A 47,720-nucleotide genomic window follows, 5' to 3' on the forward strand; every position below is an offset into this window, starting at 1 on the left:
ATAGTCAAAAACCAATTGCTTTAGTCAATAAAAAAAAGCAGCCTCTGAAAGGCCGCTAAGAAATTTAATCGTAATAGTATTATAACACAAAAATCGGATATGTGTATGTTTGTTTAACGTTTTTGTAGGTGATTATTATCGCTCCAGTAAAAAATAAGCACCTGATAAATAGGAAGAGGGGTGTAATAAATGAACAGTAACAGTGTAAAAAGAATTTTCTTTATTGGATTAGGAATATGTTTGTTTTTAATATTTTTTTATGCTCCACAATTTGGACCTGCGGTGGATCCAACAGGCAAGTCATTTGAATTGAGTCAACAAGGGAAAGCAGCAATAGGTTTGTTCTTCTTAGCAAGTATATGGTGGGTTTTTGAAGTAACCCCTATTGGTGTTACAAGTTTAATGATTGGCGTGGTGCAAGCCTTATTTCTAATCCGTCCAGCTAAAGAAGCGTTTAGAGATTTCATGGATCCTACAGTAATGTTTATTTTAGGATCTTTACTCATTGGATTGGCATTTACAAAGTCAGGAATCACCAAACGGATTGCCTACAAAATGCTGGTTGTTGTGGGCGAGGATACTAGAAAGATTCTATTAGGTGTATTTATTGTCACTGCTCTATTAACTCACATCATGGCTCATACGGCGGTAGCAGCTACTATGTTCCCAATATTAGTTACAATTTTGGCCTTATATAATGGTGATAACTCCGAAGGAAAACCTACAAAGTTTGGCAAGGCTTTGTTCATAGGTATGGCTTACACCGCTGGTGCAGGAAGTATCTGTACTCTCCTGGGTGGTGCTCGTAACCCCGCAGCTGTAGGTTTCTTCACAGAGTTTACCGGTAAACAAGTATCATTTGTTGACTTCTCTATCCATTTAGCACCCTTTGGTTGGGCAAGTGTTTTCTTAATTTGGGCATTATTAATGGTCATTTATAAACCTGAAAAATCAAAGATTCCTGGTTTGAGAGCTAGAGCTAAATCAGAATATGAAAAACTCGGTCCTGTTAACAGCAAAGAGATATTTGTTAGTGTTGTTGTAGCGTTTGCCCTCGCTATGCTTGTATTACAGGCTATTATTCCAGCCTTGAAAACGATGGATCGTTCAGTGCCTCTCTTACTGGCAGGAGTATTATTCTTCCTATCCAAAATACTGACTGTAGAAGATTTAGAAAAGAAAATCCCTTGGAATATCGTTCTACTCTTTTCCGGAGCTATGAGTATTGGTTTCTGTTTATGGCAAACAGGTGCGGCCCAGTGGATTGCAATTAAGTGGTTGTCAATGATAGCAGGAGCACATTGGTTAGTTTTCTTACTGGCAGTATGTTTCCTTGTGCTAATTATGACAAACTTCATTATGAACGTAGCAGCCATTGCCATCACCCTGCCTGTAGCACTTGTTATGGCTCAGTATTTAGGTGTTAACCCTGAGCTGGTTATGTATGGTGCTGTTGCAATGGCCGGTATGCCATTCTTACTGTTAATTGGTGCGGCTCCTAATGCAATGGCTTATGAATCGAAGCAGTTTACGACGGGTGAGTTCTTTGTCAGTGGTATCCCTGCAAGTGCTGTTATTATGGGCCTTCTGGTAATCATGACCTTTACCTATTGGCCTATAGTCGGAATGCCGGCACTAGTAAGATAACCTTCAGAAGGCTGTGATTTAAACTAATACGCTTGGATAAACAATCCAAGCGTATTAGTGGCACAAACACTTGTTTAGAATTGGGGAGATGCTTTATGGAAGGTAACAGTCAAGTATTATTTGCTTCAGCTGTATTCCTGATTTCATATGCAATTATTATTTCGGAAAAAATTCATCGTACAGCAGTAGCGTTAGCGGGTGGAATGCTCGTCATTATCGGTGGTGTAATTAGTCAAGAACAAGCAATTGAGGCTATTGATTTTAATACCATAGGATTGCTAGTTGGAATGATGGTAATCGTGGGTATTGCAAGAAACTCGGGGCTTTTTGAATATCTTGCGGTCTGGGCAGCTAAGAAAAGCAAAGGAGATCCAATGAAAATTATGATCTCTCTTACCGTAATTACCGCTTTGCTTTCTGCACTTTTAGACAATGTTACCACAGTATTATTGATAGTCCCCATTACCTTTTCAATTGCCAAAGCTCTAGAAATTAATCCTATGCCAATACTTTTCTCTGAAATCCTGGCCTCTAATATTGGGGGAACTGCTACCTTAATCGGAGATCCTCCCAATATCATGATTGGTTCTGCGACAGGGTTAGGTTTTATGGACTTTGTAATCAATGTTGGTCCCGTTATCCTTGTTATTTTGCCGGTAACAATATTGATACTAAAATTAATTTATCGTAAAGAACTAATCACTCGTGAGGAATTAAAGGAAAATATCATGAGAATGGATCCCAGCAGTGAGATTAAAAACGTAGGGTTATTAAAAAAATCTCTTATAGTAATTGCCCTCACAATTCTTGGATTTTTCTTGCATCAATATCTCCACCTAGAATCGGCTACCGTTGCCTTATCAGGTGCGGCGTTGCTCTTATTAATTACAAATGAAGACCCTGAACACGCTCTGATAGCTGTGGAATGGCCGGTTATCTTCTTCTTTGCAGGATTATTCATTTTAGTAGGGGCTTTGGAACACGTTGGAGTAATCGAGTGGATAGCAATGGAGTCATTAAAGCTAACCGGTGGAGAAATGCTCCCTACCGGAATGTTGATACTGTGGCTTTCAGCTATTGCTTCTTCCTTTGTAGATAATATCCCGTTCGTGGCAACCATGATTCCTTTAATTGAAGATATGGGAAGATTGGGAGGCATGACAGACCTAAATCCACTATGGTGGGCATTATCTCTTGGTGCTTGCTTAGGTGGTAATGGCACAATTATTGGAGCCTCTGCTAATGTTGTAGTAGTAGGAATGGCCGAGAAACAAGGGTATAAATGGACCTTTGTAGGGTTTATGAAGGTTGCCTTCCCGCTAATGCTTGTTTCGATTCTTATTTCAAGTGTCTACTTATATTTCTTCTATTTAACTTAGTCCAAGAACGAGGAAGTTTAGAATTAAATTGGACATCCGGTTGAACATGTCTGACGATTAAAAAATTGTTAGAAAGGACGGGATTCGTTGTCTGGCTTAGCAAGAGATAAATATATGCCTTTGGTTGACAGGGATTCCGGAGATCGAACGTATCCAATTTGGCTGTTAATTAATCCAAAATACCCTGCTGTTATCAATGGCATTTGGAGACATGTTTTAGATGAGATGCAAGATAAGGTCTATCGTGAGTTACAATCTAGAATTGATACGAAAAACATCTACATTAGGAGTGTTGTAGGAGATTGTGGGATTGTTCCCAACACATTAAATTGGTGGGGAAAAGAAGTAGCATCAGAAATAAAGCTTTTAAGGGAGATTATTGAAGAATATGAACCCAAAATTTTAATTACTTTTGGTGGATTTCCTTATGAATTTATTAGAAGAGTCTTTAGTGCAAAACCTGAAAAAGGCCCAAAGTACTGGAGTGCTTTAAACTTAAAGAATGAATTTGAAAAAGCCATTGCTAATTTTGACTTAAGTGAAACTAACGTGGTTCCTTTGCTTCGACGTGTCAATACAAGTGATCAGGATCTAGAAGCCGAAAAGTATTTAGACAGTACTATCAAGGAACAATATTTCAGTCATGTTGGAAGAAAGCTATCTGAAACAATTATCCAAAACAAGGATAGTCTTAAAATATGGATTAGGTAGGATTCTGTTATTTAAAGTTATGATTTAAAAGTACTGCCCCAAGAATGTACCTGCTTGTTTTAACTGGTAGGGGTCGCCGCCACTCTCAAGAAACTTCTCATAATGATGTACCCAATCATCAATATCTGGGATTGATTTTTTCCAAGAACGATTACCCAAGACTTTATAGTACCAATACATCATTTGAGAATTAGCGAGCTTCGGTGAGTTGCAGTACTTTTTTTCATAATCAATCAGCATTTCCAAGGACTCAATAGCAGGGTTCATCGTTAAATAATCTCCTTTCTTAAGAAGAGCTATAGATATATTGTGACCATATTTTAGTACTATTTGTCATCGCCACTATCGAATAAAATGATTATGAGCATTTTAGTTTGCTATATACTTGATTTTTATTCAGTGTTAATCTAAAAATGTAGGAGTTTACTGTTAAGCCTTAACGAAACAAAAGCAAGAACCCAATAGAGAAAAAGCTGCCAGAAAAGGTCGCTAAGAATTTTAATCGTAAATTATATGCAAAAGTATCATCATGAGATTACTCCACTTCGAAGGAGGGTTTAAGAATGAGAAAGGAATCCCTTGATTATGGGGTCAGGTACACTCGGGGAAAGTTTTTAAATGTTGTACCGGTGTATCCCTCTGGTAATGAACCTAATTATAAATTTGAACTCTATAATAATCGAGTAAGAGCCAAACTTCCGGTGGCTACCCTTACAACAAGTGTTAGTACGGTTATTCGGGAAGGTATGATTAGACGTTCGTTTAACGCTGATTTAGAAATCAGGCCTGACGTACCATTTAGCCAAGAGGAATTGAACGATTTACCAACTGATATTGCCACATTTATGGTTCGGGAGTTAGGGGGCAACCCTTTAGAGGAAGAGTTTATTATTAAAGTAACTTGTCAAGTCAGCGATTCTTCAAATGTCAAGAGAACTAATATTATTTCAGAATCGTGGATAAGTGGAGGAATAGATTTTAACACTTATAATATTTTTTCTAACAATGCTCTAGTAATGTCATCAGGGTATTAGAATGAGTCGAAGAAGGTTTAAAGTGCTTCTTTATTTAGATGATACAGAATTCTCTCGTGCTGCCGCAATATATTCAGCAATCTTAATGACGAATATGCCTAACATGCAACTGACCATTGTAAGGCTAAAAGAAAGTACCCAAAGTTCGTCGGAAATTCTGGAAAGTTGCCAAAACATCTGGACGACAACCTCAGATGTGCCGCAGAATGCCCTAGATGTATTTTTAGCAAGATCAAAGGATGTTCATCAACAAGTGATATATTCCAATCCCAATATTCCAGATGCAGTGACCGCGCTCCTCGCGTATGTAAATAAGTGGTCAATTGACTTGATAGTAATGGGTGCAGGGGAGATCAGCAAAATAAAAGAGGTTATATTTGGTAGTTTAGCGTATTCCCTACAAAATAGATCCCCTATACCTGTGTTGTTAGTAAAAGAATTATCTCTAGATTTACAAGAGGTATACAGTTACCAAATCTGACGATTATTTAAAAAATTAGCATGAAAAATAAGCTTTGTGAAGTGAAGTGTGGCAAATACACTTCTTTTTTTTGTCTAAAAAAGAATGTTAATTTAAATCGTTTCTTAATCAATCAGAATTATATCACATAGTTTTCCCCTAAAGGAACATCTAGAGGAGGGGATCATTAATCATGAGGACACAATTCGGTAAACTAATTAAGATTTTATGAAATTATTTGGTTTTTTATATTGTTAAATTCAATTACTGTGGATTATCCTCATCATTTAAAAAACGGAGGTATAAAAAAACTGCCTAGCAAACAATATGTGTATAGATTAGCCGAAAAACTATTGCTGAAAGTGCAGCAAATAGCTGATATCAGCGGTTTCAAGCAGAATAGGATGAAAATTTTGAATTTAAAGCCGTTGGATCGATATAGAAATCCTTAAATCTGAAGTATTAAGATTATGGCTTTCGTTACTCCAAATTAGTGCTAAAGTAGTAACCAAGCTCGTCTGTTTTTGGTAAATAACTCTTATCAGAACCTTTAACTAATCTAAAATCGAGTCAAATATAGATATAACTGATTATAGGGATATGGATACACTATAGACACATTTCTCAAGCAATGCTACTCTTTACTTGTGAAACAAAATTCAAAGGAAAGGAGTGTAAGAAATCAAACTATAGTTTTAAAGGTCAAATAATTGAAGAAGATCCGAAACTCTAGGTTAATAAAAAATGTAAGATTATTGATATCATTAAAAATAACGAATCGATCAGTAGATTACTTGGGAGATTGGAAATGCGGGTACTTCTTCAAGAAAAAAAGCAGCCTACAAAAGGCCGCAAAAGGAAATTTCTTATTGTTATTATAACACAAATTTTTCTAATAATGTGACGGGCAATAACTAAAAATTCTTACTTCAATGGATAGTGAAGAACACTGAAGGAGGGAACTTAATGAAAACTATGTATAACTCGTTTATGTATGCAGCTAGGGCTCATGCCCAATGGGAGATTGAAACATCTAATAATATTATAAAAAACAGAAAGAAGTTGCTCATCTTATTCGTAATGGCTCTACCCCTACTCATTCCCGCAATGGCTCATGCAGCATCTGCCCTACCAGCCTTTATTGGCGGGAAAACAGCCTTCGGACCATCCTTTTTTTCACCCACAACCTTTTACGGCTCCATAGCCGTTGGAGTTATCGCTGGTCTTATAACCGGTTGTATTGGGGCAGGCGGAGGATTTGTTATCACCCCTGCGTTGATGAGCCTAGGCGTAAAGGGAATATTGGCAGTAGGTACTGATATGTTTCATATCTTTGCTAAGGCCATCATGGGAACGACCCTGCATAAGAAGATGGGCAACGTTCACGTCGGTCTCGCAATTGCCTTTCTAATTGGTTCCGGTTTGGGAGTTACCGGGGGCGGGGCGATCAATCGTGCATTGTTTAATTACAACCCAATAATGAGTGATTTTGTTATCAGCTCAATATACGTTGTTCTGCTTGGATTCTTAGGTATCTTTGCCATGAGTGAGTATCTTGCTATGAGAAAAAACGCACCGAAAAATGGTGGAGATGCCCATGGCGGGCCAGATAAAATGACAGCTTTTGGAGCAAAGGTACAATCCATTAATATAGCGCCTATGATCAAATTTGATGAGCATGTAGTCCCCGGGGGGAGAAGGATTTCTGGTATATTTGTTGCAATATGCGGAGCAGTAACTGGTTTTTTAGCATCGATCCTAGGTGTTGGCGGTGGTTTTGTTACCTTCCCAATGTTTGTATACGGATTAGGAATTTCAACTGGGACCACTGTGGGTACAGATATACTTCAAATTATCTTTACAGCGGGTTACGGTTCTATAGCACAGTATGCCATCTATGGTTATGTATTCTATACCTTAGCAATGGGTATGCTGCTCGGTTCCTTATTTGGCATCCAAATAGGTGCTATTACTACTAAAGTCGTTCCGGGAACACAGATCAAGGCTTTCTATGCTTTGGCAATCTTAGCTGGCTTTGTTAACAGACTCTTTGCACTTCCGGAGAAGCTAACTCAGATGGGTTATATCACCTTATCCTCTTCCTCTGGTGCTATAATTACTAAGGTAGGAGTATGGTTATTCTTTGGTTTAGTCTCTATCTTTGCATTCTGGATTATTAGCACATTCATTAGAAATATACCGAAGCTTCGAGCTGAAGCGGCAGAGGATTATGCTGCAAGTGTCAAAGGAGGTGTTTCCCAATGAGTGTAGTACGAAATAAAAAGACCTTCATGATCGGTGTTATAATGCTTGTTAGCTTCGCACTATGCTATGTGGGAATGATGTCCCCAAACTTCGGAAACGGAAGAAATGGCTTAGAATTCGCAGATGATCTGTTTAACTCATTGTCTAAGGGTTCGGCTTATTTTATTAAGGATGCACAAAAGGTAGCTGATGGTCAATTGGGTAAAAATGTAAGCTTAGCAATCAAAGCTTCATCTCCAGAGGAAGCAGAAAAATGGAGTAAACTATACACTATGGCTGGAGCCTCTGTAACTGTAAAAGATACTTCGGTTAGTATTAATGGAGATTATGGAAAAATTCTAGGAGCGGTGGTCGCTGACAGCGATTTCATGTATCACAATGACGGTAAATCTTTAGAGAAAAAATATGGGTATGATGCTCGCGAAGCAACTTACAACTGGTACAGTTCTTTGAAAAAAATTGATGCAAATTTGAAATCTAAATCTCAATTCCAAGAAGGATTTGATTTAGTCAAAGTACAGCAAAAAGCTCTTGAACCTGCCTATAATTATTATGGTGTAGAAATAAAGCAAGTAAGTGAAAATAAATTTAGTGTAATCTTTTTGCTTACCTTTTACCTGATATACACCATGTGGTATGGCTTCGGACTCTACTACCTCTTCGATGGTCTTGGTATAGTCGTGGCCAAATCTAAGAAGACAGCTTAAGATATCGATTACTAGTATAGAAATTGTTCTTAACCTTTTGCTACAACTAGTGGCACAGTCTTGAGTTTATTAGTTGCAGCAAAAGGTTTCATATTCCTTAATAAGTTCACGAGATTTCCGCAGAATGTTTAAATATACTCTTTGATGAGGGGATTGAGAGATGATGAAGAGAGAGTCTGGAATAAAGAGTTATCCAATCTGGGTAGTTATTAATCCAAAACACCCTATCAGCCATGACAACTGGACACCGGTCTTAGACGAGATTCAAGATCGAGTTTATAGAACAATGAATACTCGAATTGAAACTTCCAATATTTATTTTAGAAATGCTGTTAGTGAAAGTAGATTAGTTCCTAATACTCTTAATTGGTGGGGGCCGGAAGTAGCTAAAGAAATTGAACAGTTTAGAGAAATTTCTTATGAGTATAAACCGAGAATGATTTTTTCTTTAGGTGCATTTGCTTTCGAATTTTTAAGACGAGTATATGAGATTAAGCCAGAAAAAGGGCCGAAGGCATGGAGTAATGCTAATTTAGGCGATGAATTTGAAAGATCCATCGATAACTTTGATATAAACAAAACCAATATAATCCCCTTACTCCACAGAGTGGGAGCTAGTGGTAATTTTATTGATACAAACAATTACTTTTCCAGGAAAGACGGAGAGAATTATTATCGGTATGTAGGCGCGAAATTAGCTGAGAAAATTATTGAGAACAAAGACCGACTTGATATTTGGATCAATAAATCGTCAGTTCAACTTAGCTCTACCTGCATTGCGCCATAATTCATCATCTTTTTGGAAGGGGTATTAAATATGAAGGATTCTAAATTTAACGTGCTCCTGTACTTTGATGATTCTCAGCAAGCTTTTTATGCAGCGGTTCATACTGCAAAATTATTAAAAAATATGCCCAATATGCATTTAACAGTTGTGCAGGCCCGAGAAACCTGTGAAGATTCAAAGGTCACAGAATACTGTTGGCTTGATACAAAGGACCTAGTTAATTGGGCCATAGCGAAGGGTAATGAAAAAGGATCTGAATATCGATGGCCAATAAAAGTATCTTCAGATTGGTTGAAGAGAGTTTTTGCTGGGTCTAACTCTTCTGATCGCGACAAATATAATGATATGCTTTCGGAAGCCAATCAAGTTTTTTCTGAAAGAGCAGAAGATGTAAGTAATGTTATCATTTATTGTAATCCCGGAATTTCAGACACTCTAGATGCACTATATGATTATGCAGCCAAGAATTCATATAATTTGATTATTATGGGGACACGAGGACTAACAACCATAAAAATCTTACTTTTCGGGTGTTTAATTAACAATTCGCCTATACCAATGATGTTAGTGAAAAAGCTTCCCAGAGAAATTTTAAAACATTAATAAATAACTCATTTATAAATAATTATTTCATCACATGTCCTTAATTCTTAAGGGCATGTGATTTTTTTCTTTTAATTAAAAGATAACCCCTAAATTTGATGAAACTTAAAGATTAAAATTAAATACATAGAATGTCCAATTGAATCTGTTTATAATCACTAAGGTAAATTTTTATGACAATATAGGCGATTAAAGATCATTAATCATTAATTATTGATTATCCCATATACTAGACTATGATATAATAGGCGTCAAATCGTTTTTAAAGGTGGAATTTTCATGACTGACTCAAAATCACTTAAAGTACTCTTATATGCTGATGGCACACCGCATTCCTTTTCTGCGACTGTATATGCGGCGAGTTTATTCGCAAGTCTTGATAATATGCAATTAACGATCTTGCATATCAACGAAAGTGTTCAAGGTTCCATTGAAGGAGACTATAATTTGTTGGAAACCTGGTCCACGAACCCACATACAGACTGGGTAGAGCACTTAATAAACGATCAAGATTCCGAAAAAGAAAGGGAATACTCCGAAATCCTCGCCACAACGAATAAAATCTTTGCACGAAAAGGACACAATGTAAGTCGCCAGACAATTTACTCAAACTCTAATATCCCGGATATTACAGAGGCTATTATTGACTACGCAACCAAAAAGAACTTTGAGCTAATAATTATGGGGACTAGAGGGCTTAACAGTTTTAAAGGTTTAATTTATGGTAGTTTAGCTCATAGTGTACTTAATAAATCGGATATTCCTGTTTTGTTAATCAAAAAGCTTCCGCAAGATTTTATAGATAGTTATCGTTCTGCAGAGTAGGCGTTAGCTAAAATGAGCCCGGAAAAGTTCTTTTCCGGGCTTAAGTATGTTAATTTGCTTGTGCTTGGCTTAATATGGTAAAATGCACTTAAAAGAGAACTCTATGGATTCGCTGCATGTCGAGTTTTTTCTTGAATTTTCAAGCTATTTCCTTCTTTAATTCTGTTGAAGTATGAATGTATATGAAAGGCAGGTAGAGATATGGCAGTAAGACTTAGCAAAGGACAAAAAGTCGATCTTACAAAAAGCAATCCTAACCTTAAGGAAATAATTGTAGGATTAGGTTGGGCGTCAAACCCTGCAGCAAGCAACTATTCTTTTGACTTAGATGCTTCAGCCTTTTTGATAGGATCTAACGGTAAAGTTAAGGACGAAAATGACTTTGTTTTCTACAATAATCCTTCCGGTGGCCAAGGGTCAGTGAAGCACAGTGGGGATCACAAAAAAGGCTCCGGAGAGGGGGACGACGAGCAAATTCGTATTAATTTGTCAGCCGTACCTCCTCATATCGAGAGAATATCCTTTAGCATTACTATCAATGACGCTCAAATGAAACGACAAAGCTTTGGAGATATTAAGAACTCTTATGTAAGGATTCTCAATGCAGGTACAAATGAGCTGCTTCTCAAATATGAACTAGGTGAGGAATTCTCTGTAGAAACAGCTATTGTTGCCGCAGAAATTTATCGTCATGCCGGCGAATGGAAATTCAATGCAATAGGCAGTGGGTTTCAAGGTGGTTTGGCAGCCCTTTGTCGTAATTTTGGTTTGGAAGTTGAGGAAGAACAGGGAAAAAACAATTCCGGAAGCTCTGGAGGAAGTCCCGGCATCCCTTCCTACAGTAGTCAGCCCAACCCCCAATCCCTGTATGGTCAAAATAGTCCTCAATCCTCCTATAGCCAGAACGCTCAATCCTTAGGGCAGAGTACTCAAGCCATGGGGCAGAGTCTTCAGACATACGGGCAACAGGCTCAAAGTAGTGGTCATCAAAGTGGGATGACCTGTCCCCGTTGCCATTCTTCACAGGTTACGGCAGGGAAGAAAGGTTTTGGACTCGGAAAGGCTGCTATCGGCGGTGTTTTGTTAGGCCCAGTTGGTTTACTGGCAGGGTTTATAGGAAGCAAAAACATGGAGTTTGTCTGTTTAAGCTGCAAAGAACGATGGAACTCCGGGAGTAATACTAATACGGCTGAGTGGCTGCAAAAGCAAACCGAAAATGCCCGAAATATTGTTAACAAATATATGGGAAAAGATCTGACGGAAGCTTTAGTAGCAGGTAGTGCTTTGGTTGCAACAGCTGACGGTGTTCTGGAAGCTGCTGAAAGGGAGAAGCTTATTGATTACTTCCGTACGAGTCAAGAAATGCGCGGAATTAATATTAATGAAGTCGATTCTCGTTTTAATTACTTTGTACAGCGGATACAGAGTGATCTTATCTTAGGCAAAGCTGAAGCTTTAAGGGCGGTAGGAAAATTAGCGAGCAAACCGGAAGCTGCTCGCTTGGTTGTTCGTCTCTGTTGTGCAATCGGTTTCGCAGACGGAGAATTTGCGCCTGTTGAAAAAAGAGTGGTAGAAGAGATTTGCCGAGAAGTCCATTTAGACCCCAGAGAGTTTATTTTTTAGTGACAAGTTGTGGGCCGGAATGTTAAATCCGGCCCAATTGACTTCGAGAAGGGTTGCAAAAATGCACCATTGTTGAATTCATGCAACCAATTTGTAGTGAATTTGAAATTTTTAGCTGATTTAACATATTTGATTAAAAAAACAAGTGAAAAAAGATAGCCCCAATTTACAGAATATTAAGTAAATTGGGGCTATCTTTTTATTTCATAATCTTTTGTGCTTAGGAGTTAAGTTGGTATGTATTTTGCTATCTATAATAAATAGTCTGTAGTTTTGAAAAGGAAATGAGAGGGGGAGTACTTATGCTTGCCGAGATTGTTCTTACTTCGCCAAATAAAGAGGTGACTCAAATGGTTGAAAAAGTTCGAACTGACTTTAATATACAGATCACAATTATTGAAACTTCCTTTGAGTCAGCAGTCGGCCTGGTAAAGGGCATTTTGTCACAAGAACCTGACAAAATAAGAGTTATAGCCAGTGGAGGTGCTACCCTGGAGCTTTTACGGAAGGAATTACCTCAAGAGCAATTGGTTAGTATTCATCCCCGAGAATATGATATTGTCTTAGCCTTTGACAAAGCAAAAAGATATGGCGATGAAATTGCTTTGTTTTTAGCCGGGTCCAAAGATTTGCCTGTGATTGAAAAGATTAGTAACGTACTCGGTCTTAAGGTAGATGTCTACGTTTATAATAATTGGCAGGAACTTGAGGTTCAGGTTGAAAATGCACTTCGGAATGGCTGTAAAGTGGTGTTAGGTGTTGGTGAAAAAATATCTGCATTAGTTAGTAAGCGTGGATTACGGTACATTTCAGTATCAGCCGGTGAAAATACAATCCGTAATGCAATTCAGCTTGCCAAAGATATGATAAAATCTAGGCTGCGTGAAAATGTGATTGCAAAACACATAAACGCCATTTCTGCTTACGCTCACGAGGGAATTATCATGGTTAACGAGGAGAAAATTGTAACAGTTTTTAATCCCGTAGCCTCAAAACTCTTTGGCTTGCATGAAACCGATGTCGTCGGGAAATCCTTGTATGAATTAAGCTACTGTCAATGTATGTTTGAAATATTTGAAGGATTTGAGAAAAGGTTAGGATTTGTTCACCAAGTACTAAATGGGACAGTGTTAGTCAATAAAATCCCCATAATTGACCATCATATCCCCAAAGGTGTCTTGGTTACGGTAAGAGAAATCAAAAATCAGGAAGAAATTCGGAGCAAGAGAGAAATCACAACCAAAGGGCTTGTTGCTAAGTATAGTTTTAAAGATATTATCCATATTAATCCTAAAATGTCTTCAGTTATTGCTAAAGCAAAGAAATACGCAACGACTGATTGTACCGTGCTTATTCGAGGCGAGAGTGGAACCGGGAAAGAATTGCTTGCCCAGAGTATTCACAATGAAAATTGTATAAGGCGTAAAGGTCCTTTTGTTGCTGTAAACTGTGCTTCTATGGATGATAATCTCTATAAAAGTGAACTTTTTGGTTACACGGAAGGTTCCTTTACCGGTGCGAGTAAAGGCGGGAAACCTGGTTTGTTTGAGCTGGCTAATGGAGGAACACTATTTTTAGATGAAATCGGAAAAATGAAAATGGAACAGCAGGGCAATTTATTAAGGGTGCTCCAGGAGAAAGAAGTACGAAGAATTGGAAGTGACCGAGTAATCCCAGTGGATGTTCGTGTAATTACGGCTTCTAATGAAGATTTAGAAAGCTTAATCAGACGAAGGTTATTCAGAGAAGACCTGTATTTTCGTTTGAATGTATTGAAATTAATCTTGCCTCCCTTAAGAGAAAGAAGAGAGGACATCCCCAGTCAAGTAGCTTTCTTTGTAAGGAAGTTTGCTGAAAAGTATAGTAAGCCCATTGCTAATTTACCTGCATATGTTCTTAAAAAGATATCAAGTATGGATTGGCCGGGAAATAGTCGCCAATTAGAACATTTCCTAGAGAGATGTGTTGTATTGTCCGATAATGAGAAAGATGCCGCGAATATTGTGTTTGAGCTTTTAGAAGAAGAATTTCTGGACGCCGGATTTTCTGATAATAATAACAAAACTCCTGATGGTCAAATAAGTGTGTGTATAAGTACTTTAGCAGAAATGAATAGTGAGATTGTTCGCAGAATGAGAGCTAAAGCGAAGCTGAGCAATAGTGAACTTGCTTTAAAGCTTGGAATAAGTAGACCAACCTTATCAAAAATGTTGAACTATAAGTAAATATGAACCTCAATTCAAAGTTAGTTAAAAAGGGTTGCATAGTTGCTGCCCTTTTATTGTTGGTGCCTATGGCAAAATACTTTACACATGAAGAAAACAATTTTGACAGTCCGAAGAAACAGCGAGGTGAGATAATGTCTTGAAATCGCGGTATCAGCTGAATTTCAAGGGTGAAATAGTTAGGCATAGAAATTGCATACAAATAATTAACTGAATAATTTAAATATTTAAATAAATAAGAAAGGAGGAAAGTAATTTCTGTTCTGATATTTTTCTAAGGAGGCAAGAAAATGGACAATTCAGCAACAGTGAGTCATCGCATCCAGGTGTCCTATCGTTTAGAGAGACTTCCAAGTTCAAAATACCATGTTTTTTTAACCTTTTTATTGATTGTAGCTTGGTTTATAGAATCTATTGATTTAGGTGGAATGGGGTATTTGCTTCCGGTATTAGGAAAACACTTTAACCTTTCACCAAGCATGATGGGATTAGTTGCGTCGATTAGTTTTGCGGGAATGTTTATTGGCTCAATTTTTTCAGGAGGTTTATCCGATAGATTTGGAAGAAAAACAATGTTAATTGCGGCAATGGCTTTTTGGGGAACAGCGGGAGCCTTGTTAAGTTTAGCTTGGTCTGTAGAAAGTCTTTTAGCGTTTAGGTTTTTGCTCGGGGTAGGTTTAGGGGCCCAGGTACCTATAGGGATTACAATGCTAAGTGAATTAGTTCCCTCACAGTCTCGAGGTAAGTACCTGTCTCTATATCAGGCCTTTCTACCCTTGGGAATTGCCACAGCCGGTCTCACTACCTATCTCTTGCTTCCGAGCTTTGGTTGGCGAGGTGTCTTCATTGTTGAAGCTTTACCAGCTTTGTGGTTCCTGGTTATTTGGAAGTACTTGCCAGAGTCAGCGCGATGGTTAGAGTCCAAGGAAAGATATGCTGAAGCTGATCAAGTTGTTTCTAATATGGAAGAAAAAGTTCAAAAGAGTATCGGTAGAACCATTCCTCCTATAGACGGTGTGGCTTTATCACTCAGTCTGGCTGAAAAAGAAAGTGCTATTGCCAGGGAACCGATAAAAGGCCTGAGCCAATTAATGACTAAGCATTACATGTCCCGGTTAATAATGAGTGGCGTTTTGATGTTTACTACCATGGCCGCCTATTATGGATTGAGTATGTGGTTAAGTGCTTTACTGGTTGCAAAGGGCTTTTCGGTTACTAAGTCCATAGGTTTCGTTTCGTTAATTGCGTTAGGAGGGATTCCAGCTTTTTTACTGGTAACCGATCTTGTGGAAAGAGTTGGCAGAAAATGGGCTTCTATTATAACAATTGTAGCCATGGCTTTCAGTGCATATGCCTACGGATCGGCGTCTACAGTTGCTTATGTCATTATATTAGGTTTAATATATCAGTTTTTTCAGTTTGGCATGACAATGGTTAATAACGTCTATATTCCCGAGTTGTGGCCTACACTCGCACGAGGTACCGGAACAGGTTTTGCGTTTGGGATTGGGCGTGTAGGAGCCTTCTTAGGCCCTATGGTACTAGGATTGATCATGGGGATTTATGGGCCCCAAGCGGTTTTTGTTTGCAGTTCAGGGCTGTTGTTGTTTGGAGCCTTGGTTGTTCTGATATTAGGCCCTGAAACAAAGGGTAAGATATTTTGAGTAGTTGGAGACTGGTTAAGAATTTTTACAGGAAAGGCAAAGAACATTTACAAAGAAAGAGTTGTCAGAAAGGTGAAGTGGATGAGAATCCTTGAAATAGGTAGGTTTGGAGGAGCAAAGTTTGATGGCATGGCAATTGCAATAAGGTTAAATTAACTGAATAATCCGAAAAGTAATCTCGTCTACGAAGGAGGATATATCACTTATTAATTTAGAGAAGCCTTTGTGTGCGGGGCAAACAGTCTTCAGACCTAATCTTTAAGGCGAGATTTCTTTCAAGTAGCAATGTGTTGGGATTATTCAGTGAACCGCACGGAATAGCTTTTTAAGTCTCACCTAGAAACGGAAAGGGGATAAGAATTCGATGAGTAGATGGATGAAAATTGAGCGTGTTCCGGCACCTGCTTTGATGCCCAAATACGGACCATTGACAGGTATGAGAGTGTTAATGACCGGTAGTATTGTTGCAGCACCTTTTGCCGCATCATTACTTGCTGAATATGGGGCCGAAGTTATTCACGTTGAGCGGCCAAATGTCGGCGATCCCTATCGTGATCAGGCTCCGGTTATAAGACGCGGTGACAGGAAGGTAAGTGCCGGATGGATTCAGGAAGCAAGAAATAAGCTCAGTCTAACCCTAGAAATAAACCTCAAGATACCGGAGTCAAAGGAAATTTTTCTCTCTCTGATTAAGAACTGTGATGTATGGGTGGAAAATATGGTTTGGACTGAAAAGTTAGGAATTACCGAACAGATGTTGTTGGAAGTCAATCCGAAGTTGATTATTGCCCATATAAGCGGTTTTGGAAGACCTCAGTTTGGTGGTGTGCCAACGGAGTGCGACCGGCCTTCCTATGATCCGATTGGTCAAGCTGAAGGCGGTTATATGTTTGTTAATGGTTTTCCTGAGCCTTCCCCACCTTCCCATGCAGCAACATTTATCAATGATTATATGACGGCAATGTTTGCAGTTAACGGTATTTTAATGGCTTATATTCACTCTCAAAAAACCGGGAAGGGGCAAGCAGTTGACATTGCTCAAATTGAGGCGATGAGTAAGGTTCTTAATGACACCTTTGTACAATACTTTATGCTTGGCAAAATCAGAGAACGGAAAGGGAATAAGGTGGCAATCTTCCAACCCGGTAATCTATTCAAAACCAAGGATGAGAAGTATCTGTACATTGGAGCTTATGGCCCGGCAGTTTACGGACGCTTTGTTAAAGCCTTAGAACTTGACCTCAATAAGTATAGTCATGAAGCGGCAGGGGGGTCAATAGAAGCCATAAACTCTGAACTCGGTCTTGAACTAAATGAGATCGCCACTAAATGGGTTGCAGCTCGTGATGCTGAAGCTGCCAAACAATACTTGTTAAGCTTAAAGGTTCCCTGTGGTATTGTCAGGACGTCTGCTGAATTGGCTGCCAGTGAGCACTATCAAAAAAGAGGAAATTTCATCGAGTATGAAGATGAGACATTAGGTGAAACCGTGAAAGGGTTTGGATTCTGTCCAAAGATGAGCGAGACGCCAGCCCAGGTATGGCGTGGTGCCCCGGCCATAGGTCAAGATACAGAAGCCATACTTAATACTCTTTTGGGCTACAGTTATAATGAAATTGAAGCTTTTAGAGAGAAGGGAGTTATTTAATAAGTAGAGCTTCCGAATTAAATTGTCATTTGCCTTGAGTTGTAAATAATAAATTAATTTTTTAAAAAATACACAAAGGAGGCGAAAAAGATGAATAAAGTTTCAATTTCAGAAGTTGTCGATAAATTAGGAGTGTCTAAATATACCTTTAAGATCTATTTCTTAATTGGGCTGGCTCTGATTTTTGCTGGGTATAACTATATGATTGTAGCCTATACAATGCCTCAGATGTCTCAAGAATGGGCCTTAACGAAGATTCAAACCGGGAGTCTTTCTTCGTGGAGTATATTAGGTCTCTTAATTGGTGGACTCAGTGCAGGGGTCATATCCGATAAAATTGGCCGAAAAAAAGCGTTTGCGATCTTTGTCCTTGTTTATTCCGTGTTAACATTTCCGGTTTATTATGTACAAAGTTTTGAAGCCTTTGCTATTCTGAGGGTTTTAGGGGGGATTGGCTTTGGTGGTTGCATTCCGATAGCTGTCACAATGATGTCAGAAAGTGTACCTACCAAAAATAGAGGATATTTTTCTGCATCGATTATGGCCTTCTATGTCTTAGGTTGGGTGGTGGCTGGTGTTGTAGCAATTTATATAGTGCCTTTGCTTGGATGGCGTGTTTGCTACCTGGTGGGTGGTATTCCAGCTTTATATGCCTTCGTTTTGATGTCCGCTCTTCCTGAATCAACCCATTGGCTCTTAGGAAAAGGGCGGGAAAAAGAAGCTATTGAAATAATCAAACGTATGGAAATTTCGTCTAAGGGTCAAGCAAGTGATTGGACATCCGAGACACTGGTTGCTCCGCCGCCCCCCAATAAAGTTGGTGTTAGTGCTCTGTTTTCTAAAGAATTTCGAAAGGCATCTATCGCACTTTGGGTTATCTATTTTATGGGTTCAGTAGTTATCTATGGAATCAATGGTTGGTTACCAACATTGTTAGTAGGTAAAGGATATGGCTTAGTAAAAGGCTACTCTTTTGCCGTTCTTCAAAATGTGTTCGGAATGATTGGCAGCTTTGTTACAGGTTATGTTGCAGATATCATTGGAAGGCGTACCAATGTAATTTTTGGTTGGATTTTTACAGCTGTAGCTATTCTTCTTTTGGGATATGCAACCAACCAATGGCAAGTGGTTATTTGCGGTATGTTGGTAGGAATGGCCATGAACTGGGGGTTAAGTGGAACACAGCCCCTTCTCGCAGAAGGTTACCCAACTGAATTCAGAAATACGGGTGTTTCTTCAGCCCAAGCATTTGGGCGCGTCGGCGGATTTATTGGCCCCATCGCCGCTGGTTTTGTCCAGCAGATAGGAGTTGGGTTTACAGGAATCTTTATTTTCTTTGCTATCCCGGCAGTAATAGCTTCCTTTGTCGCCTTTTATATGATCGATGAGACTAAAGGGAGAAGTATTGAAAGTATTGGCAGAGCTAAAGCCTAATTATTTAGCCTCTGATGGTGCTGCTTTGGTGGCGGCATGAAATAAAGAAGGGAGAGAGCGAATAAAATGAACAATTTACCTAAGGGAGGCAGTTTCCTTTTTAGTCAAACAAACCCCAAGGATATTTTCACCCCAGAGGATTTTTCCTTAGAGCACAAAATGATTTACCGAACGGCTGCTGGCTTTGTTACGGATAAAGTTCTAACTCAGATGGATGAATTGGAAGCCAAAAAAGAGGGCTTAATTAGAGAATTGTTAGAGGCTGCCGGTGAGTTAGGTCTTAATGGAGCGGATATTTCAGACGAGTACGGCGGCATGGAAATGGATAAAATCAGCACTACAATAATTGCCGAGTGTATGGGACGATCCGGTTCCTTCGCTATGACTCAAGGTGGTCAAACCGGTATCGGCAGTATGCCAATAGTTATGTTTGGTACTCATGAGCAAAAGAAGAAGTATCTGCCTGGAATTGCATCGGGGAAAAAAGTTGGTGCCTATGCCTTAACTGAACCCGGAGCAGGATCAGATGCTTTGTCAGCTAAGACGAGAGCTGAGTTGAGTTCTGATGGGAAATATTATGTTCTAAATGGGACTAAACAGTTTATTACTAATTCGGCGATGGGGGATATATTCATCGTTTATGCGAAAATCGATGGTGACAAATTTACAGCTTTTATTGTGGATGGAAATTCGGAGGGTCTAACCACTGGAGCAGAAGAAAAAAAGATGGGAATTAAAGGATCATCGACTCGTTCCGTAATTCTAGAAGATGTAAAAGTGCCAGTGGAAAACTTGCTGTTTGAAATTGGCAAAGGACACGTTGTTGCTTTTAATATTCTTAACTTAGGTCGCTATAAACTTGCTGCAAATTCCGTCGGTAATGCTAAATACGCCCTAGAATTGGCAGCAACCTATGCTAACGAGCGGAAGCAATTCGGAACTCCTATCGCAGAATTTGGTCTGATTAAGGAGAAGCTGGCCACAATGGCTGTCAAAATCTACGTTACAGAAAGCATGGTCTACCGTACTGGCGGACTTTTAGAAAACATGATGAATAGTCTGGATACTTCAGGAGAGGATGGAGGTCAGGTAGCTGCCAAAGGTATCGAAGAATATGCCCTAGAGTGTTCAATGAACAAGGTCTTTGCCACTGAGGCACTGGCTTATGCCGTTGATGAAGGGGTACAAATTCATGGTGGGTACGGCTTTAGTGCGGAATACACTATCGAAAGGCTTTATCGGGACGCAAGAATTTACCGGATCTTTGAAGGTACAAATGAAATTAATCGAACTATAATCCCGGTAACCTTAATGCGCAGAGAAGCCAAAGGGGAGTTGCCTCTTATCGAACAAATAACTAAACTTCACGAAGAAATTGCTGGGGGCAATATTCTCAGAGAGGGAGAGGAAGGGTTAGTTCAGGCTGCCAAGGATATTTTCTTGTTGACCATGGGAGCAGGTATCCAGAAGTATGGAAAGAATTTGCCAAAGCATCAAGAAATAATTGGAAGATTAGCGGATCTGGCTATGCAAGCATTTGCCATGGAGAGTGCATGGCTTAGAGCGCAAAAGGCAGTTGTTAACCAAGGTGAGGCTAATGCCAGACTTAAGATGAATATGGCTATGGCGTATATTAATTCAACTATAGGAATATTAGAATACACCGCAAGAGAAACCTTAACGGCTCTTGCTGAAGGTGAAGAATTAACGCATTTGCTGGAAAACCTGAAGAAAATAACGCATTATTCAATTCGAAACACGGTAGCTCTAAGACAAGAGATTGCCTTTGCTATTTCTAAAGAAGGAAAATATATTGTCTAAATTATTAAGGGGCTGCAAGTTTTGCAGCCTTAAATAATTTGAGACTCCCTGACTTTAAAAATTTTTTACATAATCGTAAAAGATTTTTACACTTTTAGCGATGTTACAAGTCCTTCATTCTGGAATGGAGTTTACAAGGGGGTTGACGTACTAAGCAAGGTTGGCATGCAAGTTGCATTATTAATTTTACAGAATAATTAAAATATATAATCAAATTGGAGGAAAGCGTCATGATTAAAAAGATTGGGGTATTAGGAGCAGGTTCTATGGGTGGTGGGATAGCGCATTTGGCAGCTGCGAGAGGTTTCGAGGTTGTACTATGTGATGTTGAACAAAAATTCGTCGAAGGTGCAGTTAAACGAATAGCTGGTTTCATGGACAAAAGCATACAAAAACAAAAAATGACCGTCGATGAAAAGGAAGAGGCCTTGAAGAGGATTACCATTACAACTAATATGGAGGATCTATCCTCAGTAGACCTGGTGATTGAGGCAATCTTCGAGGATATGGAGGTCAAAAAGAAGGCTTTTGAAAAACTTGATACTATCTGTGGCCCTGATACAATTTTTGGCTCAAATACTTCATCAATGTCTATTACTACCCTAGCTTCTGCCACCAAACGCCCGGATAAGGTGGTCGGTTTACACTTCTTTAATCCACCCTTGATCATGAGATTGGTAGAAGTGATTAGAGGATATTACACCAGTGATGAAACCGTCAGATTAGCATCAGAGGTTTCTCAGGGAATGGGCAAGACTCCGGTGGTCGTTCAGAAGGATACTCCCGGTTTTATTGTAAATCGAATAATGATGCCTCAATTTCTTGAAGCAATTCGTATTGTGGAAGAAGGAATAGCAACTCCAGCCGATATTGATACGGCAGTTAAGTTGGGTTTGAATTATCCCATGGGTCCCTTCGAGCTGATGGACTTTACTGGTGTAGAAATCTCTGTTCATGTTGCTGATTATTTATTTAATGAATCGAAAGACATGAAATGGAATCCTCCCCAGGCGATTAAGGCTATCGTCCGGGCTGGACGCCTTGGGAAGAAGACGGGGGCTGGCTGGTACGACTACAATAATTAAATTTAAACTCGTCTAGCTAAATTGAAAATGTTTAAGAGACATATTCCCTTATAGAGGTTGGATACACCGTTAATTAATGGCTATTTTAGGGAGGTATTATAAAAATGTATACTAAAGCGTTTATTCCTTATGGTGGTTACTACAGCACTCCTTTTGTTCGTTGGCAGGGCAGCTTGCAGAATGAACATGCTGTTGAACTGGCAGCTGCTACAACTAAAAAGTGGCTTGCATCACGAGAAATAGATCCCAAGATCTTTGAATACCTAGTTTTTGGCAAAACTATCGGCCAACTCTATACCTTTTATGATGCTCCTTGGGCTGCCTATCTGATGGGAAATCCTGATATACCTGGAATGCACATTACCCAGGCCTGCTCTACTTCTACGACTGTTCTAAATCAAGCGTCTGCAGCTATCGAAACTGGGCTATACGAAACCTCATTTTGTATGCTCACTGATCGGTGTTCTAACGGACCCTTCACAGTTTGGCCCAATCCAAAGGGGCCTGGCGGTGAAGTGATTACAGAAAGTTGGATGATGGATAACTTTGATGGTGGCCCTTGGAGAGGGGTTCCCATGATACAGACTGCTGAAAACGTTGTTAACAAAGCGGGAGGGATTACTAAGGAAGACGTAGATAAGGTTACGGCTAGACGATATGAGCAATATCAAGATGCCTTAGCCAACGATCGTGCATTTCAAAAACGTTATATAATCCCTGTTGAGTTTAAAATTAGTAAAAAGAAAATCGGAATTGTTGAAGCCGATGAAGGGGTAACTCCTACAACCTTGGAAAGTTTAACAGCTTTAAAACCCGTGATACCTGGTGGTGTGCACTCATTTGGAGCTCAAACTCACCCGGCAGATGGCAACTGCGGACTTATTGTTACCACAAGGGAAAAAGCCCGGGCCCTAAGCACGGATAAAAATATAGAAGTGCAGATTTTAGCTTATGGTTTTGCTCGTGCAGAAAAAGCCCACATGGCAATGGCAGTTGTGCCGGCAGCTAGAATGGCGTTAGAGAAAGCGGGAGTTAGTATTGGGGACGTGAAAGCTATTAAAACACATAATCCCTTCACAGCTAATGATTTATACATGGCCAATGAGATGGGTATCGACGTAATGACAATGAATAATTACGGTTGCTCCCTGGTATATGGGCATCCTCAAGGGCCTACAGCCGGTCGAGCTATTATAGAGATGATCGAGGAGTTGGCAATTTTAGGTGGAGGTTATGGCCTGTTCACTGGGTGTGCAGCAGGAGATACGGGGGCAGCTTTAGTCATTAAGGTATCTTGATTTAATAATCTTAAACTGGCTATCAAGGCTGCAAAGATTTTGCAGCCTTGAATCTAAAGCTATTACCTAGGGAGGGGAGTCTGATAAGTTTGAAACGCACCGAAATCTTACTTCTTCAGCGAGAAAAAGTTTTGATGAATTTAAGCGAGAACAAAGATAACCGTGCAAAGTGGTTAGCGGCATTAATTGAGATTGATGATGAAATGGAAGAAATGGAAGTAACGAAAATTGCTAGATTGAAAACTAATTAACCTGTAATATTCGGGTTGAGTTGACAAGGGTGAGGTGTGAAGAATGGAGATCCAAAAAGTAGCTGTACTGGGTGGAGCCGGAACCATGGGATCAGGTATTGTCCAAACAATTGCTCAAGCTGGAATCGAGGTTTTATTATTTGAGACCAACCTGGAGATGGCTCAAATGGGTAAGGCCAAGCTCGAGAAAGTTATTCAGAAACTCGTTGACAAAAGGAAAATTACTGAACTTGATAAGCGGAATATCCTCGATAAAATTGTACTATGTGATAACTATCAGGCAATGATTGATGTCGATCTTGTGATTGAAGCTGTGTTTGAGAATATTCACCTAAAAAAGCAGATTTTTAAAGAATTAGATGGGATTCTTAAGCCTGAAGCACTTCTTTGCACCAATACCTCAGCTTTGTCAGTGACGGAAATTGCCAGCTCGACAAAAAGATTGGATAAGGTTATTGGGTTGCATTTCTTTAACCCGGTGCCAGTTATGAAGTTAGTAGAATTAGTAATGGGTTTGACAACTAGTGAACAGACCTATAACGATTGTGTAGTATTCTGTGAAAAAATTGGCAAACAGACGATTAGAGCAAAAGACACTCCAGGTTTTTTAGTAAATTATCTTCAGATTCCCTTATTAAATGGAGCAGTGGCAGCGTACGAAGCAGGCTTAGCCTCTGCTGAAGATATCGATAGAGCGTGTGTATTAGGAATGAATCATCCAATTGGACCACTGGCCTTGTTAGACTTGATCGGGCTCGACAATGCTCTTGACGTGTTCAACGTTATGTATGAAGGAACAGGAGATATAAGATTTTGGCCGCGAACCATTCATAAGCGTTTAGTCCAAGCCGGACATTTTGGTCGCAAAACAGGAAAGGGTTTTTACACGTACATTTAATAATAAGGAGGAACTTGGATGTCAGAAAGCAAAGTCGTTGAACTTCAAATAATTGAAAGTGTGGGAGTTATTACAATCAATAACCCTCCGGTGAACGCACTTACCCTAGAGGTCAGAGAACAATTGAAACAAATTCTGATGGAAGTTAGGCAAGCAAAGGATCTTCGAGTATTAGTCATTACAGGGGCAGGATCAAAATGTTTTGTCGCAGGTGCGGATATCAAAGATTTTCCTAAGCAGATGGAATCTGGACCAAGAGAAAATGCCACAATTTATAAGGAAATGTTTGCTTACCTGGAGGAAGCACCCATACCAGTTATCGCTGCTCTAAATGGGTTAGCTCTTGGTGGGGGATGTGAGTTGGCATTAGCCTGTGATCTTAGAATCGCTGATGAAAAGGTGAAACTTGGTTTGCCGGAAGTGACTTTAGGTCTAATTCCTGGACTAGGAGGGACACAAAGACTGGCCAGGTTAATCGGTCAATCTAAAGCCAAAGAGCTATTATTTACAGGTACTGTCATTACAGCAGAAGAAGCCTTGAAGATTGGACTAGTTAACCAGGTAGTACCTTTGGGGAATGCTTTAGAAGAAGCCCTTAAACTGGCTGAAAAATTGGCTAAGGGTGCAGGTGTTGCTATGGCTTATGCTAAACAGCTTGTAAACAAGGGAACGGAGCTTCCTTTACAGGAAGCCTTAGAAATGGAAATGCAGCATGTTGAAAAGATTTTTAGGACAGAAGATTTACAGGAAGGGCTTGACGCGTTCATCAATAAACGCCCACCGGTATTTAAGAACCGATGAAATAGTTAATAATCCGAAAATAATCTCGTAGCCTTTTAGGGAAATAAGTTATTGACCTAGAAGGCTATTTTAATCTCACTTTAGTGATGATTTAGTCGAAGAATGTATTTAAGGAGATAGAAGGAGTTTGCCCTAAAATACAGAATATTCAATAATATACTAAATGATATAGAGAGGTGGGGATAACAAGTGACTGTTGGTTCTGAACAAGAAAAGCCTCAGGCCACGCAACAAGAATTTCTTCTAGGAAAACTAGAACCAACTCCAGGACAACAGTTTTTACAACAGATCATTGATAATTCATATGACTCAATCTTTGTTACAGATAAATACGGTAACGTTCTCTTAGCGAATTCAGGTACGGGAGTATTTATGGGCTATACGACAAAAGAATTAATCGGCAAAAATGTGGAGAGTCTTGTCAAAAAGGGCACCTATGATTGGTCACCAACTATGAAGGCCATTAAAACTCGCACCGTAGTTTCAGGGATCGTAAGAAACAAACATGGTGTTCAGGAAATGGCAACTAGCAAACCTCTTCTGGATGAAAACGGAGAAATTGTCATGGTTATCACCAATGCCCGAGACAAAGATTTAGTCGATGAATATATAGCAGCTCTTGAAAAAGAACGATCAACTGTTCACAGATATAAGACTGCAGTAGAATACTTGAGTGAAGTGGATTCCGGAAACAAGGAAATAGTGGCTGAGAGCCCCCAGATGAAACAAATTATTAAAATAAGCAATGTTATTGCCAAAACTGACAGTACAGTCATGCTAATTGGAGAAACTGGGACTGGTAAGGAAGTTATGGCAAGACATATCCATAGAAATAGTTATCGATCTAAGGAACCGTTTATTCCGGTTAACTGTGCTGCTATTCCTCATGAGTTGCTGGAGTCTGAATTCTTTGGCTATGTAAGAGGTGCCTTCTCAGGAGCAAACCCCCAGGGGAAACCGGGATTGTTTGAGATAGCCGATAAAGGGACTTTGTTTTTGGACGAACTTGCTGAATTGCCTTTATCCATGCAGTCGAAACTCTTGCGTGTCTTAGAATCCAGCGAGATTAAAAGGCTGGGAGATACAAACATTCATCATATTAATGTTCGATTCATTGCAGCAACCAATAGAGATTTGAAAACAATGATTAATCAGAAGCAGTTTAGAAGCGATTTATACTACAGACTTAATGTTATACCGATTAATTTACCCGCTCTTAAAGATCGACCGGAAGATATTCTGGCCTTTGCTCATAAATTTCTTGAAGAATTAAACAGAAAGTACTCTTTAAAGAAACAATTCTCTACCCAAGCAACTCAGCTATTGTTTAATTATAATTGGCCAGGTAATGTGCGTGAGTTACGAAATGTTATTGAGAGACTGGTTATTACTTCTTCCAATGACATCCTAAATTTTGATGAGGATTCTCTCGTAAATAGAAAGCCTAGTTTAAAAAACGAGCAAAGGTGTCAGCAAGCCAGTAGGGATTATCAAGGTACTCTAAAAAATGTCATAAAGTCGGTTGAAGAAGAGTATATCAATCAAGTGCTCGCTCAATGCGGAGGTCGGATAGGGGAAGCAGCTCAAAGGTTAGGAATCCACCGGACAATGTTATATCGAAAGCTAAAAGATAGTAAATAACTTAAGAATATTTGCAGCAAAATTAGTTGTTTATATAAAAAGCGGTCTTTTCTCACTGCCGAAAGTGGAAGAGACCGCTTTGTTTTGTTGTTCATAGAAGTAAAAGGGGGGATCTACTTGAGTGAATACATTCATACTCTTGAAGGGAGATCTCTTATCGCATATAATAGAATAGTCGATCTAGTTAGAATTATATAGACAACATAAGTTAATGATAGGTATTTACTTGTCTAAAAGGGAGGATTTATGCAAAAATCTGCAAAGAGACCGATTCCAAAAGATACACTTATGGAGGTTCTAGGAATCCAAATTGTAGAATTAAATGAACAACGAGTTGTTGCGGAAATGCCAATCTCCAGAGCAAATCGGCAGCCTTTCGGAATGCTGCACGGAGGAGCGTCAGTAGCCTTAGCTGAAACAGTGGCTAGCGTGGGAACCTATAACCTCATAAACCAAGATACTCAGCAGGCAGTTGGCTTAGAGATCAATGCTAATCATATTCGTGCTAAGCGGGATGGAACTGTTAAAGCAATTGCAATTCCTTTGCACAAAGGAAGGACAACTATGGTCTGGGATATTAAAATCACGGATGAGGATGACCAATTAATCTGTGTTTCAAGGTGTACAATGGCTGTAATTAATATAAAATAGGGGATGCAATTTCTGATCTCTAACTGTAACGCTTCTAGCCACTTAAAGGGCCGGAGGCGTTATTAATTTGGGATTTCCATTTTTTCGCTTATTTTTGAAGGGATTCGATATATTGCGTAGAATTATTTAAAGACTAAGTATCACTTAGATTGAATATTGCCATAATCATATTAGATGTTTGATGAGGAGACGACAATAGGAAATGAATATACAAATATTCGGAGTCAAAAAATGCTTTGATACGAAAAAAGCAGAACGGTATTTTAAAGAACGAAAAATAAACTATCAATTCATTGACTTGGGGATAAAGGGCTTAAGTAAAGGTGAACTCCAAAGTGTAAAAACGGCAGTAGGCTTGAATAAATTGATCAACGCAAATTCTAAAGATTATAAAAGATTAAATATGAATATGATTATTTCTCCAAGTGGGAAAGAAGAGATACTGCTAAATAATCCCAGCCTATATAATACCCCTATTGTAAGAAATGGCAAACAGGCTACCGTTGGTTATGAACCAACTATTTGGGAGTCCTGGCAAGAATAAAGGAGGGAGAAAATACGGAGAGCAGTAATGGAAATAGGACTGTTTTAAAACAATCCAATAATATTTTTAAAGATATACTGTCTCCTTTGCAGGAAAGGGGTACTAAGTACGATGTATATTTCTATAGAATTATTGGATGTGATGACGAAACAGAGTATCTGACTCGAATCACAAGTCTAAACGAACATCTAAAACTTACAGATAACTATATTCTATTTGACAATTCCATTCCGGTAAGTACTGATTTGAGCGTTATTGAACGATTAAGGCAGTTATTTAAGCCTGTTCCCCTTAAAGACTTTAGTAATGGAGCCTTAGCAAATCTATTGGATTCCCAAGGTTATTTTTCTTTAAGTTCAAACAGCGAGTTGAATAGATGGATAAGAAATGCCTTTGATACAATTTTTAATCTCTATATAGCCAATGAATATGAGATTAATTTAAGTATGGCTGTAAACTTCGGAACCAAAATATTACTCTGGTTTGGAGATTACGGCAAACAAATTCTTAAGAAGTCTCCCTATAATCCTAAGGTGATTTACTGGGGTAGTCCTAAAAAACATGAAGTATATTACCTCATACTAATGTCCCTTATCGGCTGTGATGTACTCGTACTCAATACCTCGTTCAGAGATGAGTTTGAATATGTAGACAAGAACAATGAATACTCGATGCTTGTAAAATATTCCAAGGATTCATCAATCCATTCATTTCCTGATCAGATAGTTAAAAAAGAAGTAAAAGAAAAAGAATTAACAGATTCTATAAAGAAGGACCCAGAGTTGCCGGTAGACCAGCTAAAGGAACGTGAAATAGTTAAAGTAAATGATCCAATAGTTGTCGTCAAATTAAAAAGAACTGAGATTATACTCCAAGAAATGCTTGTTCCATTAAAAATGCGAAGTGGTTACATTGGGCATCCTTATCCCATACAACCAACATATTTTGTTCGTTACATTGGCGTACCTGTCTCTTCCGATGATTGGGAGGCAGAGTATTACAATAGTCTTTATGACTTAGATCGATCATTACAGTCACTGGGGAATTATCTAAAATTCATTGATGCTATTCCTGCACCTAGTGCCGCAGAGAATGCCTCAATTCCCTCTGGGTTTAGCAACTATCCTTTTAAAGATAGATTCGAGGTCATTGAACAAATTTTAAGAGTAAAAATACTTCCGCAATTCAATAATGAGCTTTTAGACAATACAATAAAAAAGACGTTTGTTGACATTGTTGATCTATTTGCTGAGAAAAACAAAAATGCTAACTTATCAATAGTTTCAAATTTCTCGTTAAAAATAGTCACTTGGCTAAATCGATACCTGATTCATTTATTTCCCAGAGTCTCCTTGAGCCAGGCCCCGGATCATAATCCTAAAGTCTTGTTTTATGGCGGAATTAAAGCCCACGAAATTTATCTCTTATATGCCTTCCATAGGTTAGGATGTGATGTCCTTTTTGTGCATTCGGACAAAGAGGGGGACAAACCCTTTGGAATCTTTGATAAGGATAATGAGCTGACCCATCTCATTCAGAATCCCAATAATTTAACCTTGGAATCCTTTCCCATTGAAGAAAGATACATTCGTAAAAGCACAATTGCTTACAACGCTTCTAAAGAAATTGAAGAAATAATTTATGGAGAGGATGTTGGGCTTTTCAAGCCGTGGCAGTTTGAAAATTATGGAACCCAACCCATCACTCTTAAAACGACCTATGATGAACTAAAGATATTATGGAGAGAACCTGCAAAACTTCGACCGGAGTTTAAAATTCAAAACAAAAAGGTTTATGTTCCTAACTTATTTGCCAAAATTAATGGAGTTAGTGAGGATTTGAATGCTTATTGGCAGGACTTAAGAAACCTCTCAACAGTCCCGAATTTTAAGCTTGTTAGTGGTCTGCCCTTCACAAATGTAAGTTACACGAAGCAGGAACTATATCAGGCTAGTTATTTGTTAACCGACCAGGGGCTTTTAAATGAAGCAAAAGTAATAATGAGCAAGCATTATAAATTTAGCCATCTTAGAGCACCTTTACAGCATTTTTTAATTGGAAAAATTAATGAATTAATTGGCTCTGACCTGTTTATAACAGCGGTAAATGATAAATTTAAGCTGAAGATGATTATGACTATTTTAACGATGGAGGATGAAATTCTAAAGCTGATTGAAGTCTTTGATTTTCCTCAAGAGATTCCCAAAATCGTGATTTATGATCATGAAAAACAGTCTTTCAGTGAAAGCGATGCAATTATCCTTGCCTATTTTAACCGCATTGGTCTAGATGTTTTAGTTTTAACTCCAACGAACTATAAAACCATTGATCAATACATTAAGCCAGCTTATTTTGATCTTTTTCAGCTTCCACAGGTTAAATTCGATTTAGATATGCCTTCTTTAGCTGATATCCCAGCAACTTCTGCGCAAAAACCGGGGTTATTATCGCGCTTCTTCAATCTGCGTTAGATTTAATACCATATTGCCAATAAAACAATTTGTTTGAGGAGGAACCTAGATGGAGATTCAAGGATTTACCACAACTTTAACCGAAGATAAAAGTTTAGTCCCGGCCCCAATTCCGGAGTTTGATATCGAAAAGCAGAAAAATGAAGTTAAGACAAAAGTCATGGAGAGTCCGGAAGTTCGCAGTATTGTAAGACAAATTAACCTAGAAGATGTTAACTCGATTATGACATTCGGCAAAAACACAGCGGAAGAGGTTTCCCGGTTCTCTGATGCTATTTTGCATTCCATGCAGTCAACTAAAGTTGAGGATTCAGGCGAATTGTTAATTCAGCTTAATAAAATCATGGACAAGTTTGATATTAAGGACTTTGAGGATAAACCTCCCGGCTTCCTAGAAAAGATTTTTTCTAAAGCTAAAAACACTGTTGAGGCTTTGTTCAAAAAATATAACTCTATGGGTGATGAAGTTGACAAGGTCTTTGTTACCCTCAAGAAATACGAAGCTGAAATCGGTACCGCTAATAAACACCTGGAAGACATGTTTAATAAAAACGTCGAGTATTATGAGCAGTTAGGACAATACATCTACGCCGGTCAAGTAGTACTTGCCGAGCTTAAGAATAATATTATTCCGGCAGCCCAAGCCAGAGCTAACGAGACAGGGAACCGAGTAGATCAAATGAATGTTAACAACCTGCTGCAGGTACAAGAAATAATGGAACAGAGAATTTATGATCTGCAGTTGGCTGAAAATGTTGCCGTCCAGAGTATGCCAACCATCAAAGCAATAGAGTATGGTAACTATAACTTGGTTCGAAAGATTAACTCGGCATTCGTCATTACCATGCCGATTTTCAAGCAATGCTTGGTGCAGGCAATTATGTTGAAACGTCAATCGGTCCAAGCTAAAGCGATGAGTGCCTTAGATGAAAAAACAAATGAGCTTCTGCTTAGAAATGCTGAAAATACTGCCCTTCAATCGAAAATGGTTGCCAAGCTGGCCACGGGCAGTTCGGTAAATATTGAAACCTTAGAAAAATCATGGCAAACAATTGTCAAGGGCATCGAGGATACGAAGGCAATTCAAGAGGAAATGAGACAAAAACGAATCGATGGTACAAGAAGGTTAGAGGTTCTCAAACAAGATTTTGTAAATCGCGGGATTGTCAGATAAGCAAACACAAAAAAGATGATTTCTGTACTGAAACAGGAATCATCTTTTTGTTTTGCGTAATTGAATTATTGACATAATCTTAAATTTGACATATTAATGGTTTAGGAGTAATATCCTTCGTGTACGAAATATTTCTATGCGAAATAAATACTTGCGGAGGAAAATAAGTTTATGGAGGAATTTATGGAAAATCAAAATAAAAGTGCATTGGTCGCAAGTCTCTTTCAGGAAGTAATGATGCTCTTTAGAAGCAGTATGAGTAAAGTCTTTGAAGACGTGGGCATAACTCCCCCCCAAGGCATGGTTCTTGGAATCTTAAGTAAAGAAGAAAAATTAAAGATCAATGAGCTCAGCAACAAAATGAATCTCTCAAATAGTACCGTCTCAGGTATCGTTGACAGGCTTGAAAAACAAGGAATGGTAGAAAGGCTAAGAAGTGAATCCGACCGAAGAGTGGTCTATGTAAGTATAACCCCAAGTTTTAAGGAAATGCATGAATGTTTTCATGTGAAGTTTGAGAAAAAGATTGAAAATATTTTGAGCGAAGGGAGCTCTAAAGACTTAGAGAAAGTATATGAGGGATTGAGCACCTTGAGAAATCTACTAAGAAAATATGATAAAGATTAATATCAAATGAGGTGAGATCTATGGTTAAGCTATTTAGATTGCTCAAACCTTTTACTGCGTATATCACTGCTGTAGTAGTGCTGCTTTTTGTTCAAGTTATATCAGACCTCTATTTGCCAACCTTAATGGCTGACCTAGTTGATATAGGGATTGTGAATAAAGACATTAATTATATCCTAAAGACCGGTGGCTTTATGCTGCTAATTGCCGCTGGAGGAACTATATGTGCAATTATTGCAGCCTACCTGTCTGCCAGAACCTCCATAGGCTTTGGGAAAATAATTCGCGAAAAGCTTTTTAGTAAGGTTGAAAGTTTTTCCTTGCATGAGTTTGATAAATTAGGCACAGCGACTCTTATTACGAGAACGACTAATGATGTTAACCAAATCCAGCAAGTATCCGTCTTAATCCTGACGATGATGGTTACGGCCCCCCTTACAAGTATCGGTGGAGTTGTTATGGCATTGCAACAAGATATATCCTTATCTTGGGTTTTAGTCGTTGTAATACCGGTATTGTTTACGATTATTGGTGGAACCTTATTTAGAGCCTTACCTCTTTTTAAACTAATGCAGGAAAAGCTCGATAAGTTAAATCTTGTTTTAAGGGAAAATCTTACCGGCATTAGAGTCATACGGGCATTTAATCGCAAAGAGAAAGAAAAAGTTCGATTTGATGAGGCTAATGCGGATTTAATGCAGAACGCCATCAAAATCAATCTGATTATGGCTGCCTTAATGCCGGCGATGATGTTGATTATGAATTTAACGACTGTAGCCCTTGTCTGGTTCGGAGCCATCAGAATTGACTCCGGAGCTATGCAGATCGGCTCACTTTTGGCTTTTATCCAATATGCAACCCAAATCCTATTCTCATTGTTAATGTTAGTGATGTTGTTTATTGTGATTCCTCGCGCTCAGGTTTCTGCAGTAAGAATTAATGAAGTACTTGAGACAAATTTAGATATCAAAGATCCTGTAAAGCCGGTAACAGTGACCGACGGAAAAGGGTTGGTTGAATTTAAAGATGTTTCATTTAGATATCCCGGTGCTGATCAACCTGCTATTAACAATCTAAATTTCGTTGCGAAGCCAGGTGAGGTGACGGCCATAATTGGGGGGACAGGCTCAGGCAAATCAACCTTGATCAATCTGATCAGTCGCTTCTACGATACGGAAAAGGGTAGCATTCTTATCGATGGAATCAATGTTAAAGATATGAGTCAGAAAGGATTGAGAGCAAAGATTGGCTTTGTTCCACAAAAGACAGTTCTTTTCTCAGGGACAATTGCGGAAAATATTCGCTATGGGAAACAAGATGCTACTCTAGAAGAAATTAAGCATGCTGCTGATGTGGCCCAAGCTACAGAATTTATTCTGAGTTTGGAAGAGGGGTTTAATCATACTATTGCCCAAGGCGGAGCTAATATTTCCGGAGGCCAGAAACAACGGCTTTCAATTGCTCGTGCTCTCGTGCGAAAACCGGATATTTACATTTTTGACGATAGCTTTTCCGCTTTGGATTTTAAAACCGATGCTAAACTACGCGCTGCCCTAAGACCAGAGATTGAAGAGGCCACGGTTTTCTTGATCGCCCAGAGCGTACCGACAGTGAGGGAAGCTGATAAGATTATTGTTTTAGATGAAGGAATTATTGCGGGTATTGGAACTCATGCGCAACTGTTGAACAATTGCAGGGTATATCGTGAACTTGTAGCGTCACAATTGTCTGAGGAGGAAGTAGGATGAGTGAAGACCGTAATACCAACAAAGAAAAAGGACTTCCCGGTGGAAAACAGGGCGGGCCGATGGGATCGTTAGGAAAACCTGTAGAAAAAGCCAAGAATTTTAAAGGAACTCTGCGGAGGTTAGTGCAGTATTTAAAGCCTCAGAGAACAAAATTTCTCTTTGTTTTCGTAACTGCCAGCCTAAGCACAATTTTTAGTATTCTTGGCCCCAAAATCATGGGGAAAGGGGTAACGAAAATTGGCGAAGGCCTAGGTGCCAAAATGATGGCAGCCCAGGCAGGGAAGGCTGTCCCGTCCTTGGATTTTACCTATATTAGTCAAATTGTGTTAATCCTGATTGGTTTGTATATCATCAGTGCTGCCTTTAGTTATCTGCAGCAGTATATCATGGCCGGAGTTGCCCAGAAAACTGTTTATAAGATGCGCAAGGAAGTAGATGAGAAACTTTCCCGTCTTCCCCTTAAGTTCTTTGATGCCCGGACTCATGGCGAGATTTTGAGTCGTGTTACCAATGATATTGACAATATTTCTACCACTCTGCAACAAAGCCTTACTCAACTTATAACTTCGCTGGTTACTATAATAGGGGTTATCGTTATGATGTTATCGATAAGTCCATTACTAACCTTAATTGTGATTTTGACCTTGCCTCTTTATATGGTGGTTACAATTAAGATTGCCAAGGGCTCCCAGCAACACTTTGCTGCTCAACAAAAGTCGTTAGGTGAGCTCAATGGACTTGTAGAAGAAGCCTATGCCGGACACAAAATTGTTAAAGCTTTCGGACGTGAGGACGAGACCTTTGCAAGGTTTAATACCATTAATGAAAAACTCTATCAAGCAGGCTATAAAGCACAGTTTATTTCCGGGATAATAATGCCGCTTATGAGATTGGTAAGTAATCTAGGGTATGTGATAATTTGTGTTATTGGTGGAGTTTTTGCAACAAGAAACATGATCAGCATAGGGGATATTTTAGCCTTTATTCAATACTCCAGACAGTTTACTCAACCAATTGTTCAGACAGCAAATATTGCTAATATTATTCAATCAACTATTGCTTCAGCTGAACGTGTCTTTGAACTGCTTGATGAGGTAGAAGAAGTCCCCGATGCTATTGAGGCAAAGATAGTTCCTTTCCCTAAAGGGCATGTAAGATTTGAAAATGTGGACTTTAGCTATGAGGAAGAAGAAGAGCTCCTGAAAAAAATCAATGTTGATGTAAAGCCAGGAAATACGATTGCGATTGTTGGACCAACAGGAGCCGGTAAAACAACATTAGTAAATTTGTTAATGCGCTTTTACGAGATAAGCAATGGCAGAATACTAATTGATGGAATTGATATCAGGGATATTAAACGCGGTTCTTTACGCAGTATGTTCGGGATGGTTCTGCAAGACACCTGGTTGTTTAATGGCACAATCTTCGAGAATATTGCCTACGGTCGTGAAGATGCTACTGAAGAAGAGGTCATTAATGCGGCCAAAGCTGCTCATGCCCACCATTTTATCAAAACACTTCCGGAAGGTTATAACACAATCCTAAACGAAGAGGCTTCGAATATTTCCCAGGGTCAAAAGCAGCTATTGACAATCGCCAGAGCTATCTTAGCGAACCCAGTCATCCTTATCCTAGATGAAGCCACAAGCAGTGTTGATTCACGAACAGAAGCTTATATCCAAAAAGCTATGACAGAACTAATGCAGGGTAGAACTAGCTTTGTCATTGCCCATAGGCTTTCTACGATTAGGGATGCAGAGTTAATTCTGGTTATGAATCAGGGCAGTATTATTGAGATGGGCACTCATAACGAACTACTGGCTAAGAAGAGTTTCTACGCAGATCTCTACAATAGCCAGTTTACAGGTACAAGTATTGAGGTAGTGTAGAACAATCAGCAAGCGTTCTCTCTCCACATGCTGATAGAGTGGAGGGAGGGCGCTTTTTCCCGGTTGAAGAAGTTGAAGATAGTCATTGTCAAAAAAATCAAAATAGGGTATACTTTAACTATAAATTTATTGGTGCACAAACAATTGAGGTACAATTAATTACTGTACAAACATTTCTATAGCCATCTTTGTAGGAATGGAAAATACTCAGCAGAAAATTGAATTGTTAATGAGGTGTATTAAAGCTTTGACAAATGAGACCAGCAGAAATCCATCAAAATATGTTTGTTACAAACTGAGTAGAGTCATGAGAAAGGTACATAGATATTATGAAGGGAACCTTTCCCAGTATGGTATAACACCATCTCAATTTTATGTTTTGAGCGCTGTGTGGGAAAAGGATGGCCTTAAATTTAAGGAACTTGCCAAAAGTTTAGAAATGGATGGGTCTACCCTTACCTCCATCTTGGATCGCCTGGAACGACTTGAATTAGTGGAAAGAAGAAATGACCCGGAGGATAGACGATCTCTCCTGGTGTTTTTGACGGAACAAGCTAAGCAACAAATCAGCGAGATGGCGCATTTAGCTGAAAAGCTTGATCAAGAAATTAAAGAGCGCTTTACAGAAGAGGAGTTTGCCACCTTTGAGAGAGTTCTTGAAAAGCTCTCTTTAGATTAGTCATCAATCCTACAATTATTGTATTTGTTGAAGGGGGAATGATATTTTATTTCCTTAAAAAAGATTGAATATTCAAACCTTATTACCTGAGATATATCTTGTTCGGTAGGCTTAGAAAAATATTAAGAGGAGGGCTATTGATGTCAATTTTATTTTCGCCAACTCAAATTGGAAAACTTGAGCTGCGCAATCATTTGGTTATGACCCCAATGCATTTAGGTTACAGTCCTGTTGGGGAGGTTAATGATCAACTCATTGAGTTTTATCGTGCACGTGCTAGAGGTGGAGTAGGCCTAATTATTATTGGTGGGTGTGGAATCGATCGGATTGGAAATGCCTTTGGAATGACACAACTTGATGATGAAGGATATATTCCGGGCTTGCGTCAATTAGTTGATGCAGTCCACGCCGAAGGTGCAAAGATCGTGCCCCAGCTTTATCAAGCCGGAAGGTATGCCCATCCCGCTCTCACCGGTAAGCCTTCAGTAGCTCCTTCTCCAATTGCTTCCAAATTAACCGGTCAAACCCCGGAAGAACTTACTGAGGAAAAAATTCAGGAAATAATCGCTTCCTTTGTCAAAGCGGCAATCATTGCGCAAAAGGCCGAATTTGATGGGGTGGAAATTTTAGCCAGTGCCGGGTATCTTATATCCCAGTTTCTTTCGCCGGTAACCAATCAACGAAAAGATCGTTATGGCGGAGACCTTGAGGCTCGGATGACCTTTGGACTTGAAGTGGTAGAGGCGGTTCGCAAAGCTGTCGGGCCGGACTATCCTATAATTGTACGCGTAGCCGGCAATGATTTTGTGCCAGGCAGCAACACCAACACAGAATCCAGAGCCTTCTGTCAAGCTTTAGAGAAGGCCGGGGTTAATGCCCTTAATGTAACTGGAGGATGGCATGAAACCCAAGTACCGCAGCTTACCATGAATGTACCTCCCGGAACATACGCTTACCTTGCTTATGGTATTAAACAGGCTGTTTCTATTCCGGTTATTGCCTGTAATCGAATAAATACTCCTGAACTGGCAGAGAGTATTTTAGAAGAGGGCTTGGCAGATTTTATCGGTATGGCAAGACCACTGTTAGCTGATCCCGACTTGCCCAATAAAGGGATGAGTGGACAATCAGATAAAATTCGTCCTTGTATAGGATGTAATCAAGGCTGCTTAGACAATGTTTTCCGCCTTAAGCCGGTCAGCTGTTTGGTAAATGCTGAGGTTGGTAGAGAGTTTGAACTTGGGCCTATGGGTCAATCTGTTGACAGCCAGCAAATCCTTGTTGTTGGAGCCGGTTGCGCGGGAATGGAATTTGCGAGAGTCGCTTCACTTCGTGGTCATAAGGTAACAATTTGGGAAGAGAGTGGGGAGGCTGGTGGACAATTAGCCTTAGCTGCGGCTCCTCCGGAACGACAAGACTTCCTATACTTTAGAAATTACTTGATTAACGCCTGTAAGGAGCTTGGGGTAACAATTAAATACAATATAAAGGCTACACCGGAGAAGATATTGTCCGCAGTCCAGAATGGAGAGTTTGAGCGGGTAATTATTGCCACCGGAGCCCGCCCCGTCACCCCATCTATAAAAATTGCAGCAGGTGTAAAGGTACTGCAGGCCTGGGATGTACTATTAGGTCGTGAAAAGACAGGACGAAATGTAGTTATTGTCGGGGGTGGGGCTGTTGGAGTGGATACGGCTTTGCTTTTAGCGAAAGCTAGCACCATAAATAGCGATACCTTACGTTTTCTGATGGCTCAACATGCTGAAACAGATCAAGAGCTTCATAACTTGTTGACACGAGGAACGAAAAAGATTACTGTTTTAGAGATGGCTAAAGGAATTGGGAGAGATATTGGTGCCAGTACCCGTTGGTCTATGTTGGCTGATTTGAAGCGCCATAAAGTAAACTGCTTGGATAAACACACGGTGCTGGAAATTCGTCCGGATGGACTTTTAGTAGAGTGTGCCAATGACAATACGCAAAAGGTTATTCCTGCAGATACTGTTGTTTTAGCCGTAGGCTCCCGTTCAGAAAATGAACTCTATAACTCCTTACAAGATAAGTTAGAGAAAATTAGTATTATTGGAGATGCTGCAAAGCCGCGCAAGGTTCTCGATGCCATTCATGAGGCTTATGCAGAGGGGATTAAATAATCGAGGCACGAAGTGCGAACTTAGAGGTGCGAAAGACGTAAGGCTGGGGAAGTTCAATAGCGTTGATATTTTCGTGCGGCTGGCTTCGAATCTCGCTAAAGGAGGAGGGTATATTATATGGGTCATATTATTAATTCTAAAGAAGAGGTTTATAATGCGCTGGCTGAGCGCCTAAGCAAAACCCCGGAAGGAGCGCCGATTAACGAACACCTAATGGCAATTCTTCATCGTCTGTATACAGAAAATGAGGCTTTAGTAGGCAGTAAATTCTCATCAATTCCAATGCCATTGCAAAAGATTTCAGCCCTGACGGGCATTGAAGAAACAGAATTGAAAATTATATTAGACGGAATGTCGGACAAAGGCTTAGTACTGGATATACCGCGCAAAGATACCTTCTATTATATGTTAACACCTATGTTAGTCGGATTCTTTGAATATACCTTTATGCGAACAGGAAGTCAGCTTGATTTAAAAGAGTTGGCCGAGCTATTCGAAACATATTTTCACAGTCCGGGTGTAATGAAAGAAATTGCCGGTATAGATACTAAAGTAATGCGGACTCTTATCTATGAAAATGTTATTCCTTTAGCGGTAGAAACTGAAGTATTGGACTATGAGAAGGCGACGGAAGTCATCCGGCAATCGGGCGGAGGTGCGATTACCACCTGTGCATGTCGTCATGAGGCCTCGCATTTAGGTACAGCCTGTGATGCTCCAACGGAGGTCTGTATCTCTCTGGGTGGGGCAGCGGAATGGATAGTCCGCAAAGGGCTAGGCAAGCCGGCAACTGTCGAAGACTTATTGAATGTACTTAAACAAACCCAGGAACTTGGGTTAGTCCATCTATGCGATAACGTCATGAACAAACCAACCTATATTTGTAATTGCTGTGGTTGTTGTTGTAAAGTGTTGCGCGGAATCAATGAACAGCAAGTCTTCGCCACTCATCCCAGTAATTTCATACCTTCCCCGGATTTGGAAAGTTGTGTTGGCTGCGGTATTTGTGAGGAAAAGTGTCACATCCATGCCATTACTATGACCAATCAAGGAGACGGTACAGTTATCCCAGTCATAAGCAATGAAGTTTGTATTGGCTGTGGAGTATGTTCCCAAGCTTGCCCAAGCGAATCCTTGATCATGTCACGCCGATCAGAGATTGCTATACCTCCGGAGAACATTAAAGAAAAGTTTAGAAGAATGGCCGCTGAGAAAGGGCGATAACCAGATAACAGGATGAGAAAAAATTAGTCCGTACTATTTGATTGGTTACAGCAATAAAAAAGCGATCTTTCTCACTGTCTAAGGCGAGGAAGGTCGCTTTTTTGGCGATTTTTTTAGACGGATTATCTACTTCAACGAGGAATTAGGTAAATGATCAATTTCCATGGCTAGTGAACTGAGAGCGTGTTCGATGTCCGTGGCATAGTTTTTGTTGACTAAAGCAAAGATATGATCTCCGGCATAAATTCTTGTATCCCCTTGAGGTATGATCTCTTGATCTCCTCGTTTAATATTTACTAATAAGCAATGTTTGGGCCAGACAATAGTTTTGATAGTTTTACCACTAATTTCTGAACCTAGACAAACAATGGTTTCGACTAAAATCATCGTCTCTTCATGTTTAGGGAGAGGTTGTTTTTTTGTTAGGATTCGATCGTAGAGTGCTTCATATATCGGTTTTGTTTTTAAAAGATCACTGGCTAGGTAAGCGACGGTAGAAACTGTGATAAGTGCCCACAAGTGGCTAAAGGAGCCTGTCATTTCAGTAATAAGAACACTTCCGGTTATAGGTGCTTTAACAACCGCTGTAAAGTAGGCGGCCATTGCAAAAATTATAAAATTATTACTGTAGAGCGGGCTAACATGAAAAATATTAACCATTAAATCGTGGTAAATATTACCTGTTAGAGCGCCGATGACTAAGATAGGTAAGAATATGCCACCAGGAACACCTGTCCCATAGCTGATTAAGGTAAAGAAAAATTTCACCAATACTAAGAGGAAAAGAAAGCTTAAAGGAAAATAGTGTTGGTTTAGAGAGTCTATTAATTGATTACCGCCACCGAGAACTTCAGGAAGCAGATAACCTAAAACACCGGCAATCAGCAGTGGAATAGCAATAATAACTGTGTTCGGGAACCTACTTAATTTATCCCTTAGTTCGAGGGTCTTTAATAAAGAGCGGTTAAAAAGGCCGCCAAAGAGGCCGATTATTAGACCTAATCCAATTAAGTGAATATAATAATTAACCGGCAGAATGGGTAGTTGAGGAAAATTAAAAGCCGAAGATGACCCATAGAAAAACTTAGTTACTAAGTCTGCAGAGAGAGAGGCCGCAACTGTAGACATCAAAATAGCTGGTGAAAAGTTTTTGTTTAATTCTTCTACCGCAAAAATAACGCCAGATAGGGGTGCATTAAAGGCTGCTGCTAAACCTGCACTCGCCCCGCTGGTAATTAAGAATTTCTCTTCAATTTTTAAACGGCCTAAAAGTCTGCTCACACCTTGTCCAACCGTGGCACCTATTTGCACGGAAGGCCCTTCTCGCCCTAAGGATAAACCGGCGCCAATGGCCAAAATGCCTCCAAAGAATTTAAGTATGAGAACGGGTAACCACTTGATTTTTAGGTGCCCTGTTAAGATGCCTTTTACTTGTGGAATACCGCTCCCACTTACGAGGGGCTCTTTTTTAACTATAAGATTCAGTATGAAGGCTATGAATACAAGTCCAAGGGCTAAACTTATTATTTTATAGCCGGACCAACTTGTTGTGTGGTAAATAAATTCCCGTAATGACTCTGCCTGTTCTAAACCATATCGGAAAGCAACAATAATTATACCGGAAAAAAGGCCTATGATAATTCCTTCAAAGAAAAGCTTGAGCTTAAAGTCTCGCCAGTGAATCAGTCCATCGAATGTTTTACCAGTCAAAATATTACCCCCGTCACTATTCTGCATGCGTTCTTGAAAATTATAGACTAATCTTTTCAAGAATGTAAAGTAGATTATTGGTATATTTACTAATAAGTGTGACCCTTTTCACAGCTTCCTAATGAAGGTCCGGCTATAATAAGGTATCAATATAGGCTGGGAGTGAGTTGTGAATGCAGGAATCAAGAAAAACGGAAACCAACTTAGATTCCTTAAATAAGGAATATTTGAAATCCTTTTTAAGGATAATTCAATTTCTACAGATAAACTATCTTTCCAAAATGAAAGGTGAAAAGAAGGGGCCGCCACTTCCTTATCCTTCGCTGTTGGAATCAATTCTGACATGGTTGGGTTCTTTTTTGGGAATAATATTCATAACTCTATTTGCTAACACATTAGAACTTCCCGTTGTAGCATCCTTTGGTGCTTCAGCAGTTCTTATATACGGTGTTCCGGATGCTCCTTTGTCTCAACCCCGTAATGTTGTTTTGGGGCATACATTGTCAGCGGCGGTGGGAGTAGCGACTGTCATGGTGTTTGGGTTAACTTGGTGGACTCCCGCCTTGGGAACTGCTCTGGCTTTAGTTGTTATGCTTCTCACTAAGACAACTCATCCTCCCGGTGGGGCTACCGCTTTATTTGCGGTTTTGAGTCAGGCAGAACCGACCTATATCTTCACCCCAATCATGGTGGGAGCGATAATCCTTGTGATAATCGGAGTTATTGTCAATAACTTGTCCCCTAAGAGACGTTACCCCAAGTATTGGTACTAACTAAGACGGAAGAATGAGGTAGAGTTAGTTATTGGTAGTGCTAGTTTTAGCGGTATTTTGGTTATTTTCACATTAAAACCGCTAAAACTCTGCTTCTTGTAACTTCTTTTGTTATTAATCAGACAAGACGTCTGGACAAAACGGTTAACTTGATGATATCGTACGTATTGTCTATTTTATTGTTATAAAGTGTTAGGAGTGAACTGTTCTTGTCAGCGAAGCAATATAACGCAGATTCTATTCAGGTCTTAGAAGGACTGGAAGCAGTACGCAAACGTCCTGGCATGTATATCGGCTCAACCGGAAGCAGAGGGCTCCATCATTTAGCCTATGAAATTATCGATAATGCTATTGATGAGGCAGGAGCTGGGTTTTGTGATCACATCGCAGTGACTATTAATAAAGATGGTTCGATGACTATTGATGACAATGGACGCGGAATTCCGGTTGATATACACCCTTCCAAAAAAGTTCCCGCCGTGCGCTTGGCCTTTGAGACCTTGCATGCCGGAGGAAAATTTAGTGGAGAGACGTATAAAACTTCGGGTGGACTGCATGGTGTTGGGGCAAGCGTAGTCAATGCCTTGTGCGTTTACTTGACCGTTGATATTAAGCGGAACGGCAAATTATATCGTGTAGAATACACGGATGGAGGACAGCTTAAGTCCGATTTAGCGATTATTAAGAAAAGTATAAAAGGCACCGGAACAACTGTTACCTTCAAACCCGATCCGCTAATCTTTAAAGAAACCACCGTTTTTAAATATGACACCTTGAGAAGTCGATTAATGGAACTGTCCTTTCTAAACAGTGATTTGACAATTAGTTTGACGGATAACCGAGGGGATATAAAGTCGGAGACTTTTTCTTCAAAAAACGGAATTATTGGTTTTGTAGAGCATTTAATCAATGAATCAGGTTTTTCCCCAGTCCATAAAAAAGCGATCTATTTTACAGGGGAAAAAGATGAAGTAGTTCTGGAATGTGCCATTCAGTACAATCAAAGTGATGAAGAATCTCTGCACTCTTATGTCAACAATATCCCTACAGATGAGGGGGGAACCCATGAGTCGGGGTTCCGAACGGCTTTAACCAAAGCCTTTAACAACTATGGCAGAAAAAATAATATTTTCAAGAAAGAGGAAAGTCTCATCGGAGATGACCTCAAGGATGGCTTAACCTGTGTACTCTCTCTCAAAATCAAGGATCCTCAATTTGAAGGCCAAACTAAAACGAAGCTTTCCAATATGGAAGTTGAAGGTGTTGTTCAATCCTTAACGAATGAAGGGATTACCCAATTTTTTGAAAAGAACCCGTCAATAGCGAAGGATGTCATTAATAGAGCATTGACAACATGCCTGATTAGACTTGCTGCGAAGAAGGCTAAAGAATTAAAAAAGAAAGCTCGAGATGCTGAGATAAAGGCTTTGAGCGGTAAACTTGCAGCTTGTAGCGGAAAAGACAAATCCCGCAATGAGCTTTTTCTTGTAGAGGGTGATAGTGCTGGCGGTTCGGCTAAAATGGGGCGTGATCGACGTTTTCAGGCTATTCTTCCTTTGAGAGGGAAAGTTATTAACACTTATCGCGCAAAGATTGATAAAGTCTTAGAAAATGAAGAAATCCGAAGTATTATTTCCGCCGTTGGTTCGGGAATCGGCAAGGAATTTGATATAGAAAAAGGCAATTATGCCAGGGTTTGTATTATGACTGATGCTGATATTGACGGAGCACATATTCGATGCCTCTTATTGACTTTTTTCTATAGATACATGAAACCACTGATTTTGAGTGGAAGAGTTTATATTGCTCAATCTCCTTTATATAAAATTGAGAAGGAGAGGGGTAAAATCATTCGCTATGCTTTTGACGACCAAGAGCTAAGAAAAGAGCTTAAAGAACTGGGAAAAACGGCAAAAATATCTCGCTACAAAGGCCTTGGAGAGATGAATCCGGAACAACTTTGGGAAACTACCCTGAATCCGGTTAATAGGCGGATGATTCAGGTAACAATAGATGATACTCTTGAAGCTGAGCGAAAGCTCAGAATTCTAATGAGTGAGCAAGTTGAGCCAAGACGTGAGTTTATGATGGAGAATATCATCTTTACGGACAAAGATATGTAGAATATTAGGGGGAGTTTGTACCCGATGAGTATAACTGAAGACAACATCATCCAGCGACCGCTGGAAGATGTTTTACCGGAGGCGTTCTTAGGCTATTCTAAACATGTTATTTTACAACGGGCAGTTCCTGATGTTAGGGATGGGCTAAAACCAGTTCATCGCCGAATTTTGTTTTCAATGGACGAAATCGGAATGCACACTGATAAGCCCTATAGTAAGTCAGCTCGTTTAGTGGGAGACTGCATGGGGAAGTACCACCCCCATGGAGACTCCTCAATTTATGAATCAGCAGTGCGTATGGCACAACCTTGGGCTACACGGTACCCAATGGTAGATGGGCAAGGGAATTTTGGTTCCATTGACGGAGACAATGCTGCTGCAATGCGTTACACGGAAATGAGAATGACTCACTTATCCCAACTGATGACTCAAGATATTGAGAAAAACACTGTACTATTTAAAGAAAACTATGACCAACGCCTCAAGGAACCGGTTGTTCTGCCGAGTCCTTTTCCTAACCTTTTAGTTAATGGTGGATCAGGAATTGCGGTTGGAATGATGTCCAATATACCACCTCATAATTTGCGCGAAGTCATAGCAGCTGTGATACTTCAAATAGATCAGCCTCAGGTTACAGTCGAGCAACTTATGGAAAAGGTAAGCGGCCCAGACTTTCCCACCGGTGGGCTGATCATTGGTAATGAAGGCATCATTAATGCATATAAAACTGGACGTGGTAAGGTAACGATGCGGGGAAAAGCCCTAATCGAGCAAGGTAAAAACGGTAAAAGCATCATTGCAATTACCGAAATCCCGTATCAAGTTAATAAATCAACCCTGGCTGCCAAGATTGAGACCATGGCTGATTCCGGGAAAATTGAAGGGATTAGTGAAGTTAGAGATGAGTCTGATCGCGAGGGAATTAGGCTCGTTGTTGAATGCCGAAAAGAAGCTGATCCACTGAATATTTTACGTCTTCTTTATAAGCATACCCAATTGGAAGACACCTTCGGAATTATTAACTTAGTTATTACTGCTCAAGGTACCCCTAAGGTTCTAGGGCTAAAGGAAATTAATGCAGCTTTTATTCAGCACCGAAAAATCGTCGTCACTAAACGTACGGAGTTCGATTTGGAAAAGGCTCGTTTAAAGGCTCATATTCTGGAAGGCTTAGTTATAGCCATTAATAATCTTGATGAAGTGATTGCCACGATTCGTTCCAGTAAAACCCCTTCAATTGCTAAGGCTTCCCTAATTACCCGATTCGAATTATCTGAGATTCAAGCACAAGCCATTTTAGACATGAAACTCCAACATTTAACGAACTTTGAACTTGACGGTATTAAAAAAGAGCATGCCGATATTTTAAAGCTAATTAACGAGTTAGAAAGTATCTTAGCGGATATTAATAAGGTTTACGATATTATTAAAAAAGAGCTTAAAGATATTGCGGATAAGCATGGCGATGACCGTCGTACTACCATATTACCCGAGGAAATGCGGAATGAGATCAATTTAAGTTCCTTTGGAGAGCCTGAGTGTATATTCCAAGTGGCTCTGACAGCAAATGGCTTTATCAAACGCCTTCCGGTTCAATCAAAAAAGAAGGATAATGCTCTCATTTGTTCCTTTAAGGATGGGGATACCTTACAGGAAAGGATAATCTGCAGCAATAAGGATAGACTGTTTTTCTTCACTCAATCGGGAGAGTTTTTCTCGATTAACTCTAAAACGGTACCTGAAGCTAGAAATAAAGATAAAGGGGGCCCCCTTACTAATCTATTTTCCTTGCCTTCCGGAGAAAGTGTAATTTCAACTCTTGCTGTTAAAGATGTCATAGAAGATCTCTTCTTTGTTTTCGTTACAAAGAGTGGACAAGTTATGAGAAGCCTGGTAAGCGATTTTATTAATGCTCGTTCCTCAGAAGCAATAGGTCTGAAGAATAATGATAGTGTGGTTAAAGTATTCCTTAGTGACGGGCAAGGAGAATTATTGCTTGCCACCCGTAAAGGCCAAGTGATCCGATTCCCGGTTATGGAAGTAAACCCTATGGGTCGGAAATCACGCGGCGTTAAAGGAATAACGTTAGGTGAGGAAGACTGGGTTGTAGATGCATTAATGGGCAGCAACGAAGATAATTCTTTATCAGACTTATTAACAATCACGCAACAAGGATTCTTAAAAAGGACTGCCCTTGATGAATATAAACCTCAAGGCAGGGCCGGAAAAGGGATTGCCATCGGCAAGATAGATTCTAATGTTACCGGTTATCTTGTTGGTGTAATGCAAGTTAGGAATGATGATGTAATAAATGTTATACAGGTTAGCGGGATTGTAACTAAAGTTGAGATAAAGGATGTAAAAGTAGAATCAAGGACAAAAGCTGGAATACAGCTAATTCCTGTTTTATTAAATGATTATACAATCAAGTTAATTTAAGATAGGTTTTTTAACTAAATATAATCCCTCTTTTCTAGCTCAACTTGTATAGTGAAGCAAATGAAGCAACATAATAACAAGGTGAGTTTAGAAGGAGGGATTTTAAAAATGGAGATTTCAGATATTATTGTGAATGGTTCAGGGTTTGATAGGGAATATAACTTTAATAATTACGCCTTAACATTGGTTTTTAAAAATTATGAGACAGAAAAAACAGTGAGAGCAAATCTACGGTATTATCCTGCAGAAAAGGAATGGGATCTAAATCCGATTTTTTACGAATACTCACAAGCGGAAAAGGAAGAGATGATTGAACAAATCATCAATGATGATAGGTTTAAGTCAGAATTCCAGGCAACTGATAATAGCTTGAAAATATAGATTGACAGAAGAGACATTCTCGTAATAACTTTGATTAATTCCCTGAATACATCATTATAATTAATCCTAAAAACTATTAAAAAATTGTTGACAGTATAGAATGAAAATGGTATTATAACTGAGCGCCACAAAGATGCGCAGTGGTTAACCGGCAGAAAGTTGAAAGCTCAAACTAGTTAACCAAGTTAAATAAAAATTAGCTATTGACATCTAAAGTCGAAAATGCTAATATGTAATTCGTCTCAAACGGGTCGCAACAAACATGGTCTTTGAAAACTAAACAACAAGGACAGCCAATGAGAGAGGCTCGCAAGAGTTTCAAAATAA

Annotated in this window: 38 protein-coding genes and 1 pseudogene; 37 read left to right on the top strand and 2 right to left on the bottom strand. The window is 39.5% G+C overall.

The features are described 5' to 3' along the window. The first annotated feature begins 189 nt into the window (after positions 1 to 189). The 3 genes from DP73_RS08360 to DP73_RS08370 all read left to right on the top strand — a co-directional run bounded on the left by DP73_RS08360 (position 190) and on the right by DP73_RS08370 (position 3,737). The gene (locus tag DP73_RS08360; RefSeq protein ID WP_034598801.1) at positions 190 to 1,647 is read left to right on the top strand and encodes an SLC13 family permease; all 1,458 of its coding nucleotides are present in this window, start codon (positions 190 to 192) and stop codon (positions 1,645 to 1,647) included. A 95-nt stretch (positions 1,648 to 1,742) separates the two neighbouring features. Continuing rightward, the gene (locus DP73_RS08365) at positions 1,743 to 3,026 is read left to right on the top strand and encodes an ArsB/NhaD family transporter (RefSeq protein WP_034598803.1); all 1,284 of its coding nucleotides are present in this window, start codon (positions 1,743 to 1,745) and stop codon (positions 3,024 to 3,026) included. Between the two features lie 87 nt (positions 3,027 to 3,113). Then, complete coding sequence (locus tag DP73_RS08370; protein ID WP_034598804.1) at positions 3,114 to 3,737, top strand: hypothetical protein; 624 nt, start codon at positions 3,114 to 3,116, stop codon at positions 3,735 to 3,737. 24 nt (positions 3,738 to 3,761) lie between these two features. Here the strand turns inward: DP73_RS08370 and DP73_RS08375 are convergent, their stop codons facing one another. Then, complete coding sequence (locus DP73_RS08375) at positions 3,762 to 4,004, bottom strand: hypothetical protein (protein WP_034598805.1); 243 nt, start codon at positions 4,002 to 4,004, stop codon at positions 3,762 to 3,764. Positions 4,005 to 4,300: 296 nt separating this feature from the next. On the opposite strand from DP73_RS08375, the gene DP73_RS08380 reads away from it, so the two are divergent. The 30 genes and pseudogenes from DP73_RS08380 to DP73_RS08515 all read left to right on the top strand — a co-directional run bounded on the left by DP73_RS08380 (position 4,301) and on the right by DP73_RS08515 (position 39,967). Next, positions 4,301 to 4,771 (top strand): hypothetical protein, encoded by a 471-nt coding sequence (locus DP73_RS08380; RefSeq protein ID WP_034598806.1) that lies wholly within the window; start codon positions 4,301 to 4,303, stop codon positions 4,769 to 4,771. Positions 4,772 to 4,793: 22 nt separating this feature from the next. Further along, positions 4,794 to 5,252 (top strand): universal stress protein, encoded by a 459-nt coding sequence (locus DP73_RS08385; RefSeq protein ID WP_052090493.1) that lies wholly within the window; start codon positions 4,794 to 4,796, stop codon positions 5,250 to 5,252. Positions 5,253 to 6,197: 945 nt separating this feature from the next. Continuing rightward, positions 6,198 to 7,496, top strand: a complete 1,299-nt coding sequence (locus tag DP73_RS08390; protein WP_034598807.1) for a sulfite exporter TauE/SafE family protein — start codon at positions 6,198 to 6,200, stop codon at positions 7,494 to 7,496. Then, entirely contained in the window at positions 7,493 to 8,203 is a 711-nt protein-coding gene (locus tag DP73_RS08395; protein ID WP_034598808.1) for a hypothetical protein, read from the top strand. The genes DP73_RS08390 and DP73_RS08395 overlap by 4 nt, the downstream gene beginning before the upstream one ends. Before the next feature lie 160 nt (positions 8,204 to 8,363). Beyond that, positions 8,364 to 8,990 carry a hypothetical protein gene (locus DP73_RS08400; protein ID WP_034598809.1) on the top strand — a complete coding sequence of 209 codons (627 nt, stop codon included), beginning with the start codon at positions 8,364 to 8,366 and terminating at the stop codon, positions 8,988 to 8,990. Positions 8,991 to 9,020: 30 nt separating this feature from the next. Continuing rightward, entirely contained in the window at positions 9,021 to 9,593 is a 573-nt protein-coding gene (locus DP73_RS08405; protein WP_034598813.1) for a universal stress protein, read from the top strand. Between the two features lie 279 nt (positions 9,594 to 9,872). After that, entirely contained in the window at positions 9,873 to 10,418 is a 546-nt protein-coding gene (locus tag DP73_RS08410; protein ID WP_034598815.1) for a universal stress protein, read from the top strand. A 201-nt stretch (positions 10,419 to 10,619) separates the two neighbouring features. Next, a pseudogene (locus tag DP73_RS24310) lies at positions 10,620 to 11,198 on the top strand (TerD family protein); the annotation flags it as partial. A gap of 462 nt (positions 11,199 to 11,660) precedes the next feature. After that, a complete protein-coding gene (locus tag DP73_RS24315; protein ID WP_348982402.1) occupies positions 11,661 to 12,041 on the top strand; it encodes a TerB family tellurite resistance protein in 381 nt (126 codons plus the stop codon). Between the two features lie 302 nt (positions 12,042 to 12,343). Next, entirely contained in the window at positions 12,344 to 14,266 is a 1,923-nt protein-coding gene (locus DP73_RS08420; protein ID WP_034598818.1) for a sigma-54-dependent Fis family transcriptional regulator, read from the top strand. Between the two features lie 290 nt (positions 14,267 to 14,556). Further along, a complete protein-coding gene (locus DP73_RS08425) occupies positions 14,557 to 15,930 on the top strand; it encodes an MFS transporter (RefSeq protein ID WP_052090495.1) in 1,374 nt (457 codons plus the stop codon). A 364-nt stretch (positions 15,931 to 16,294) separates the two neighbouring features. Continuing rightward, positions 16,295 to 17,578, top strand: coding sequence for a CoA transferase (locus DP73_RS08430; protein ID WP_034598819.1), 1,284 nt, complete (start codon positions 16,295 to 16,297; stop codon positions 17,576 to 17,578). A 90-nt stretch (positions 17,579 to 17,668) separates the two neighbouring features. Further along, positions 17,669 to 19,012, top strand: a complete 1,344-nt coding sequence (locus DP73_RS08435) for an MFS transporter (protein ID WP_034598820.1) — start codon at positions 17,669 to 17,671, stop codon at positions 19,010 to 19,012. Positions 19,013 to 19,078: 66 nt separating this feature from the next. Further along, on the top strand, positions 19,079 to 20,833 hold the full coding sequence (locus tag DP73_RS08440; protein WP_034598821.1) for an acyl-CoA dehydrogenase family protein: 1,755 nt from the start codon (positions 19,079 to 19,081) through the stop codon (positions 20,831 to 20,833). A 230-nt stretch (positions 20,834 to 21,063) separates the two neighbouring features. Next, entirely contained in the window at positions 21,064 to 21,918 is an 855-nt protein-coding gene (locus DP73_RS08445; protein WP_034598822.1) for a 3-hydroxyacyl-CoA dehydrogenase family protein, read from the top strand. Between the two features lie 104 nt (positions 21,919 to 22,022). Further along, positions 22,023 to 23,216 carry a thiolase family protein gene (locus DP73_RS08450; protein WP_034598823.1) on the top strand — a complete coding sequence of 398 codons (1,194 nt, stop codon included), beginning with the start codon at positions 22,023 to 22,025 and terminating at the stop codon, positions 23,214 to 23,216. A gap of 89 nt (positions 23,217 to 23,305) precedes the next feature. Next, positions 23,306 to 23,467, top strand: coding sequence for a hypothetical protein (locus DP73_RS23395; RefSeq protein WP_165574395.1), 162 nt, complete (start codon positions 23,306 to 23,308; stop codon positions 23,465 to 23,467). Between the two features lie 43 nt (positions 23,468 to 23,510). Further along, a complete protein-coding gene (locus DP73_RS08455) occupies positions 23,511 to 24,365 on the top strand; it encodes a 3-hydroxyacyl-CoA dehydrogenase NAD-binding domain-containing protein (protein ID WP_205623375.1) in 855 nt (284 codons plus the stop codon). Positions 24,366 to 24,383: 18 nt separating this feature from the next. Further along, entirely contained in the window at positions 24,384 to 25,166 is a 783-nt protein-coding gene (locus tag DP73_RS08460; RefSeq protein ID WP_034598824.1) for an enoyl-CoA hydratase, read from the top strand. Positions 25,167 to 25,355: 189 nt separating this feature from the next. Beyond that, positions 25,356 to 26,807 (top strand): sigma-54-dependent Fis family transcriptional regulator, encoded by a 1,452-nt coding sequence (locus tag DP73_RS08465; RefSeq protein ID WP_034598825.1) that lies wholly within the window; start codon positions 25,356 to 25,358, stop codon positions 26,805 to 26,807. Positions 26,808 to 27,053: 246 nt separating this feature from the next. Then, on the top strand, positions 27,054 to 27,458 hold the full coding sequence (locus DP73_RS08470; protein ID WP_052090496.1) for a hotdog fold thioesterase: 405 nt from the start codon (positions 27,054 to 27,056) through the stop codon (positions 27,456 to 27,458). 202 nt (positions 27,459 to 27,660) lie between these two features. After that, positions 27,661 to 28,002 (top strand): arsenate reductase family protein, encoded by a 342-nt coding sequence (locus tag DP73_RS08475; protein WP_034598827.1) that lies wholly within the window; start codon positions 27,661 to 27,663, stop codon positions 28,000 to 28,002. Between the two features lie 86 nt (positions 28,003 to 28,088). Then, positions 28,089 to 30,473: a YceG family protein gene (locus DP73_RS08480; protein WP_034598853.1), complete on the top strand. Its 2,385-nt coding sequence runs from the start codon at positions 28,089 to 28,091 to the stop codon at positions 30,471 to 30,473. Positions 30,474 to 30,522: 49 nt separating this feature from the next. Continuing rightward, positions 30,523 to 31,647: a toxic anion resistance protein gene (locus DP73_RS08485; RefSeq protein ID WP_034598828.1), complete on the top strand. Its 1,125-nt coding sequence runs from the start codon at positions 30,523 to 30,525 to the stop codon at positions 31,645 to 31,647. 183 nt (positions 31,648 to 31,830) lie between these two features. Further along, the gene (locus DP73_RS08490; RefSeq protein ID WP_034598854.1) at positions 31,831 to 32,274 is read left to right on the top strand and encodes a MarR family transcriptional regulator; all 444 of its coding nucleotides are present in this window, start codon (positions 31,831 to 31,833) and stop codon (positions 32,272 to 32,274) included. A 20-nt stretch (positions 32,275 to 32,294) separates the two neighbouring features. Continuing rightward, the gene (locus DP73_RS08495) at positions 32,295 to 34,022 is read left to right on the top strand and encodes an ABC transporter ATP-binding protein (RefSeq protein WP_034598830.1); all 1,728 of its coding nucleotides are present in this window, start codon (positions 32,295 to 32,297) and stop codon (positions 34,020 to 34,022) included. Then, a complete protein-coding gene (locus DP73_RS08500) occupies positions 34,019 to 35,911 on the top strand; it encodes an ABC transporter ATP-binding protein (protein ID WP_034598831.1) in 1,893 nt (630 codons plus the stop codon). The genes DP73_RS08495 and DP73_RS08500 overlap by 4 nt, the downstream gene beginning before the upstream one ends. A gap of 247 nt (positions 35,912 to 36,158) precedes the next feature. After that, complete coding sequence (locus tag DP73_RS08505; RefSeq protein WP_348982401.1) at positions 36,159 to 36,590, top strand: MarR family transcriptional regulator; 432 nt, start codon at positions 36,159 to 36,161, stop codon at positions 36,588 to 36,590. A 140-nt stretch (positions 36,591 to 36,730) separates the two neighbouring features. After that, on the top strand, positions 36,731 to 38,743 hold the full coding sequence (locus tag DP73_RS08510; RefSeq protein ID WP_034598832.1) for an FAD-dependent oxidoreductase: 2,013 nt from the start codon (positions 36,731 to 36,733) through the stop codon (positions 38,741 to 38,743). Between the two features lie 117 nt (positions 38,744 to 38,860). After that, complete coding sequence (locus tag DP73_RS08515) at positions 38,861 to 39,967, top strand: 4Fe-4S dicluster domain-containing protein (RefSeq protein WP_034598834.1); 1,107 nt, start codon at positions 38,861 to 38,863, stop codon at positions 39,965 to 39,967. Between the two features lie 126 nt (positions 39,968 to 40,093). Here DP73_RS08515 and DP73_RS08520 read toward each other — a convergent pair whose 3' ends face one another. Beyond that, positions 40,094 to 41,677, bottom strand: a complete 1,584-nt coding sequence (locus DP73_RS08520; protein ID WP_034598836.1) for a ClC family H(+)/Cl(-) exchange transporter — start codon at positions 41,675 to 41,677, stop codon at positions 40,094 to 40,096. Between the two features lie 173 nt (positions 41,678 to 41,850). Between DP73_RS08520 and DP73_RS08525 the strand changes: the two genes are divergently transcribed. The 4 genes from DP73_RS08525 to DP73_RS08540 all read left to right on the top strand — a co-directional run bounded on the left by DP73_RS08525 (position 41,851) and on the right by DP73_RS08540 (position 47,393). Continuing rightward, positions 41,851 to 42,450, top strand: coding sequence for an HPP family protein (locus tag DP73_RS08525; RefSeq protein ID WP_034598837.1), 600 nt, complete (start codon positions 41,851 to 41,853; stop codon positions 42,448 to 42,450). Positions 42,451 to 42,653: 203 nt separating this feature from the next. Continuing rightward, positions 42,654 to 44,573: a DNA gyrase subunit B gene (locus DP73_RS08530; protein WP_034598839.1), complete on the top strand. Its 1,920-nt coding sequence runs from the start codon at positions 42,654 to 42,656 to the stop codon at positions 44,571 to 44,573. Positions 44,574 to 44,597: 24 nt separating this feature from the next. Beyond that, positions 44,598 to 47,012 (top strand): DNA gyrase subunit A, encoded by a 2,415-nt coding sequence (gene gyrA, locus DP73_RS08535; RefSeq protein WP_034598840.1) that lies wholly within the window; start codon positions 44,598 to 44,600, stop codon positions 47,010 to 47,012. A 108-nt stretch (positions 47,013 to 47,120) separates the two neighbouring features. Further along, positions 47,121 to 47,393, top strand: a complete 273-nt coding sequence (locus tag DP73_RS08540) for a hypothetical protein (RefSeq protein ID WP_034598842.1) — start codon at positions 47,121 to 47,123, stop codon at positions 47,391 to 47,393. Positions 47,394 to 47,720: the final 327 nt, after the last annotated feature.

This window comes from Desulfosporosinus sp. HMP52 (genome assembly GCF_000765145.1).
Classification (GTDB): domain Bacteria; phylum Bacillota; class Desulfitobacteriia; order Desulfitobacteriales; family Desulfitobacteriaceae; genus Desulfosporosinus.

Bases quoted from the DNA above. Each gene is read 5' to 3' on its own strand.
- DP73_RS08410 (WP_034598815.1), top strand. From the start codon at position 9,873: ATGACTGACTCAAAATCACTTAAAGTACTCTTATATGCTGATGGCACA.
- DP73_RS08470 (WP_052090496.1), top strand. From the start codon at position 27,054: ATGCAAAAATCTGCAAAGAGACCGATTCCAAAAGATACACTTATGGAG.
- DP73_RS08510 (WP_034598832.1), top strand. From the start codon at position 36,731: ATGTCAATTTTATTTTCGCCAACTCAAATTGGAAAACTTGAGCTGCGC.
- gyrA (WP_034598840.1), top strand. From the start codon at position 44,598: ATGAGTATAACTGAAGACAACATCATCCAGCGACCGCTGGAAGATGTT.
- DP73_RS08455 (WP_205623375.1), top strand. From the start codon at position 23,511: ATGGAGATCCAAAAAGTAGCTGTACTGGGTGGAGCCGGAACCATGGGA.
- DP73_RS08500 (WP_034598831.1), top strand. From the start codon at position 34,019: ATGAGTGAAGACCGTAATACCAACAAAGAAAAAGGACTTCCCGGTGGA.
- DP73_RS08490 (WP_034598854.1), top strand. From the start codon at position 31,831: ATGGAAAATCAAAATAAAAGTGCATTGGTCGCAAGTCTCTTTCAGGAA.
- DP73_RS24315 (WP_348982402.1), top strand. From the start codon at position 11,661: ATGGGAAAAGATCTGACGGAAGCTTTAGTAGCAGGTAGTGCTTTGGTT.
- DP73_RS08390 (WP_034598807.1), top strand. From the start codon at position 6,198: ATGAAAACTATGTATAACTCGTTTATGTATGCAGCTAGGGCTCATGCC.
- DP73_RS08380 (WP_034598806.1), top strand. From the start codon at position 4,301: ATGAGAAAGGAATCCCTTGATTATGGGGTCAGGTACACTCGGGGAAAG.
- DP73_RS08365 (WP_034598803.1), top strand. From the start codon at position 1,743: ATGGAAGGTAACAGTCAAGTATTATTTGCTTCAGCTGTATTCCTGATT.
- DP73_RS08495 (WP_034598830.1), top strand. From the start codon at position 32,295: ATGGTTAAGCTATTTAGATTGCTCAAACCTTTTACTGCGTATATCACT.
- DP73_RS08420 (WP_034598818.1), top strand. From the start codon at position 12,344: ATGCTTGCCGAGATTGTTCTTACTTCGCCAAATAAAGAGGTGACTCAA.
- DP73_RS08400 (WP_034598809.1), top strand. From the start codon at position 8,364: ATGATGAAGAGAGAGTCTGGAATAAAGAGTTATCCAATCTGGGTAGTT.
- DP73_RS08540 (WP_034598842.1), top strand. From the start codon at position 47,121: ATGGAGATTTCAGATATTATTGTGAATGGTTCAGGGTTTGATAGGGAA.
- DP73_RS08430 (WP_034598819.1), top strand. From the start codon at position 16,295: ATGAGTAGATGGATGAAAATTGAGCGTGTTCCGGCACCTGCTTTGATG.
- DP73_RS08360 (WP_034598801.1), top strand. From the start codon at position 190: ATGAACAGTAACAGTGTAAAAAGAATTTTCTTTATTGGATTAGGAATA.
- DP73_RS08525 (WP_034598837.1), top strand. From the start codon at position 41,851: ATGCAGGAATCAAGAAAAACGGAAACCAACTTAGATTCCTTAAATAAG.
- DP73_RS08445 (WP_034598822.1), top strand. From the start codon at position 21,064: ATGATTAAAAAGATTGGGGTATTAGGAGCAGGTTCTATGGGTGGTGGG.
- DP73_RS08405 (WP_034598813.1), top strand. From the start codon at position 9,021: ATGAAGGATTCTAAATTTAACGTGCTCCTGTACTTTGATGATTCTCAG.
- DP73_RS08440 (WP_034598821.1), top strand. From the start codon at position 19,079: ATGAACAATTTACCTAAGGGAGGCAGTTTCCTTTTTAGTCAAACAAAC.
- DP73_RS08450 (WP_034598823.1), top strand. From the start codon at position 22,023: ATGTATACTAAAGCGTTTATTCCTTATGGTGGTTACTACAGCACTCCT.
- DP73_RS08460 (WP_034598824.1), top strand. From the start codon at position 24,384: ATGTCAGAAAGCAAAGTCGTTGAACTTCAAATAATTGAAAGTGTGGGA.
- DP73_RS08435 (WP_034598820.1), top strand. From the start codon at position 17,669: ATGAATAAAGTTTCAATTTCAGAAGTTGTCGATAAATTAGGAGTGTCT.
- DP73_RS08475 (WP_034598827.1), top strand. From the start codon at position 27,661: ATGAATATACAAATATTCGGAGTCAAAAAATGCTTTGATACGAAAAAA.
- DP73_RS08485 (WP_034598828.1), top strand. From the start codon at position 30,523: ATGGAGATTCAAGGATTTACCACAACTTTAACCGAAGATAAAAGTTTA.
- DP73_RS08515 (WP_034598834.1), top strand. From the start codon at position 38,861: ATGGGTCATATTATTAATTCTAAAGAAGAGGTTTATAATGCGCTGGCT.
- DP73_RS08375 (WP_034598805.1), bottom strand. From the start codon at position 4,004: ATGAACCCTGCTATTGAGTCCTTGGAAATGCTGATTGATTATGAAAAA.
- DP73_RS08395 (WP_034598808.1), top strand. From the start codon at position 7,493: ATGAGTGTAGTACGAAATAAAAAGACCTTCATGATCGGTGTTATAATG.
- DP73_RS08425 (WP_052090495.1), top strand. From the start codon at position 14,557: ATGGACAATTCAGCAACAGTGAGTCATCGCATCCAGGTGTCCTATCGT.